Annotated in this window: 52 protein-coding genes and 2 tRNA genes (2 of these 54 only partly in view); 30 read left to right on the forward strand and 24 right to left on the reverse strand. The window is 62.0% G+C overall.

The window, feature by feature from the left end:
• On the reverse strand, positions 1-1,548 hold the 5' portion of the coding sequence (locus tag SJY08_RS12150) for a bifunctional diguanylate cyclase/phosphodiesterase (RefSeq protein ID WP_153761732.1). Its footprint begins 252 nt before the window's first position; the window shows 1,548 of its 1,800 coding nt (coding positions 1-1,548); its start codon is at positions 1,546-1,548; its stop codon lies off the left edge, out of view.
• 347 nt (positions 1,549-1,895) lie between these two features.
• Between SJY08_RS12150 and betI the strand changes: the two genes are divergently transcribed.
• The 4 genes from betI to SJY08_RS12170 all read left to right on the forward strand — a co-directional run bounded on the left by betI (position 1,896) and on the right by SJY08_RS12170 (position 5,955).
• Positions 1,896-2,546: a transcriptional regulator BetI gene (gene betI, locus SJY08_RS12155; RefSeq protein ID WP_069041892.1), complete on the forward strand. Its 651-nt coding sequence runs from the start codon at positions 1,896-1,898 to the stop codon at positions 2,544-2,546.
• Between the two features lie 51 nt (positions 2,547-2,597).
• Positions 2,598-4,061, forward strand: a complete 1,464-nt coding sequence (gene betB, locus SJY08_RS12160; protein WP_377275897.1) for a betaine-aldehyde dehydrogenase — start codon at positions 2,598-2,600, stop codon at positions 4,059-4,061.
• Between the two features lie 75 nt (positions 4,062-4,136).
• A complete protein-coding gene (gene betA / locus SJY08_RS12165; protein ID WP_377275899.1) occupies positions 4,137-5,789 on the forward strand; it encodes a choline dehydrogenase in 1,653 nt (550 codons plus the stop codon).
• A 10-nt stretch (positions 5,790-5,799) separates the two neighbouring features.
• Positions 5,800-5,955: a hypothetical protein gene (locus tag SJY08_RS12170; RefSeq protein ID WP_156322977.1), complete on the forward strand. Its 156-nt coding sequence runs from the start codon at positions 5,800-5,802 to the stop codon at positions 5,953-5,955.
• Positions 5,956-6,014: 59 nt separating this feature from the next.
• On the opposite strand, the gene SJY08_RS12175 is transcribed toward SJY08_RS12170, so the two are convergent.
• The 3 genes from SJY08_RS12175 to SJY08_RS12185 form a co-directional block, all read right to left on the reverse strand.
• Entirely contained in the window at positions 6,015-7,439 is a 1,425-nt protein-coding gene (locus SJY08_RS12175; protein WP_377275901.1) for a virulence factor family protein, read from the reverse strand.
• Positions 7,436-8,755 carry a phosphatidylglycerol lysyltransferase domain-containing protein gene (locus tag SJY08_RS12180; protein WP_377275903.1) on the reverse strand — a complete coding sequence of 440 codons (1,320 nt, stop codon included), beginning with the start codon at positions 8,753-8,755 and terminating at the stop codon, positions 7,436-7,438. Before SJY08_RS12180 ends, SJY08_RS12175 begins: the two co-directional genes overlap by 4 nt.
• Positions 8,756-8,963: 208 nt before the next feature.
• The gene (locus SJY08_RS12185; RefSeq protein WP_082347810.1) at positions 8,964-10,109 is read right to left on the reverse strand and encodes an alpha/beta hydrolase; all 1,146 of its coding nucleotides are present in this window, start codon (positions 10,107-10,109) and stop codon (positions 8,964-8,966) included.
• A gap of 372 nt (positions 10,110-10,481) precedes the next feature.
• Here SJY08_RS12185 and SJY08_RS12190 point away from each other — a divergent pair, with 372 nt between their 5' ends.
• From SJY08_RS12190 to SJY08_RS12200, 3 genes are all read left to right on the forward strand, one after another.
• Positions 10,482-11,516 carry a TRAP transporter substrate-binding protein gene (locus SJY08_RS12190; protein ID WP_069041897.1) on the forward strand — a complete coding sequence of 345 codons (1,035 nt, stop codon included), beginning with the start codon at positions 10,482-10,484 and terminating at the stop codon, positions 11,514-11,516.
• A 72-nt stretch (positions 11,517-11,588) separates the two neighbouring features.
• A complete protein-coding gene (locus SJY08_RS12195) occupies positions 11,589-12,128 on the forward strand; it encodes a TRAP transporter small permease (RefSeq protein ID WP_069041898.1) in 540 nt (179 codons plus the stop codon).
• Positions 12,128-13,438: a TRAP transporter large permease gene (locus tag SJY08_RS12200; RefSeq protein WP_069041899.1), complete on the forward strand. Its 1,311-nt coding sequence runs from the start codon at positions 12,128-12,130 to the stop codon at positions 13,436-13,438. The genes SJY08_RS12195 and SJY08_RS12200 overlap by 1 nt, the downstream gene beginning before the upstream one ends.
• On the opposite strand, the gene SJY08_RS12205 is transcribed toward SJY08_RS12200, so the two are convergent.
• Positions 13,416-13,697, reverse strand: a complete 282-nt coding sequence (locus SJY08_RS12205; RefSeq protein WP_377275907.1) for an Ada metal-binding domain-containing protein — start codon at positions 13,695-13,697, stop codon at positions 13,416-13,418. The two genes, SJY08_RS12200 and SJY08_RS12205, sit on opposite strands and share 23 nt — an antisense overlap.
• 254 nt (positions 13,698-13,951) lie before the next feature.
• Between SJY08_RS12205 and SJY08_RS12210 the strand changes: the two genes are divergently transcribed.
• Complete coding sequence (locus SJY08_RS12210; protein ID WP_377275909.1) at positions 13,952-14,602, forward strand: DUF2161 domain-containing phosphodiesterase; 651 nt, start codon at positions 13,952-13,954, stop codon at positions 14,600-14,602.
• Positions 14,603-14,615: 13 nt separating this feature from the next.
• On the opposite strand, the gene SJY08_RS12215 is transcribed toward SJY08_RS12210, so the two are convergent.
• The 3 genes from SJY08_RS12215 to SJY08_RS12225 form a co-directional block, all read right to left on the reverse strand.
• On the reverse strand, positions 14,616-15,086 hold the full coding sequence (locus tag SJY08_RS12215; RefSeq protein WP_377275911.1) for a DUF6644 family protein: 471 nt from the start codon (positions 15,084-15,086) through the stop codon (positions 14,616-14,618).
• A gap of 4 nt (positions 15,087-15,090) precedes the next feature.
• Positions 15,091-15,465 carry a DUF6152 family protein gene (locus SJY08_RS12220; RefSeq protein ID WP_377275913.1) on the reverse strand — a complete coding sequence of 125 codons (375 nt, stop codon included), beginning with the start codon at positions 15,463-15,465 and terminating at the stop codon, positions 15,091-15,093.
• 159 nt (positions 15,466-15,624) lie between these two features.
• Entirely contained in the window at positions 15,625-16,644 is a 1,020-nt protein-coding gene (locus SJY08_RS12225; protein WP_377275915.1) for a sulfate ABC transporter substrate-binding protein, read from the reverse strand.
• A gap of 621 nt (positions 16,645-17,265) precedes the next feature.
• Here SJY08_RS12225 and SJY08_RS12230 point away from each other — a divergent pair.
• The 5 genes from SJY08_RS12230 (at position 17,266) to SJY08_RS12250 (ending at position 18,920) form a co-directional block, all read left to right on the forward strand.
• Positions 17,266-17,505, forward strand: a complete 240-nt coding sequence (locus SJY08_RS12230) for a hypothetical protein (RefSeq protein WP_054151765.1) — start codon at positions 17,266-17,268, stop codon at positions 17,503-17,505.
• Between the two features lie 103 nt (positions 17,506-17,608).
• Positions 17,609-17,857 carry a hypothetical protein gene (locus tag SJY08_RS12235; RefSeq protein ID WP_054151764.1) on the forward strand — a complete coding sequence of 83 codons (249 nt, stop codon included), beginning with the start codon at positions 17,609-17,611 and terminating at the stop codon, positions 17,855-17,857.
• 114 nt (positions 17,858-17,971) lie between these two features.
• Positions 17,972-18,220, forward strand: coding sequence for a hypothetical protein (locus SJY08_RS12240; protein ID WP_377275003.1), 249 nt, complete (start codon positions 17,972-17,974; stop codon positions 18,218-18,220).
• Positions 18,221-18,318: 98 nt separating this feature from the next.
• Complete coding sequence (locus tag SJY08_RS12245; protein ID WP_153761720.1) at positions 18,319-18,567, forward strand: hypothetical protein; 249 nt, start codon at positions 18,319-18,321, stop codon at positions 18,565-18,567.
• Positions 18,568-18,671: 104 nt separating this feature from the next.
• The gene (locus SJY08_RS12250; protein ID WP_377275917.1) at positions 18,672-18,920 is read left to right on the forward strand and encodes a hypothetical protein; all 249 of its coding nucleotides are present in this window, start codon (positions 18,672-18,674) and stop codon (positions 18,918-18,920) included.
• A 93-nt stretch (positions 18,921-19,013) separates the two neighbouring features.
• Here SJY08_RS12250 and SJY08_RS12255 read toward each other — a convergent pair whose 3' ends face one another.
• On the reverse strand, positions 19,014-19,445 hold the full coding sequence (locus tag SJY08_RS12255; protein WP_054150961.1) for an Rrf2 family transcriptional regulator: 432 nt from the start codon (positions 19,443-19,445) through the stop codon (positions 19,014-19,016).
• A gap of 222 nt (positions 19,446-19,667) precedes the next feature.
• Here SJY08_RS12255 and SJY08_RS12260 point away from each other — a divergent pair, with 222 nt between their 5' ends.
• The 5 genes from SJY08_RS12260 (at position 19,668) to SJY08_RS12280 (ending at position 25,607) form a co-directional block, all read left to right on the forward strand.
• Positions 19,668-20,414 carry a phosphoadenylyl-sulfate reductase gene (locus tag SJY08_RS12260; RefSeq protein WP_377278574.1) on the forward strand — a complete coding sequence of 249 codons (747 nt, stop codon included), beginning with the start codon at positions 19,668-19,670 and terminating at the stop codon, positions 20,412-20,414.
• Between the two features lie 197 nt (positions 20,415-20,611).
• Positions 20,612-21,568 (forward strand): sulfate adenylyltransferase subunit CysD, encoded by a 957-nt coding sequence (cysD, locus tag SJY08_RS12265; RefSeq protein WP_377275920.1) that lies wholly within the window; start codon positions 20,612-20,614, stop codon positions 21,566-21,568.
• A gap of 1 nt (position 21,569) precedes the next feature.
• Entirely contained in the window at positions 21,570-23,048 is a 1,479-nt protein-coding gene (cysN, locus tag SJY08_RS12270; RefSeq protein WP_300889041.1) for a sulfate adenylyltransferase subunit CysN, read from the forward strand.
• A gap of 173 nt (positions 23,049-23,221) precedes the next feature.
• The gene (locus SJY08_RS12275) at positions 23,222-24,100 is read left to right on the forward strand and encodes a B12-binding domain-containing protein (protein WP_377275922.1); all 879 of its coding nucleotides are present in this window, start codon (positions 23,222-23,224) and stop codon (positions 24,098-24,100) included.
• A gap of 256 nt (positions 24,101-24,356) precedes the next feature.
• Positions 24,357-25,607, forward strand: a complete 1,251-nt coding sequence (locus tag SJY08_RS12280) for a methyl-accepting chemotaxis protein (protein ID WP_377275924.1) — start codon at positions 24,357-24,359, stop codon at positions 25,605-25,607.
• Positions 25,608-25,646: 39 nt separating this feature from the next.
• On the opposite strand, the gene SJY08_RS12285 is transcribed toward SJY08_RS12280, so the two are convergent.
• Together SJY08_RS12285 and SJY08_RS12290 are read right to left on the reverse strand one after the other, a co-directional pair.
• On the reverse strand, positions 25,647-26,687 hold the full coding sequence (locus SJY08_RS12285; RefSeq protein WP_069043884.1) for a LacI family DNA-binding transcriptional regulator: 1,041 nt from the start codon (positions 26,685-26,687) through the stop codon (positions 25,647-25,649).
• A 284-nt stretch (positions 26,688-26,971) separates the two neighbouring features.
• A tRNA-Pro gene (locus tag SJY08_RS12290) sits at positions 26,972-27,048 on the reverse strand.
• A 337-nt stretch (positions 27,049-27,385) separates the two neighbouring features.
• Between SJY08_RS12290 and SJY08_RS12295 the strand changes: the two genes are divergently transcribed.
• Together SJY08_RS12295 and SJY08_RS12300 are read left to right on the forward strand one after the other, a co-directional pair.
• The gene (locus tag SJY08_RS12295) at positions 27,386-27,805 is read left to right on the forward strand and encodes a hypothetical protein (RefSeq protein WP_054150956.1); all 420 of its coding nucleotides are present in this window, start codon (positions 27,386-27,388) and stop codon (positions 27,803-27,805) included.
• A gap of 449 nt (positions 27,806-28,254) precedes the next feature.
• The gene (locus SJY08_RS12300; RefSeq protein WP_040300825.1) at positions 28,255-28,515 is read left to right on the forward strand and encodes a hypothetical protein; all 261 of its coding nucleotides are present in this window, start codon (positions 28,255-28,257) and stop codon (positions 28,513-28,515) included.
• 42 nt (positions 28,516-28,557) lie between these two features.
• On the opposite strand, the gene SJY08_RS12305 is transcribed toward SJY08_RS12300, so the two are convergent.
• Positions 28,558-29,346 (reverse strand): phosphate/phosphite/phosphonate ABC transporter substrate-binding protein, encoded by a 789-nt coding sequence (locus SJY08_RS12305; protein ID WP_377275927.1) that lies wholly within the window; start codon positions 29,344-29,346, stop codon positions 28,558-28,560.
• A 35-nt stretch (positions 29,347-29,381) separates the two neighbouring features.
• Positions 29,382-30,305 carry a fatty acid desaturase gene (locus tag SJY08_RS12310; RefSeq protein ID WP_377275929.1) on the reverse strand — a complete coding sequence of 308 codons (924 nt, stop codon included), beginning with the start codon at positions 30,303-30,305 and terminating at the stop codon, positions 29,382-29,384.
• Between the two features lie 276 nt (positions 30,306-30,581).
• On the opposite strand from SJY08_RS12310, the gene SJY08_RS12315 reads away from it, so the two are divergent.
• The 7 genes from SJY08_RS12315 (at position 30,582) to SJY08_RS12345 (ending at position 38,381) form a co-directional block, all read left to right on the forward strand.
• Positions 30,582-31,097, forward strand: coding sequence for a sigma-70 family RNA polymerase sigma factor (locus SJY08_RS12315; protein ID WP_153761714.1), 516 nt, complete (start codon positions 30,582-30,584; stop codon positions 31,095-31,097).
• Positions 31,098-31,269: 172 nt separating this feature from the next.
• Complete coding sequence (locus SJY08_RS12320) at positions 31,270-32,277, forward strand: FecR family protein (RefSeq protein ID WP_377275932.1); 1,008 nt, start codon at positions 31,270-31,272, stop codon at positions 32,275-32,277.
• Positions 32,278-32,417: 140 nt separating this feature from the next.
• A complete protein-coding gene (locus SJY08_RS12325; RefSeq protein ID WP_377275934.1) occupies positions 32,418-34,712 on the forward strand; it encodes a TonB-dependent receptor domain-containing protein in 2,295 nt (764 codons plus the stop codon).
• Positions 34,713-34,785: 73 nt separating this feature from the next.
• Positions 34,786-35,697: a siderophore ABC transporter substrate-binding protein gene (locus tag SJY08_RS12330; protein ID WP_377275936.1), complete on the forward strand. Its 912-nt coding sequence runs from the start codon at positions 34,786-34,788 to the stop codon at positions 35,695-35,697.
• Entirely contained in the window at positions 35,697-36,674 is a 978-nt protein-coding gene (locus SJY08_RS12335) for an ABC transporter permease (RefSeq protein WP_377275938.1), read from the forward strand. The genes SJY08_RS12330 and SJY08_RS12335 overlap by 1 nt, the downstream gene beginning before the upstream one ends.
• On the forward strand, positions 36,667-37,611 hold the full coding sequence (locus SJY08_RS12340) for an iron chelate uptake ABC transporter family permease subunit (RefSeq protein WP_377275940.1): 945 nt from the start codon (positions 36,667-36,669) through the stop codon (positions 37,609-37,611). Before SJY08_RS12335 ends, SJY08_RS12340 begins: the two co-directional genes overlap by 8 nt.
• On the forward strand, positions 37,608-38,381 hold the full coding sequence (locus tag SJY08_RS12345) for an ABC transporter ATP-binding protein (RefSeq protein WP_377275942.1): 774 nt from the start codon (positions 37,608-37,610) through the stop codon (positions 38,379-38,381). Before SJY08_RS12340 ends, SJY08_RS12345 begins: the two co-directional genes overlap by 4 nt.
• A 117-nt stretch (positions 38,382-38,498) precedes the next feature.
• Here the strand turns inward: SJY08_RS12345 and SJY08_RS12350 are convergent, their stop codons facing one another.
• Genes SJY08_RS12350 through bcsA form a run of 4 tightly spaced genes read right to left on the reverse strand, consistent with a single transcriptional unit; the run spans position 38,499 to position 46,010 of the window.
• Positions 38,499-40,397 (reverse strand): hypothetical protein, encoded by a 1,899-nt coding sequence (locus tag SJY08_RS12350; RefSeq protein WP_377275944.1) that lies wholly within the window; start codon positions 40,395-40,397, stop codon positions 38,499-38,501.
• A complete protein-coding gene (locus SJY08_RS12355; protein WP_377275946.1) occupies positions 40,376-41,467 on the reverse strand; it encodes a glycosyl hydrolase family 8 in 1,092 nt (363 codons plus the stop codon). The genes SJY08_RS12350 and SJY08_RS12355 overlap by 22 nt, the downstream gene beginning before the upstream one ends.
• Positions 41,464-43,782, reverse strand: a complete 2,319-nt coding sequence (locus SJY08_RS12360; RefSeq protein WP_377275948.1) for a cellulose biosynthesis cyclic di-GMP-binding regulatory protein BcsB — start codon at positions 43,780-43,782, stop codon at positions 41,464-41,466. Before SJY08_RS12360 ends, SJY08_RS12355 begins: the two co-directional genes overlap by 4 nt.
• On the reverse strand, positions 43,779-46,010 hold the full coding sequence (gene bcsA, locus SJY08_RS12365) for a UDP-forming cellulose synthase catalytic subunit (protein ID WP_377275950.1): 2,232 nt from the start codon (positions 46,008-46,010) through the stop codon (positions 43,779-43,781). Before bcsA ends, SJY08_RS12360 begins: the two co-directional genes overlap by 4 nt.
• 564 nt (positions 46,011-46,574) lie before the next feature.
• On the opposite strand from bcsA, the gene SJY08_RS12370 reads away from it, so the two are divergent.
• A complete protein-coding gene (locus SJY08_RS12370; protein WP_377275952.1) occupies positions 46,575-47,549 on the forward strand; it encodes a GlxA family transcriptional regulator in 975 nt (324 codons plus the stop codon).
• Between the two features lie 70 nt (positions 47,550-47,619).
• Here SJY08_RS12370 and SJY08_RS12375 read toward each other — a convergent pair whose 3' ends face one another.
• Positions 47,620-49,320 carry an ABC transporter ATP-binding protein gene (locus SJY08_RS12375; protein ID WP_069041925.1) on the reverse strand — a complete coding sequence of 567 codons (1,701 nt, stop codon included), beginning with the start codon at positions 49,318-49,320 and terminating at the stop codon, positions 47,620-47,622.
• Positions 49,314-49,460 carry a hypothetical protein gene (locus tag SJY08_RS12380; RefSeq protein ID WP_156322953.1) on the reverse strand — a complete coding sequence of 49 codons (147 nt, stop codon included), beginning with the start codon at positions 49,458-49,460 and terminating at the stop codon, positions 49,314-49,316. Before SJY08_RS12380 ends, SJY08_RS12375 begins: the two co-directional genes overlap by 7 nt.
• Positions 49,461-49,763: 303 nt before the next feature.
• Between SJY08_RS12380 and SJY08_RS12385 the strand changes: the two genes are divergently transcribed.
• Positions 49,764-49,988 carry a DUF6538 domain-containing protein gene (locus tag SJY08_RS12385; RefSeq protein WP_377278577.1) on the forward strand — a complete coding sequence of 75 codons (225 nt, stop codon included), beginning with the start codon at positions 49,764-49,766 and terminating at the stop codon, positions 49,986-49,988.
• A 31-nt stretch (positions 49,989-50,019) separates the two neighbouring features.
• On the opposite strand, the gene istB is transcribed toward SJY08_RS12385, so the two are convergent.
• The 3 genes from istB to SJY08_RS12400 all read right to left on the reverse strand — a co-directional run bounded on the left by istB (position 50,020) and on the right by SJY08_RS12400 (position 53,166).
• Positions 50,020-50,832, reverse strand: coding sequence for an IS21-like element helper ATPase IstB (gene istB, locus SJY08_RS12390; RefSeq protein WP_340542100.1), 813 nt, complete (start codon positions 50,830-50,832; stop codon positions 50,020-50,022).
• Complete coding sequence (istA, locus tag SJY08_RS12395) at positions 50,822-52,348, reverse strand: IS21 family transposase (protein WP_340542099.1); 1,527 nt, start codon at positions 52,346-52,348, stop codon at positions 50,822-50,824. Before istA ends, istB begins: the two co-directional genes overlap by 11 nt.
• 89 nt (positions 52,349-52,437) lie before the next feature.
• On the reverse strand, positions 52,438-53,166 hold the full coding sequence (locus SJY08_RS12400) for a hypothetical protein (RefSeq protein ID WP_377275955.1): 729 nt from the start codon (positions 53,164-53,166) through the stop codon (positions 52,438-52,440).
• 542 nt (positions 53,167-53,708) lie between these two features.
• On the opposite strand from SJY08_RS12400, the gene SJY08_RS12405 reads away from it, so the two are divergent.
• On the forward strand, positions 53,709-53,993 hold the full coding sequence (locus tag SJY08_RS12405; protein ID WP_377275957.1) for a helix-turn-helix domain-containing protein: 285 nt from the start codon (positions 53,709-53,711) through the stop codon (positions 53,991-53,993).
• Between the two features lie 467 nt (positions 53,994-54,460).
• On the opposite strand, the gene SJY08_RS12410 is transcribed toward SJY08_RS12405, so the two are convergent.
• Positions 54,461-54,652, reverse strand: a complete 192-nt coding sequence (locus tag SJY08_RS12410; RefSeq protein WP_377275959.1) for a helix-turn-helix transcriptional regulator — start codon at positions 54,650-54,652, stop codon at positions 54,461-54,463.
• Between the two features lie 1,094 nt (positions 54,653-55,746).
• A tRNA-Gln gene (locus SJY08_RS12415) sits at positions 55,747-55,817 on the reverse strand (it continues 4 nt past the right edge of the window).

The following is a 55,817-nucleotide window of genomic DNA, read 5'->3' on the forward strand; positions in this document are numbered from 1 at the left end:
CAGACGGTCGAGGATTTCGGTCAGCTCCTCGCGGGACCAGTCGGTGACGCCGATGAAGAAATCATCGCCGCCGACATGGCCGAGGAAATCGCCTTCGGAGAAGAAATAGCGGCGCAGGAGGGCTGCGAAAAGCGAGATGGCGTGGTCGCCCTGGTGGAAACCGTAATGGTCGTTGAACGGCTTGAAGTGGTCGAAATCGCAGTAGCAGAAGAAGCGGGCGCCATCGCCATCCAGTGCTGCGGAACGCATGAAATCGCGGATGGCGCGGTTGCCGGGCAGGCTCGTCAGCGGGTTCTGATCCTGGGCGGTCTTCAGCTGCTTCTCGCTCATGATGCGGATCAGCGAGGCGGCGGAGACAACGCCGGCATAGCGCATGTTTTCCGTCAGGATGACGCAATCCGACCCTTCCATATTGGCAAACATCGTCATCAACCGCTCGGCATCGGCATCCAGGCCAACGATCGGGGCGCGGTCGACGAAGTGCGAGATCGAGCGCTCATAGAGCTTGTTCTTCAAAAGGTCGCGGCCGAAGGGCTGATAGATGTATTCCTTCAGATGCCGCTCGTTGATGATGCCTCGCGGCTCGCCATTGGCGTTCAACACCGGGAAGAAGGACTGGCCGGGATTGCGGCGGAAGAGATCGAAGACGTGGTCGATGTTCTCGTGCTCGAAGACGGTCGGCAGCGTCTCGATCTGCTTGCGGATCAGGATCTCGTCGAGCGACTGGGTGGCGCGGCGGGCCTTGCCGACATCCTGGAGATGGGGAAAGGCGCTTTTCAGTTCCGAGACGATGGTGCTGGGGCGGGCGATATACCAGCCCTGGACGAGATCGACGCCGAATTCGCGGCAGGCGAGGAACTCGCCCTCGGTCTCGATGCCTTCGGCGATGACACGGACGCCGAGCACGTGGCAGAAGTTGACGATGTTCTTGACCAGATGGCGCTTGCGCGGATTGCTGTCGAGGCCGGCGATGAAGTGACGGTCGATCTTCACATAGTCGACGGGATAGTCGCAAAGCAGCTTCATCTCGCCATGGCCGACGCCGAAATCATCGATGGCGAGCTTGAAGCCGGATCGGCGCAGGCGCTCGACGAGGGCCGCGAATTCCGGAACGCGCGTGTTGTCGAAGCGCTCGGAAAGCTCGAAGCAGACGGAGGACGGCGGCACATGGGCCTTGCGCAACTGGTCGAGCAACGTATCGACGAGCGCATTGCCTTCAGGGATCAGGCGGACGTCGAGATTGAGAAAGAGCGTGGCGCCGGCGCAATCCGGCAGGGTCGCGAACTTGGCAAGCGCCCGACTTGCGACCATCTGTTCGAGGGCTAAAAGCTGGCCGGTCGAGGCCGCCTGATCGAGCAGATCGAGCGGGCTTTCGAAGCCGATCCGGTCCTGGCCGCGCATCAGGCTCTCATGGCCGAAGACAGCACCTGTGCCGACCTCGACGATCGGCTGGAAGGCGTTTTCCACGACGAGCTTGGCCAGTGTGACGAGCTGGTCACTGGCAAAACGCCTGAGCGCCCCCAAATCTTCCGCGACCCCCGCACCCATCCGCGATACTCCCAGTATGCATTTGTTTTTATGGGCGGAAATGTGGCTGAACAATCGTCAATAAAAGCTTTCCGTTGTGTGACAGTGGGATGAAAGTTTCTCGACACGGCCACCGCTGGAACGGGCCCTCGCCTGCCTGGATCATGACGAGAAAGGCCATGAAACGCAGGCCGTCCAGCGTTGGGTTCCGGGTCGGCAAGCAGCCAGATCGCTGGATCACCGACCCGCTTTCCGGTCTCGCTTTACCGTTAACGGCTGATCTCCACGGCCAGGAATTGCGCTGCCGTAGATTTTTTGTTGATTGATCAGTCAATCAAAATTATCATGGGCGGGATAGGAGAAACCGGATGCCCAAGGTCGGAATGGAGCCAGTGCGTCGCAAGGCGCTTGTCGATGCCGCGTTGAAGACGATCGGCCATCACGGCTCGCTGACGGTCACCATGTCGGAGATCGCGCGCGAGGCGGGTGTTTCTCCGGCGCTGGCGCATCACTATTTCGGCTCGAAGGACCGCTTGCTGATCGAGACCATCCGCTCGCTGCTGCGGCAATTGCGGGCGGATGCAGTCGGCGCGCTCGGCCGGGCGCAGATGCCGCGGGAACGGGTCTCGGCGGTGATCCGCATCTCCTTCAATGCCGACCAGTTCGACCCACAGGTGGTCGCCGCCTGGCTTGCCTTCTATTCGGAGGCGCAGCGCTCGGAAGAGGTGCGTCGGCTGCTCGCGCTCTATGCGCGGCGACTGCATTCGAACCTGATGTCGGGCTTGGGGCCGCTTTGTGGCGCTGAAGACGCGGGCAGGATTGCGGATGGCGCAGCCGCCATGATCGACGGGCTCTATATCCGCCAGTCTCTGAAGGCAGCGCCGCTTTCGATTGATGCCTCTGTCGCATTGGTCGAGGATTATGTGACGGGGCAGCTGCAAGCCTTGACCGCCGAAACAATTGCCCCTCACCCTACCCTCTCCCCGCAAGCGGGGAGAGGGTGCCCAAAGGGCGGATGAGGGGCATCGCCCGACAACAAGAACATTCGAACACCCGTCTGGAGACAGGACATGAAAGCCCAACCGCAAGCCTCCCACTTCATCGACGGCGAGTATGTCGAGGATACCGATGGCACCGTCATCGAGAGCATCTATCCCGCCACCGGCGAGGTGATCGCAAGACTGCATGCCGCGACCCCTGCGATCATCGAAAAGGCGATTGCATCCGCCAAGCGGGCGCAGAAGGAATGGGCGTCCTGGAGCCCGACCGCACGGGGCCGCGTGCTCAAGAAGGCGGCCGAGATCATGCGTGAGCGCAATCGCGAGCTGTCCGAGCTCGAAACGCTGGACACCGGCAAGCCGATCCAGGAGACGATCGTGGCCGACCCGACTTCGGGGGCTGACAGCTTCGAATTCTTCGGCGGCATCATCGCGAGTGCGATGAACGGCAGCCAGATCCCGCTCGGCGGTGACTGGGCCTATACCAAGCGCGTGCCGCTTGGCGTTGTCGTCGGCATCGGTGCCTGGAACTATCCGCAGCAGATCGCCTGCTGGAAGGGGGCGCCTGCGCTTGCCGCCGGCAATGCAATCGTGTTCAAGCCGTCGGAAGTCACGCCGCTCGGCGCCTTGAAGATTGCCGAGATCCTGATCGAGGCCGGCGCGCCGAAGGGTGTCTACAATGTCATCCAGGGCGACCGCGAGACCGGGCCGCTGCTCGTGTCGCATCCTGATGTCGCCAAGGTGTCGCTGACGGGCTCCGTGCCGACGGGGCGCAAGGTGGCGGGGGCGGCTGCTAGCCAACTGAAGCACGTCACCATGGAACTCGGCGGCAAGTCGCCGATCGTCGTCTTCGACGATGCCGATATCGACAGCGCGATTTCCGGCGCCATGCTGGGCAATTTCTACTCGACCGGCCAGGTCTGCTCGAACGGCACGCGCGTCTTCGTGCACAAGGCGATCAAGGAGACGTTTCTTGCGCGGCTGAAGGCCCGCACCGAGGCGATCCTGATCGGTGATCCGCAGGACGAGGCAACCCAGATGGGGCCGATGGTTTCGCTCGCTCAGCGCGAGAAGGTCCTGTCCTATATCGACAAGGGCAAGGCAGAAGGGGCGACGCTCGTGACCGGCGGCGGCATTCCGAACAGCGTGACCGGCGAAGGCTTCTACATCCAGCCGACGGTGTTTGCCGATGTCACCGACGACATGACCATCGCCCGCGAGGAGATCTTCGGGCCCGTGATGTGCGTGCTGGATTTCGAGGACGAGGCAGAGGTGATCGCGCGCGCCAACGCCACCGAATTCGGCCTGTCGGCGGGCGTGTTCACGGCAGATTTTTCGCGTGCGCACCGGGTGGTGGATCAGTTGGAGGCGGGCACGCTGTGGATCAACACCTATAATCTCTGCCCGGTCGAGATCCCCTTCGGCGGGTCCAAGCAGTCGGGCTTTGGCCGCGAAAACTCGGCAGCGGCACTGGAGCATTATTCCGAGCTGAAGACGGTTTATGTCGGCATGGGCAAGTGCGAGGCGCCGTATTGAGATGACCAGCAACACCTCCCCTACGGGGGAGGTCGCGGGACATCACCATATTCTAGAGGCTGGGATTTTACAGCAATGAACCAAGCAGACTTCATCATCATCGGTTCCGGCTCTGCCGGTTCGGCGCTGGCCTACCGCCTCTCCGAGGACGGCAAGAACAGCGTCATGGTGCTCGAATATGGGGGATCGGATATCGGGCCGTTCATCCAGATGCCGGCGGCACTTGCCTGGCCGATGAGCATGAAGCGCTACAACTGGGGCTACCTCTCCGAGCCCGAGCCGAACCTCAACAATCGGCGCATCACAGCGCCGCGCGGCAAGGTGATCGGCGGCTCCTCTTCGATCAACGGTATGGTCTATGTGCGCGGATCGGCCGAGGATTTCGACGGCTGGGAGGAGAGTGGCGCCAAGGGCTGGGGCTATGCGGACGTGTTGCCCTACTTCAAACGCATGGAGAACTCGCATGGCGGCCAGGAAGGCTGGCGCGGCACCGACGGGCCGCTGCATGTCCAGCGTGGCCCCGCGAAGAACCCGCTGGTGCGCGCTTTCGTCGAGGCGGGACGCGAGGCAGGCTTCGAGACGACGGAAGACTATAACGGCGAGAAGCAGGAGGGCTTCGGCCTGATGGAACAGACCATCTGGCGCTCGCGCCGCTGGTCTGCCGCCAATGCCTATCTCAAACCGGCGATGAAGCGGGGCAATGTCGAGTTGGTGCGCTGCTTTGCCCGCAAGATCGTCATCGAAAATGGCCGGGCCACTGGCGTCGAAATCGAGCGCAATGGCAAAATCGAGGTGGTGAAGGCCAATCAGGAGGTCATCGTTTCCGCTTCAACCTTCAACTCGCCGAAGCTCCTGATGCTGTCCGGCATCGGCCCGGCTGATCATCTGAAGGAGATGGGCATCGAGGTGAAGCTCGACCGGCCGGGCGTCGGCGCCAACCTCATGGACCACATGGAATTCTACTTCCAGCAGGTCGCGACCAAACCCGTCTCGCTCTATTCGTGGCTGCCCTGGTTCTGGCAGGGGGTTGCAGGGGCGCAATGGCTGTTCTCGGGCACCGGGCTTGGCAGCTCCAACCAGTTCGAATCCTGCGCCTTCGTGCGCTCGGCAGCCGGCGTCAAGCAGCCTGACATCCAGTTCCACTTCCTGCCCGTCGCGATCTCCTATGACGGCAAGGCGGCAGCGAGAAGCCATGGCTTCCAGGTGCATGTCGGCTACAACCACTCGAAGTCGCGCGGCGCCGTCACCCTGCGCTCGTCCGACCCGATGGCCGATCCGGTCATCAAGTTCAACTACATGAGCCACGAGGAAGACTGGATCAAGTTCCGTCACTGCGTTCGGCTTACCCGCGAAATCTTCGGGCAGAAGGCTTTCGACACCTTCCGCGGACCGGAAATCCAGCCGGGCGAGAACGTGCAGAGCGACGATCAGATCGACGCCTTCCTGCGCGAGCATCTGGAGAGCGCCTATCACCCCTGCGGCACATCGAAGATGGGCGCGAAGGACGATCCGACGGCCGTGGTCGATCCGGAATGCCGCGTCATCGGTGTCGATGGCCTGCGTGTCGTGGACTCGTCTATCTTTCCACGACTGACCTATGGCAACCTCAATGGCCCCTCGATCATGACGGGCGAGAAGGCGGCCGATCACATCCTTGGCAAGCAGCCCCTGCCCCGAAGCAATCAGGAGCCATGGATCAACCCGCGCTGGGAGACCAGCGACCGGTAGCTCGGACGGCTTGAGAATTATCGATGATCTCAGCGGCACGCCGCAGCTGATTGTCACGGCTCCGGCAGGCGTCGGGGAAAAGCTGATCATGGATGACAACACGCTGATCGGCAATCCGGATGTCGAGATCTATCCGAACGAGGCCACTGCGGTGCTGGTCGACTAAAGGTCCGGCCTCTCTTCAGACGACATGGGAACGGAGCAGTCACAACTGCTCCCGCCAACTCAATGTGCCATGACCCGCCCTAGAATGCGGTCCGCTACCAGCTCGTAATTCTCGTCGAAGTGATGGCCGCCGGGGCGGGCGATGAGTTCGAGGCCATCCGTCACGCGCCCCTCAAGTGCCGGGCAGGCGGTGTCCTGCTCTTCCAGCCCGTAGACGCATTGGATCTTGGCGGTCTCGACTGTCTCGAGGTGATCGACGGGATCGCCGTGCCTGCCTTGACCGGCGGCGCCGAGCCAGCCGGAAACGGCGATTTCGAAATCGGCCTGATGCGAGAGCGCCAGCAGCGAGAGCAGCGTTACGGAGTTTCGGTCGGGCTGGGGCAACAGGCCGTAGACACGCGGCAGGATGTTGGCGCCGAAGGAATAGCCGATCAGCACGACCCTGGAGACACCCAGCCGGTTGCGGTAGTGGGCGATGATCCGGGCCAGGTCAGCCGCGGTCTCCTCGGGCGTTTTTTCGCTCCAGAAATAGCGAAGTGCATCGACGCCGATGACGGGCACGCCGTTTGCGTTGAGGCGTGCAGAGATGCGCTGGTCGATCTCGCGCCAGCCGCCATCACCCGAATAGAAGATCGCGACGGTGTCGTGATCTGGCGCAACGATGTCCTCCACCAGCGGCAGGTCGAGTGCGGCGTCAGCGGGTGCAAGGCGGGCGACGAGGGTCGAGGCTTCCGTCGAGAGCATGCGGGCGGGACCGCCCTCCCCCTCACCGATCACCACATCCGGATGGCTCGCCTTGAGCGATGCCGCATGCTGCCGCGCGCTTGCCTGCGCCGCTGGCGAAAAGGCGATACGGACGGGATTGGGCAGTTTCCCGGCTGTCAGACCATAGGCGGTGCCATGCTGTGTGTCGCGGCGCGGGGCGGGCGTGCAGAGTGGTTTTGGAAGGGACACGGCCTCGGTCGGATCGACTGCCACCGTCTCGCCAATGGTTTCGGCGAAACTGCCATTGGGTGTCTGGGCCGCCATGGCGAGCACCAGTGCGCCCCCTTCGCCAAAGCCCAGCAATCGTGGTGGGCGATAGAACACAGCAGTATGGCTGCGGTGCAATTGGCGGGTCAGGCGCTCGATGTCGGCTGGGAGGAAAAGACAGTCGCGCTCGGTCTCGCGCGACAGTGCAGCGCGCCAGACATTGAGGTCGATGCCAACGCCGATCGCGCCGCCCAAAACAGCCGTTTCCAGCGCCGCCTGTTCAACGCCATCCCAACCATTCGCATCGGAGACGATGATCACGACACCGGTCATGCTGCCATCATCTGGCACCGAGATGCGGTCCTGTGGCAGACTGACGGTGCCGTCAGCGCTGGCGGCGGCAGGAGCGGCGGAAACCTGCACCGACACGGCGAGGCAGGCCATGAGGAGCATCGCCCGCAGCCTGTGCGGCAGTTGCCTGTGCCGCATACCGCTGATGTCGACAGCGGTCACCTGCGCGTCAGGCCCTTGAGGCCGCCACCGATCAGCAGGGTGACGTCGAGCAGTGACAGGACGGGCAGGCCCTGGCCGGTCACGACGAGATAACGGGGCTGCCAGTCCGGATCGAACTTCTCCTTGAAGGCGCGCACGCCTCGGAAATTGTAGAAGCGCTCGCCGTGTTCGAAGATCTGGCGGGCGACGTGGTTCCAGACGGGGGCGCGACGATTGCCTGACAGACCGGCCAGCGGCGCCATGCCGAGGTTCAGCGTGGCGAAGCCCTCTGCCTTCAGGGTTTCCATGATCTTGACGAAGAGGAGGTCCATCATGCCGCGATGGACACCCGGAACATGGCGCATCAGGTCGATGAAGGCGTCGCCGCTTGACGATGCGGTCATCAGGCTGGCGAAGGCAACGATGCGCCCGTCGAGGCGGATGAGTGCAACGGGGCCGGAGGCGATATAGGCGCGATCGAAGGTGCCGAGCGAGAAGCCCTTCTCGGCAGCCTGGTGGGCAGAGAGCCAGCTGTCGGAGACGGTCTGCAGCTCATCGAGAACTGGCGACACGGCGTCAGCAGCCAGCATCTCAAAGCACAAACCGTCGCGTTCGGCGCGGTTGATCGACCGGCGCAGCTTCAGCCAGTCGCCGCCGGCGAGCGTGAAGCGGGAGAGATCGACGACCGCCTGCTCGCCGAGTTTCAACGCCTGCAGCCGCATTTCGACGACGATCGGCAGGAAGTCGGGGGAGACCTGGTAGAAGACCGGGCGGCTTCGACTGCGGCGTGCTTCGGCGATGAACTTTTCGACCAGCGGCGCCCAGAGATGCTTCGGCGCGACGGGATCGAAGAGGGCGACGAGTGAGCGCCCCCGGCGTGCATACATGATGAAGCCCTGGCCGCAATCAGAGAACAGGACACGCTTGTCGCCGAGACGCACGAGACCGGCGCTGGCATTCGCCTGGGCCGGCAGCAGGGAGACGGCGCGGGCGAGATCGTCTTCGACATCCTTCGGTTCACGCCGGCGGCGCGGATTGCGGACGAGGCCGCGCGAGGCGATGACGCCGAGCACCATGGAGAGCCCGAGCGTACCCTCGGTCGCGTCGATGCCGTGGCGGGCGAGCACGAGGCCCCAGCCGAATTTCAGCAGGTTCTCTTCAGCCAGGATCGGACCGAGCAGCGCCAGCATGACAAGCGCGCCAAACACGGCGCCGCTGCGGGGCGCCCGCAAGACAAGCTTCGGGATCAGGGAAAGAACGACGAAAGATAGGGGCTTGGCATGACGTGCGGCTTGAGCAGGCGCAGGCGCTTCGGCATCGGACAATGAAGAGGCCATGATTGGAACCAAGTAACGAAGGGGGGATCGAACGCTTATTAGCGCGCATGCATGGACCGAAGCTTGTGACACCCAAGGGTAAACGAGTCGGTAAACCAACGCATAAATTGCGCAAGACACCGAATTTCGTCCATCGTCAACCTGACGAAACGCAAGGCTGACTTGCAAGTCGTGTCTTATGTCTCAGATAGCTGCGCTCAGTGCACCGTCATTGCTGACGCAGAACCCTGGCGGCCAGCGAGAAGGGACTGGAGACGGTCTGGGCGGCGGCATCCAGCACGAAGGCACCGGCATCTCCGAGCGTTGCACTCGAGGTCGGTTTGCCCAAGGTCGCAGCCAGTTGCTTCACGTCGAAGAAGCGGTTGTGATTGGTGGCGTCGATCGACTCGAGTGACGAGATATCGATGATTGTCACGCCATAACGCTTGGCCGCCTCTGCCACTTCCGGATTGCGCGCATCCAGTGCTCCGACACGCTGGGTACCGGCGCCGAGAATGCTCGAGACTTGTAGCGCCCGGTCGTCCGGCGAGACGAGGATGGTGATCGGGATGCGCATGCGACCGATGACATCGAGCTGGGCCGTGAAGACGTCTCCATCAATGTCGGGTGCAGCCATGATGACCCTGAGCCGATCGAGGACGTCACCCTTGCCCTGCAGTCTCAACTGGCGCAGCGCCTCGACCGTCAGCCAGCCGCCCATCGAATGGGCAAAGACATCGACCACCGCACCCTTGCGCGCCCGCACCATGTCGGTCAGCAGGTCGGCAAGCGCATCGCGGGAATAGGTGGCGGCTTCCTTGTCGGCGACATAGGCCGGCAGAGCGGCAAGCGAAGGCCAGGAGAACAGGACCGGTGTGCCGTCGAAATTGCTGTCCGTCTTCAGCTGCGCCAGCCGGAACAATGCTTCCTGGAAATTGTAGTTGTAGCCATGCACAAAGACGACCGGCGTGGCGGCCTCGCGGGCGCGGATCGCCTGCAGGAGGCCTGGGCGATCCAGCACGGACTGCGAAACGACCGCGAAGTCGGTCCTTGGATCGACCTTTCGGCCGGGCTTCGGCCATTCGATATTGGCCGGCTTGTGATTTGGCGGGATGGAAACGGCGAAGCTCGCATAATTGGGCTCCCGGGTCTTGGTCGTCGTGAAGACGTTCTCGCCGGGTTCCGCGCGATCGCGTGTCGTCACCGTATAGAGCGTTTCGACCCGCGTCGGCTTGTAGTCACCGAGCGCTACCGTCCCCAGCGTCTCAGGGCCCGGGCGACCGGCACAGGAGGCCAAGCCCGTTGCCGAAAGCAGGCAGAGCGCCACGAAGGCCGCGCGCGACCGACGATAGGGGCCGAAGGAAAGAAGACGCATCCGGGATCATCCTTGCAGATCGACAATCGCCCGCCTCGTGTCGTCATGACCGGGCCGTAGCGGCGAGCTATAACCGGAGACGAGGATGGAGCCAAGGCCCGGCAGCCGGCCCGTCGTCACCATCGCGGCACGGGGCCGCGACGCGCGGCTTTGCACCGCGCCATGCATACTAATCTGGTTATGATTTCCGGCCACATAATTATTTGCGTGCCCGCATCCCATCTGTAATCATAACTTACAAGGAAGAGTTTGCCGGATGGGAGTGAGGAACCGGGCGACGCGATCTTTACATGACTTTCGTCGTGTTTTCTGATTGCTCTGTTGCCTCGAGCCGGTCGATTTTTCCAGATCAACAAGACATGGGAGGAAATCATGTTGCGCCAGTTTCTTATCGCCGGATTGTCCGGTGCCGCATTGTCGATGATGGCGTCCGCCAGCTTCGCCGCAGACGTTACCCTCAAGCTTCACCAGATGTTGCCGCCACAGGCGACGATCCCTGCCAAGGTACTGCAGCCCTGGGCGGAAAAGATTCAGGCTGATTCCGGCGGCCGCATCGCCGTCGAGCTCTACCCGGCCATGCAGCTGGGCGGCAAGCCGGCTGACCTGGTGGATCAGGTCAAGGACGGCGTGGTCGATCTGACCTGGACGCTGTTCGGCTACACGCCCGGCCGTTTCCCGAAGTCGGAAGCGTTTGAGCTTCCCTTCATGGTGACAACAGCGGAGGCCACCTCGGTCGCCTTCCAGGAGTATTATGAGAAGCACCTCAAGGATGAGTTGACCGACTACCACGTGCTGGCGGTCCATACCCATGGTCCGGGCCTCATCCACACCATCGCCTCCAAGCCGGTCGAAAAGCTCGAGGACATGCAGGGGCTGAAGCTGCGCGGCACCTCGAAGGTGATCAACCAGATGCTCGAAGCCATGGGCGCGTCTGCCATCGGCATGCCAGTTACGGCTGTTCCGGAAAGCCTGTCGAAGAGCGTCATCGACGGTTCGGTCGTTCCGTGGGAAGTGACCCCCGCAATCAAGATCGCCGAGCTCGCGCCGAACCATACCGGCTTCTCCGGTCCGAACGGACTTTACACCGGTACCTTCGTGTTCGCGATGAACAAGGACAGCTATGACGCGATGCCGGACGACCTGAAGAAGGTGATCGACGACAATTCCGGCAAGGAACTCGCCCGCCTCTTCGGCCAGGCCATGGACGCAGGCGACATCCGCGGCAAGGAAATTGCCGAGAAGAGCGGCAACAAGATCATCAACCTGGACGAGACCGAGACTGCACGCTGGAAAGCTGCGGGCGAGGCAGTGACCAAGGCGTGGATCGCCGAAATGGACGGCAAGGGTCTCGATGGCACGATGCTCTACAACGACGCCCTTTCGCTTATCCAGGCGAATACCCAATAACCTCCCCGCCTTGTCCGGGCGCTTGTCGGAAGGCGCCCGGACCCTTTGCACGGACTTTCAAAGGACTTTCTGATGGCGACTGCCGTTTCCACCAGCTTCGAACGACTGGAGCGGGCTTGCCATAGCCTGGCCTCCGCCCTCGTTCTGTTCGGCGGCCTCTGTCTCGTGGTTGCCTGTGCGCTGACCGTCGCGTCGATCTTCGGCTCTGTCGCCATCCGCCCCCTGCCCGGTGAAATCGAACTGGTCGAAGCGCTCTGCGGTCTCGCAGTCTTTGCCTTCCTGCCCTTTTGCCAGTTGAAGCGTGGCCATGTGGGCGTCGACATCCTGATTTCCGCCTTCGGACCGAAGGCGATGAACTGGACCCAGCTCATCGGCGACATCATCATCGCCGCGCTGATCGGGCTCGTTACCTGGCGCCATGCCATCGGCACCATGGACAAGTTCGGCAATGGCGAAACCACGCCGCTGCTTCTTCTGCCTGTCTGGTGGGGCTTTGCCATCGCGCTCGCCCTTCTTATCGCCAATCTCCTCGTCTGCCTGTATGTGATCGCTGCCGATATCCGCGACATCCGCCGCGGCAAGACGATCGTCGCTGCGATGGGAGCGCACTGATGAGCAGCATTGAAATCGGCCTCTGGTCTTTCCCCGTCCTCATTCTGCTGATTTTCCTGCGCGTGCCGATCGGCGCCGCCATGCTGGCGACCGGCGTCGTCGGCACCTATCTGGTGCTCGACCGCTGGACGCCGATCATGGCGCAGATGAAGGTTCTGGCCTGGAACACGAACGCGAATTATTCGCTGTCGATCATCCCGCTCTTCCTGCTGATGGGTCAGTTCGCGGCCCGCGGTGGCATGAGCCAGGCCCTGTTCAACGCGGCGGCGGCCTTTGTCGGCCATCGCAAGGGCGGGGTTGCCATGGCGGCGATCGGTGCGTCTGCCGGCTTCGGCTCGATCTGCGGCTCGTCGCTCGCGACAGCCGCGACCATGGCGCAGGTGGCGCTTCCGGAACTGAAGCGCAACGGTTATGCAGGCGGGCTTGCAACCGCGACGCTGGCCGCCGGCGGCACGCTCGGCATTCTCATCCCGCCGTCCGTGGTGCTGGTCATCTATGCGATCCTCGCCGAGCAGAACATCGCCAAGCTCTTCCTCGCCGCCTTCGTGCCGGGCATCATCGCCGCGATCTCCTATCTGGTCGTCATCGCCATCTATGTCCGACTGAAGCCGGAAAGTGCGGGCCAGGCGCCGCGCATTCCGTGGAAGGACCGCGTCCCGGCACTGATTGCCGTCTGGCCGGTCGTTGCAATCTTCTTTGCCGTCGTCGGCGGCATCTATCTCGGCTGGTTCACGCCGACACAGGCCGCCGCCGTGGGTGCCGTTGGTGCCGGCCTCGTCGCCTTTGCCAATGGCGGGCTCGACCGCACGTCGCTGATCGCCTGCTTCAAGGAGACGGCGGTTTCCACCGGCATGATCTTCTTCATCATTCTCGGCGCCTCGGTGTTCAACTCCTTCCTCGCCTTCTCCCGCCTGCCGCAGGTCGGCGCGGAATGGGTGACGGCGCAGGGCTTTGCGCCGATGACGGTACTGATCATCATTCTCCTGCTCTACATCATCTTCGGCTGCATCATGGATTCGCTCTCCATGATCGTGCTCACCATCCCGATCTTCTTCCCGATCGTGACGGCGATGGATTTCGGCATGAGCCCGGAGCACTTCGCCATCTGGTTCGGCATCCTGGTGCTGATGGTGGCCGAGATCGGCATGATCACGCCACCGGTGGGGCTCAATCTTTTCATCATCTCGGCGATGTCGCGCGACGTGCCGATCCGCGAGACCTACAAGGGGATCGTGCCATTCGTCGGGGCTGATATCTTCCGCATCGTGCTTCTGACGGCCTTTCCGATCATCTCGATCTTCCTGGTGTGAGACGGCGGTCAACCGGCTCGGCCCAGGTTTCAGGCTTATCCGGACGGCAGCGCAAACAGGCACGGAAGCCGCCTTCACGGGCGGCTTCCCTCGTTTCGTAGAAGATGACATTTTCCGGTCGCGCCGGACGCAAGGGGCAAGACGGTCGGCAGAAAATCCCGGTCGAAAGCACGCCATAGACGAAATGGCCGTCCATTGCGGCATCACGGGTGCGGACCGCCTGCCAGCGGGTATCGTCTTCGGTCAAATCGGAGTTCATGCGGGGGCGTCCTCTAAGCTACGGGATCCAAGGATCGCGGGAGAAGACCGGAAGGGCCACCCGTTTCCTGTGCCTCGCCGGAGATTTCCTGGTGACGCTCACCGACAAAGCAGGCTAGAGCATCTCCGGTGATACGAGATCACCCGAGATGCTCTATCTATTTGTTTTTACGCAGTCCGGACGCAAAACCGCTAACGCACTTTTGCTGGACGTGCTCTATCTGTCAGCTCTTGCGCAACCTGATCCCGGGCCCCATGGAAACCTCGCTTTATCTGCCGGTCAAAAGCTTTCTCGAACAGGCCGGATATACCGTGAAGGGCGAGATCGGCGGCTGCGATCTGGTGGGCCTCAGCGACGAGGATCCACCCGTGTTGGTCGTCTGCGAGCTCAAGCTTAGCTTCAATCTCGAGCTCATCCTGCAGGCGGTCGATCGGGCATCCGTCGCAGACGAGGTGTGGATCGCGGGGCGCGTCTCAGCCAAGGGCAAGGGCCGCGAGAGCGACAAACGCTACCGCGATCTCTGCCGCCGGCTCGGGATCGGCATGCTCGGCGTTGCCGACAATGGCACGGTCAATGTCATCGTCGCTTCGGTCACGCCGATGCCGCGGACCAATCCGAAGCGGCGTTCGCGGCTGATGCGCGAACACCAGAAGCGAAAGGGCGATCCGGTCCTCGGCGGCAGCACACGCACACCGCAAATGACCGCCTATCGCCAGCAGGCGCTCGCCTGCGCGGCGGCACTTGCCGCAGGTCCGCTGAAGGTGCGTGACATCAGGGCGAGCGTTCCCGAAGCGGGCAAGATCCTGCAGGCGAATGTCTATGGCTGGTTCGAACGGGTCGAGCGCGGCGTCTATGGCTTGACGCCTGCGGGACAAGAGGCGCTGGAGCGGTGGCAGAAGCCGTGACCACACGCCTGCCCTAGAGAAAGCCGATCCAGCGACCGGCGAGGACGGCCGACAGCCAGATTGCCAAAGAGAAGACAGCGCCGAGTTTCAGCAGAAGCGACGCCTCCTCTGCCACGATCATCTCGGCCCAGTCCCGGGAGAGATGAACGGAGACGGCATTCGCGGTTCCGAGCCCGACGAGCAGGAGCTTGATCAGAAAGGCGGTATTGCCGGCATATTCGACCGGACGCACGGAAAAGAGAAGGGACCCCGTCAGCACCGCGCAGCCGAGCGCCACGGCTGCGATGCGGGAGAACAGTTCGGCGCTCTCGGCGAGCGGCAGGCTCTTGAACCGGCCGAGCAGACGCAGATCGAGGATCACGCTCGCCCCGATCAGCATGGCCAGCGACAGGATGTGTGCAGCATTGGCAAAGATGTAGAGCACCGGCGACCGGATGAGCGCTTGCGCGACCACCAACTCGCCGAGGATTGCCAGCCACTCCATGCCGTCAGTTTGTCACGATGCGACTGGGATAGATGTCGTAGTTCTTGCCCTCGACGATGACGCGCACGGCCTTCAGGCGCTTTTCATCCGGATCGAGCGAGCGGTTGCCGCGCACGGTGATCGCATCGCCGACCGTAGCGACACCCTCGACAAAGCCGGAACGCTGGGTCAGGTTCGGATTGCCGAGTTCGATGCGCCAGGGGCCTTCTGCCGTCTCCAGTTCGAGCGTCGGATGCGGCGGGGCGAAAGAGATCGCGGTGATCGTGCCGGTCAGGTCGATCTGGTCGGCCTCGGCCCATGACCAACCGTGATGGGCGATGGCGGAGCCGGCAAAGAGTGCGGCGCCGGCGAGAGCCGAGAGGGAGAGTGCGCGGTTCATAATCGTTCTCCGGGTTGGGACACAACACTTAAAGGAGAGTAGTGCGCCCGACCGGCATTTCGACGTCACCTTTGCTTGATCGACGGGTGAGGTGTAGGCAGAGGACAAAAAGGCGGCCCTTTAGGAACCGCCTTCCCGACCCTTGGGAGGAGCCGCCCGTCAGGGGCGGTAAATCTGATCGAAGACACCGCCTTCGCCGAAATGCTGTGCTTGCGCCTTGGTCCAGCCGCCGAAGAGCGGATCGTCGATGGTGACGAGATCAAGCTTGGGCAGGTCGGGGCCGGAGCCTGCGGCGACAAGGTCCGGACGCGAGGGGCGGTAGAAGTGTTTGGCGGCAAGCGTCTGTCCTTCTGCCGAATAGAGGTAGTTCAGATAGGCTTCCGCCTCTCTGCGGGTACCCTTCTTGTCGACGACGACATCGACAACTGCGACCGGCGGTTCTGCGAGGATCGACAGCGACGGGGTGACGATGTCGAAACTGTCAGCGCCGAATTCCTTGCCCGCGAGATAGGCCTCGTTTTCCCAGGAGATCAGCACGTCGCCGATCTCGCGCTGGGCAAAACTCGTGAGTGAGCCTCGGGCGCCAGTGTCGAGCACGGGAGCGCGGCGGTAGATCTCGGCGATATAGTCGCGGATCTTCTCTTGGTCGCCGCCGAACTCCTTGTTGGCCCAGGCCCAGGCGGCGAGATAGTTCCATCGGGCGCCGCCGGAGGTCTTCGGATTGGGCGTGACGATCTGCACGTCCCCCTTCACCAGATCGCCCCAATCCTGGATGCCATTCGGATTGCCCTTGCGCACCAGGAAGACGATGGTCGAGGTATAGGGCGACGCGTTGTTCGGCAGGCGCGTGCGCCAGTCGGGCGCGATCAGCTTTGCCCGCTCGGCGATGATGTCGATGTCGCTCTGCAGCGCGAGTGTGACGACATCGGCCTGAAGGCCTTCCATCACGGCGCGGGTCTGGCGGCCGGAACCGCCATGCGACTGGCTGATCGTCACGGTCTCGCCTGTCTCCTGTTTCCAGTGTGCGGCGAAGGCGGTGTTGAACTCGGAATAGAGCTCGCGCGTCGGATCATAGGACACGTTCAGCAGCTCAGTTGCTCCAGCCGGCAGCACAAGTCCGGTGGACAGGCTCAGTCCGACGAGAAACGCCGCAAGATTTTTCCCAATGCACTTTTTCATCTGTGCCTCCTCTCTGGCGTTAACGATTTAAGACTACCCGACAAGTCGTCTTAGTCAACACGGTCGGAAGAATAGCAAATCGATGCTCGCAAGAGGTGGCGGGAGCGAAATGGACGCACTGCCGGAAGCGCCGATCATGGGGAAATTCTATCGCGATATCGTCGGCAACCGAAACACGGGGCGCCGGTCGCGGGCGTAGGAAGCGGAATCAAGGCCGTGCCCGTCGCCTGGGGCAGGCTTCCGGTGACATCCGCACCGGCCTTGCATGGGCCGCCGCCGCATAGCCGTTCGCTCGGTGATCCAGACGGGATCACGACGGCTCTGCCTGCCTCGCAAGCATCCTGTTTCTCCTCCTGCCACCCCACCAAGCTGTCACAAAAGGGTGATGATGACAAAAAATAATCGTTGTATGTCATAGTTAAATGACAGTGCATTTGCAGCCTAACCCGCTGTTTTTCCTCACCTCACCCTTCAAGTATCCTCCGTGATACCGGGTACTCTCACCGAACCAATCAGTTCGATTGTGCGCAAAGGGGTATTGATTTCTCCAGCGCCATACGCCAAATACATCTCATCGAACCGAGCAGTTCGATAAAGCAATGTTCTAAAGGCTTACACACTATGAAGACCATCGCAGCAGCACTCCTGACCACCATCGCAGCCGCTTCGGCCGCTTTCGCGATCGAGCCAGTCCCAGGCTCAATCACCTATGGCGGTGCGCAGCCAAGGCTCGAACAGGCACCCGCCGGTTCGAACTTCTTCCACACCTTCCATCTCAACGGCACGGAAGTCCATGAGATCTACAAGGTGAATGCAGACCGGACCGTCTCCATCGTCTCCCGTTCCATGGCGAACGACTGACGGCACGCAAGACGATCCCCATCACGGGTAGATGCTACCCATCAATACAATCTAGAGCTGAAAGCCTGAGGCTGAGCTCAATTCAAGATAAGGAAACACGATCATGAAGACCATCATCTCTGCAGCCCTCATCACCCTCGCAGCCGGTTCGGCAGCCTTCGCCTCCGTCCAGCCGATCCCGGGCTCGATCACCTATGACAACGCAAATGTTCAGCTCGAGAAGGCACCTGTTGGTTCGACCTTCTTCCACACCTTCTCCAACGGTGACGGCCGCGACGTTCGCGAAGTCTACAAGGTCAACGCCGACCAGACGGTAACCCTGGTCGATCGTCAGATCTCCAACGCTTCGTAATCGAAGCGTTCAACCCAACACGCCTCCCAAGACGTGAAGACCTCCAGCGGCAGGCTCGACCCTCTCCACCGCCCCGAGCCGCCGCCCACAAAACGCTACACAAGGAATACGACCATGAAGACCATCATCTCTGCAGCCCTCATCGCCCTCGCTGCCGGCACCTCCGCTTTCGCCTCCGTCCAGCCTATCCCGGGCTCGATCACCTATGACAACGCCAATGTTCAGCTGGAAAAGGCTCCTGTCGGGTCGACCTTCTTCCACACCTTCACTGACGGCAGCGGCCATGACGTCAGCGAAGTCTACAAGGTCAATGCCGACAAGTCGGTGACCCTCGTTAACCGCCAGATCTCCAACGCTTCGTAATCAGCGTCTCCCAGGACGCAAAACCATTCGGCGGCAGGCTCGGCCCCTCCCCTCTGGCACTGAGCCGCCGCCAACCCAACGCACAAAGGAATATAACCATGAAGACCATCATCTCTGCAGCCCTGATCACCCTCGCAGCCGGCTCGGCCGCCTTCGCTTCCGTCCAGCCGATCCCGGGCTCGATCACCTATGACAACGCAAACGTTCAGCTGGAAAAGGCACCTGTTGGTTCGACCTTCTTCCACACCTTCTCAGACGGCAGTGGCCGTGACGTCAACGAAGTCTACAAGGTCAACGCAGACCAGTCGGTGACCCTCGTCACCCGCACGATCTCCAACGCTTCGTAATCAGCGCGCCTCCCAAGACGCGACACCCTTCGGCGGCAGGCTCGGCCCCTCCCCCTCTGACACTGAGCCGCCGCCAACCCAACGCTACACAAGGAACCAAGACAATGAAGACCATCATCTCTGCAGCCCTCATTACCCTCGCAGCCGGCTCGGCAGCCTTCGCTTCCGTCCAGCCGATCCCGGGCTCGATCACCTATGACAACGCAAACGTTCAGCTGGAAAAGGCACCTGTTGGTTCGACCTTCTTCCACACCTTCTCAGACGGCAGTGGTCGTGACGTCAACGAAGTCTACAAGGTCAACGCCGACCAGTCGGTGACCCTCGTCACCCGCACAGTTTCCAACGCTTCCTGATCCAAGGGTGCGTGGTGGGCCTCGGGGCATCAGTCCCGGGGCCTTTTTTTTGCGTCTGTAGGATTGGTGCGCGGCGCCCGAGGCTCGTCCCGGTCAGTGGGGAGGTTCGCTGACCTCGCCTGCGGCATCTGCAAGGCTCGTCGAGAGCAGCACGGCCCGGGTTTCATCGGCGACACGCGCGAAGACGCGGCGGATCTCGCAATCGTTTTCGCCGTCGCAATCCTCGCAGCGGCGATAGGCTGTCAGTGACAGGCAGGGCAGAGGTGCCACCGGACCATCGATCAGGCGCAGCACTTCGCCATAGGTGATGTCGTTGGCCGGGCGCAGCAGGAGATAGCCGCCCTGCTTGCCACGCCGGCTTTCGACCATGCCGCCGCGCTTCAGGTCGAGCATGATCTGCTCGAGGAATTTCTTCGGGATCTTTTGTTTGTCGGCAATATCAGGGATCTGGATCGGCTCGCCCGGCTCGGCACGGGCGAGAAGCGTCAGCGCCCTCAGCGCATATTTGGCTTTCTGCGTGATCATCGAGCGTCAAAGTCTGCCAGAACCGGTGCCACAAACATGGGTCCGGCCATAGCGTAATTTGCCATGGCATTCCATGGATCATTTGAGCCCTGCGGCACGAATTGCCGCGATATCGGCGCGCAAGAGAGATATTTGCTCTTTGTCTCCGCCTCGGCGCATGTCGATTTCTGTCCGTCCCCCCGCTCATGCCGGATAATGGCACCACTGAGCAGGGACCATATGATGACCATCAACACCTCCGCAGATCTGGCCAGGGCACTGGACCAGCAACTCGCATCGGCAGACCTCACCGAACGCCTGCGTATCGTTTCAGCTCTCGATGGCCGCGCCGTCTTCACCACGTCGCTCGGCATCGAGGACCAGGTGATCACGGCGGCGATCGGGCTTGGCCAGCGGCCGATCGATGTCTCGACGCTGGAGACGGGGCGACTTTTCAAGGAGACGGTCGAGTTGATCGCCGAGACTGAAGAGCGCTTCGGGATTTCGATCAAGCGCTTTTATCCGCGCCAGGACGATATCGACGCCTATGCGGCAAAGTATGGGCTGAACGGCTTCTATGAAAGCGTCGAAGCCCGCCACGCCTGCTGTCATGTGCGCAAGCTGGTGCCTTTGGCGGAGGCGCTCACCGGCGCCCGCTTCTGGATCACCGGCTTGCGCCGCTCCCAGTCCGGCAACCGTGCGGCCACGCCCTTTGCCGAATATGACGCCGAGCGCGACCTGATCAAGGTGAACCCGCTGGCCGACTGGTCGCTCGACGACATCAACGCTTACGTCGAGACCGAGAGCGTGCCGGTCAACCCGCTGCATGCCCGAGGTTACCCCTCGATCGGCTGTGAACCCTGCACCCGGGCGATCAAGCCCGGCGAGCCGGAACGCGCCGGCCGCTGGTGGTGGGAAAATGACGAGAAGCGGGAATGCGGCCTGCATGTGCCGGAGGCGGCGACGTCTCTGGTGCCGACGCCGGCCTAAGTCGAGACTGTCCTTCGGGCTTGCCCCTCATCCCCCTGCCGGGACCTTCTCCCCGCAGGCGGGGAGAAGGGGGATAGCCGCGGACGGCGCCGCTGGTCTCTTCTCCCCGCTCGCGGGGAGAAGGTGGCGGTAGCCGGATGAGGGGCAGAGAGCCAGTAAAGATTTCGGGCGAAAGCCCAACGAAAGAAAAGAAGACCATGCACACGCACACATCCGAATTTGATCCGCATTCCAAGGATCCCGTCACCAAACCGCCGCTTGATCCGCATCTGAAGGCGCTGGAGAATGAGGCCATCTATATCTTCCGCGAAGTGGCGGCCGAGTTCGAAAAGCCGGTCATGCTCTATTCGATCGGCAAGGATAGTTCGGTTCTCTTGCATCTGGCACGCAAGGCCTTCTTCCCCGGCCGCGTGCCCTTCCCGCTGCTGCATATCGACACCGGCTGGAAGTTCCCGGAGATGATCGCGTTTCGCGATGCCACCGCCGAGAAGTTCGATCTCGACCTGATCGTGCACACCAATCCGCGCGGCAAGGAAGAGGGTATCGGCCCGTTCAGCCATGGCTCGTCCTATCATACCGACGTGATGAAGACGGAAGCGCTGCGCCAGGCGCTCGATGCCGGCAAGTATGACGCGGCCTTTGGCGGCGCGCGCCGCGACGAGGAAGCAAGCCGTGCCAAGGAGCGTATCTATTCCTTCCGCACGCCCGACCACAAATGGGACCCGCGCAACCAGCGCCCGGAACTCTGGAACATCTATAACGGCATGGTTCGCCGCGGCGAGAGCGTGCGCGCCTTCCCGCTGTCGAACTGGACCGAAGTCGACATCTGGCGCTACATCCAGGCCGAAAACATCGAGCTGCCGCCGCTCTACTATGCGAAGAGCCAAAAGTATGTGGAGCGCGACGGCATGCTGATGTGGGCGGAAGATCCCCGCTTCGAGCCGCTGCCAGGCGAACAGATCCAGGAAGGGAACCTACGCTTCCGCACGCTCGGTTGCTGGCCGCTGACCGGCGGCATCCGCTCCAATGCGACCACCCTCGACGAGGTAATCGCCGAACTCGAAATCGCCACCGTCTCCGAACGCCAGGGCCGCGCCATCGACCGCGACCAGTCCGGCTCGATGGAAAAGAAGAAGCGCGAAGGATATTTCTGAGATGACCGCAGCTGCCAATACCGCCCTCGCCTCCGAGGCAACCCAAACCGAAGCCGCACCCGTCATCCGCGACTCGCGTCCCCTTCGCCTGATCACCTGCGGCTCCGTCGATGACGGCAAGTCGACGCTGATCGGTCGCCTGCTCTGGGACACCAAGGCCGTCAAGGAAGACCAGGCCGCCACGCTGCGCCGCGATTCCGGTCAACAGAACGATCTTGGTCTGCCGGATTTCGCCCTGCTGCTCGACGGTCTGCAGGCCGAACGCGAACAGGGCATCACCATTGATGTCGCCTATCGCTATTTCGCCACCGACCGCCGCTCCTTCATCGTGGCCGACACCCCCGGCCACGAGCAGTATACCCGCAACATGGCAACCGGCGCCTCGACGGCGGATCTTGCGATCCTTCTGGTTGACGCCCGCGCCGGCCTGCTCGAACAGACCCGCCGCCATGCCACCATCGCCTCGCTGATGGGCATCAAGCAGTTCGTGCTGGCGGTCAACAAGTTCGACCTCGTCTCATACGACAAGGCCGTGTTCGACCAGATCAGCACCGAGTTCAAGGCTCTGGCGCTGACGCTCGGCGTGCGCCAGGTGACCGCGATCCCGATGTCGGCGCTTAAGGGCGAGAACGTCGTCTATTCCGGCCGCTCGGTGATCCCGTGGTATGAAGGCCCGACGCTGGTCGAGACGCTTGAACTCGCCACGTTGCGCTCCGGCCAGTCGACCGGCTTCCGCCTGCCCGTCCAGCGCGTCTCGCGTCCGGGCGAGAGCTTCCGTGGCTATCAGGGCACGGTTGCCGGCGGTGCGGTGAAGCCCGGCGACAGTGTCGCCATCCTTCCATCCGGGCAGATCGCCAACGTCAAGCAGATCGTCACCTTCGACCTCGTGCGCAATGCCGCCGTTTCAGGCGATGCGATCACGCTGGTGCTCGACCGGCAGGTGGACGTGGCGCGTGGCGACATGATCGTTTCGCTCGACGCCCAGCCGCAGACGGGGCTTGCCTTCGACGCACAGATCGTCGCCCTGCAGCCCGATGGCATCGTGCCGGGTAAGCGCTACTGGCTGAAAGCCGGCTCGCGGCGCCAGCGCGTGCAGGTCCAGCCTGTGCAGCAGCTCGACCTCAAGTCCGGCAAGTGGCAGGCGGCCGAGATGCTGCAGATGAACGCGATCGGCAAGGTGCAGCTTGCCTTCGACGAAACCGCGATCTTCGATCCTTACGAGCTCAACCGCGGCACCGGCGCCTTCATCCTGATCGATCCTGATACCAACAACACGGTGGCCGGCGGCATGATTAGCGCCAAGCGCACCGAGCTTAGCGGGCTCAACGCCCATGAGGGGCGCGTGATCCTGTCGCTGCCGGCAGATCTTGCAGAACAGCTGCTGGCGACGGAACTGCTGGCCAGCCGCCGCGACGAGGTGGAGACACGCCGTGTCACGACGAGCGCTGCACGCCAGTTGCTCGATGATATCGACGGTTGATCGGCAGACCAGACCACACGGTCGGACCGATATCGAACGGCTCGCCTTGCGCGGGCCGTTTGCGTTTCAAGCCGCTGCTGCCAGGCCGCTTTCCTTCCTGAGATGCCACGCTAATATACCCTGCAAATCAGCTAGGGGCCGGCATGCATCGCAACAGGCAACAGGAGAGGGAAGTGTTGGTCGGCCTGGCCGAAACGCTTGCCACGAGTGGGATTTCGAAACTGCTGCTGCATGCCTGGGAACGGCGCTACGGGCTTGAGCCGACGGAACGCAGTCCCACGGGGCGGCGCTTCTACACGCGTGAACAGGTGGAACGGCTGCGGCTTTTGAAGTCCTGCAGCGATGGCGGCCATCGGATCAGTTCGCTCGTGCCATTGTCCAACGAGGCCTTGTCGCGGCTCGAATGCGAACTGGAGGGCCGGCAAACCATTTCGGAGATCATCGAAGCGATAAAGGACATGGACAGTGATCGTCTGCAGGCGCTCTTGCAGGCACGCGCTGAAACCGAAGCGCCCGAAGATTTCATTCGCGTTACCGCGCTGCCGCTGATGCGCGAAGTCGGCTCGAAATGGGCCGCCGGCGAGGTCTCGATCGCGGCGGAGCATATGACGACAGCGTATATCAAGCGCATCCTCGGCGGGCTCTTCGACCGATGTCCGATGCCGTCACCTGACGCGCCGCGCCTGATCGCCACGACCCCGGAAAAGGAAGATCACGACGTCGGAGCGCTGGTCGTGACCCTGCTCGCGCGGCTCAGGGGCTGGAACGCGCTGTTTCTCGGCGCGAGCCTGCCGGCCAGAGACATCGCCGATGCGGCCCGTCGGCGTGAGGTCGTCTGCGTCTGCCTGAGTGCGCTTGTCGGACGCAGGGCGACTTTGCAGCTCCATCTCGAGACGCTGCGATCGTCGCTTTCGCCCTATATCGACATCTGGATCGGCGGCGCGGCCTACGGGAACCTCCCTCCGATCACCGGCGTCTCCTTCATGTCGAACATGGATGTCTTCCTGGAGGCGCTGGCAACGGCGGCCCCGGCCCTTCAAAAGGCTGAGTGAGCGCACTCGTCAATCTCGCCTCGGGCTCCCCTCGTTGTGGCTCCTGTCCCCGACAGTACGCGTTGGTAGTTTTTCGCTGGTCCTCCGACCTGTCATCCCCTGCCCTGTCCGTGCCGCTTCAAGGCTTGCTCGGCCCAGGGCACTACAAAAAATCGCATGAAAGGTAGACAGGGCGCTCGTATTTTAGCTCTTCATTTATTTCTTGCATGCATTTTTTCCGCCTCTAATTTTCGCGGATGCGCTGCAGGCCAATGTCATGGTCGCGGACGCCAATCCCAACGTCACCTATATGAACCCTGCGGTCATGGACCTGCTGAAGGAAGCCGAAGCCGACCTGAAGAAGGAGTTGCCGAAGTTCAGTGTTGCGACCCTGATCGGCAGCAATATCGACGTCTTCCACAAGAACCCCTCGCATCAGCGCAACATGCTGGCCGCGCTGAAGATTCGCCACAGCGCAACGATCACCGTCGGCACCCGGGTGTTCGACCTGCTCGTCACGCCGTTGAAGCATGGCACGAAAAAGGTCGGGTTCATGGTCGAATGGGCCGACGCCAAGGCGCGCCTGCTGAATGTCGACTATGCGGCCCAGATCGCGGCGATCTCCCGCTCCCAGGCGATCATCGAATTTTCCGTCGATGGCAAGATCATGAGCGCCAATCAGAACTTCTTCAACCTGATGGGCTATTCGCCGGCGGAAATCATCGGACAGCATCACAGCATGTTTGTCGACAAGGCCTATGCCAATTCAGAGGACTACAAGACGTTCTGGCAGACGCTGCGTGACGGCCAATACCTGGCCGCCGAATTCCCGCGAACGACCAAGTCCGGCAAGGAGGTGATCATCGCAGCCTCCTACAATCCGATCCTCGACATCCATGGCAAGGTGGTGAAGATGGTCAAGTTCGCGACCGACGCGACCGCCCGCGTGCGTACGGTGGGTTCGCTCGGCGATGCGCTGAAGCGGCTCTGTTCCGGTGACTTCGGCTTCCAGCTGACCGAGCCGTTTGCCGACGAGATCGCCTTCCAGACCAACCTGCTTGCGCTGAATGCCGGCGTCGAGGCAGCGCGTGCCGGTGAAGCCGGCCGTGGATTTGCCGTCGTTGCCCAGGAAGTTCGCGAGCTCGCACAACGTTCGGCAAAGGCAGCGAAGGAGATCAAGGATCTCATCCAGAACTCCGCAAGCGAGGTAGCCTCAGGGGTCAAGCTGGTCAGCGATACCGGTGGGGCACTGAAATCGATCAGTCAGCTCATCGTCGAGATCAACGACCATGTCGTTGCCATTTCGACGGCGGCGCGCGAACAGTCGTCCGGTCTGGTCGAGGTCAACAGCGCCGTGAACGGCATGGACCAGATGACCCGGGAGAACGCGGCGATGGTCGAGGAAAGCAGTGCTGCCGCCTCGACGCTGTCGACGGAAACAGACAAGCTGCGCGGCATGATCGGGCAGTTCAATCTCGGCAACCAGCAGTCCGGTGCGTCTTCCCACCGGATGCACCGGGCCGCCTGACCCGTCGAGAAGCATATCCCCGCGACCGATGACCTTGTGTCATCCGTCGCGGGCCGTCGATCCGCGCGACACGAGCTGGTAGCCGAGATCGACGACCTTTGCCGGATAGGCGCCCGATCCGGAGGCGCGGATGATCATGTCCACAGCACGATAGCCGATCTCGTAACGGGGAACGCGCACCGACGTGATCGCCGGGAAGGCAAAGCCGGCATATTCGAGATCGTTGAAGCCGCAGATGCCGAAATCATCGGGGACGCCGAGACCGCGCCTCTGGCATTCGAACAACGCGCCGAGCGCAATGTCGTCATTGTGGCAGAAGGCGGCATCGGCATCCGGAAACTCGCTCCTCAGCCGATCCAGCAAATGACAGCCGAGACCAACGCTCGTGCTGCTGTCGATCGAGAGTACGAGGGCCGGATCATAAAGCCCGGCTTCCTCCAGCACGGCCTGAAAGCCCTCCTGTCGGCGCCGGGCACGAAAATCCCAGGCACCACCCAGCATGGCAATGCGTCTGTAGCCCTTCGCCAGCAGATGCCGCGTCGCCGTCTCTGCGGCCAGACGGTGGTCGATCCCAACCGCCATATCCGTCGGCTGACGGCTGATATCCATGATCTCGACAACGGGGCACGGCGCGCGACGCAGGAGATCGTCGATCGCGGGGTCGCCGATCTGGCCGACATGGATGAGGCCGGCGGGGTTCTGTGACATGAAGAAGCGCAGCTGGTGCAGCTGATCTTCGCTGTCGCTGTCTGCGCTGGCATATTGAATGCGCAGATCGGAGGGACGAACGCGATCTTCGATACCGCGGATCAGGGCGAGGAAGGCGTGGCTGGTCAGGCCGGGCGAGAGCACGCCAACGAGACCGCTGTTCTTGCTGGCAAGGGCACGGGCCGCGAGATCGGGCACGTAGCCCATCTCTTCGACAACCTTGAGGATCGTGTCCCGCAGTTGCGGCGAGACCTTTTCGGGATCGCGCAAGGCGCGGGAGACGGTGATCGCGCTGACACCGGCCCTTTGGGCCACATCCGATAGGGTCACCTTGTCCTGGCGCTGACGACGTTTTCTCGTCCCTGGGATCATGCTCACCCGACCATCCCGATTGCAATCAATGGTGGCATTTTCAGCCGGGTCGATCCCTGCCTGCGTCGCCGAATACAATTCAAGATAGACTAATCTGCGTTCCTCAGCAATGACTTACTGAGGCAATCCCCATCTGGGAGCGAAATGGGAGATGCGTATCCACTACCACTGTTTGCAGGATATACAACTTGACCGGGCTAGAGATACGGCAAGCCGACGCCGCACATCGTCGACCGGGCAGCCTATTATGCGGGACAAGCGGGGGAGATTTCGGGAAATCAAACTGGTCGGAGTGGAGTGATTCGAACACTCGACCCCCACGTCCCGAACGTGGTGCGCTACCAGACTGCGCTACACTCCGTGACCAGCGGCGCTTCTATAGACCAGCGATTTTCGTTGCACAAGCAGGGAAACGCAAAAAGCGGCGAGAAAGTTGAAGTTTTCGTGACGTGGACTGCATGCTGCTGAATTCATTGGCTTAATTGTCGATGATCGACGGCTGTCCGCAAGGCTGCGGGGATCGTCTGGCGCTGGAGCGGCGCGCCGTTGCGGGCAAGTCACCGTCGTAAAAATTGCGTCGCACAAGGAGCCACGACCATTTCGTCTGTGCCGGTTTCGCAGTAAAGCAGGTGTGGGCCGAATGCGCCCGGCGGCATGGCGCCGACGACGGCCCTCATGGGGTTCAAGGGACAGTGACAATGAATTTGCTGAAAAGCACGACGACGGGATTGATCGCAGCGCTTTGCCTGGCTGCTGCAGGCTGCACGACGGTGGGTGGAGCACCGACGAACGAGATCGAAACGCGCTGGAACGGGCAGCAGGCCGGCGCCTTCTTCGCCAAGTTCGGACCGCCCGTCTCGGATGCGGCCTCCGGTTCGGCGACGCTCTATACCTGGCGCGGTGGCTTCAAGACCCGGGTCGTACCGGCGACATACGAGGATCTCGGCGACGGCAAGAGGGGCAAGCTTCTCACCCGCGCGCGCACCGAATATCTGCGCTGCGAGGTCCAGCTCACGGTCTCTTCCGACTATATCATCCGCAGCGTTCGCACGGTCGTCGACCGGCCGGGCACAAATGGCGGCAAGAGCTATTGCGCGGAATTCCTGACGGCAAGCTGATACCCCCCGCGCGCTTCAGAAAATGGAAAAGCCTCCCGCCAGCATGGCGTGGAGGCTTTTTCTTTCCAGGTCCGGTCCAACCGGACGGGCTTCGTGGCATGCGCCGTGCACCAATCGCCGCCGGGGCCTCATGCCCTCTGAACACCCGGTCTATGGCGTGCGCGGGAGGACGCCGTGGATGACGCCCTCCCCGATACGCAATACAGAAACCGAGCGCTTCGCGACGCACTACCTTGGTGGAAGCGCATTCTTTATAGGGAGATCAAGGTTAACAGTTACCTTACAACCGGCAGAATTTATGGTTAATTTTCAGTGACCTAGCCGCCAAGAGAAATGCCGCGCCCGCGGGGCTCCGCTCCCTTGCAAAAAGCCTTGAAAACCAGGGGCAGCAGCGTTTCGTGATCATGTGCGCACTTGACGATGTTCTTGTTTTGTTCAAGATCGCAGTCATGACCCAGACGATCGATACCCTTGGAAAAGCGCTTCGCCACAACATGCTGGTGGTTGCCACCTGTCGTGAATGTCAGAACCAGGGGCGGTTTCTCGCCAAGGATCTCGCCAGCTTCTACGGCCACGGCCGCGACCCGTTCTCGCTCAAGTTCCGCTGCAAGCAGTGCGACACGCGAAACTGCAAGATCACCCTGATGGACAACCCCTATGACCGCACGCCGGAGACCATCGTCTGGCGCCCGGTCAAGGTGAAGCTGTAAGTTAAGGGGTCTTTCCGACCTGCCACAGTTTTGGAAGGAAGCCTAACGCAGATCCGGATAGCCCGCTGCGATCGCTGCCTGTTCATGCGCGAGCAGGATGTCGTAGGCGCTCTCGTCCAGCACGGTCACGTCCTTCAGCCCGAGGGTCTGACGGACATCTTCGAGTTCGGGTGCGGCAATGGCGGCCTTCAGTGCGGCGCGGAGCAAGGCGATCTCATGATCCGAGGCAGACAGCCTGGTGATGAAAGGCAGATTGGGTCCGCGTGGGGTTTCAGTGAGGATGACAAGGCCTTCGATCTCTTCCGGGGCATGGCGGCGCAGGAAATCATAGGTGATGCAATCGATCGCCGCGAGATCGGCCTGACCATTTCGCACGGCCTCGATGCTCGCGAGATGGCCGCCGGTCTCGAGGATGTCGGTGAAGAAGGCGCGACCGCCGGCATGCGGGGCAATTGCCGCGCGCAGCAGATTGTAGCCGGAATTGCTGCCGGTTTCGTTGATCGCAGTCCTCAGTCCCCGGCAGGCCGCAAGGTCTGTTGGTGCGCCCCTCTCGCGGGCGACGATGAAACTGCACATGTCAGCGCCGGAGCAGCCCGGGGCCTCGTAGACCGGGGTCGCGACGAGGCGGACCCTGCCCTTCAGATGTTTGACGAAGGGGAAGCCGCAGGTCTGGGCAAGCACGAGGCGCGGATCGAGCCAGGCCTCGTGGTGGGGCAAGGCCTCGTCCAGGATCTCGGGCAGGCCGGCCATGCCTGCACTGCGCAGATGGTCGCGCAGGAAGGCCCAGAGCACCCGCTGCGCCTCCGCCACCACGGATGGCGCGACATACATCCGAAGGCTTACGAGCCTGGTGTCAGAGGCCACTGTCAGGAGTGCCTCGGATGGGTCGGGCGGTCGTGTTGCCGGAAGAGGAAACGGCGCGCGACATCGAAATAGCCGCGATAGACCAGACCACCGTTCAGCCGCACGAGGAAATCGCGGTGGCGCTCATAGATGCCGGGGAGCATGTACCAGGGCAGTGCCGGCACGCGGTGATGCAGCACATGCAGGTTGTTGTAGAGAAAGAGCAGGCCGAAGAGCGGGCTTTTCTCGACGATCGCCGTGCGCTCCTCGTGATTGTCAGCAAAGCGGTGTTCGGCATAGGAGCGCAGACGAGACAGCGCCGTGCCGCAATAGACGAAGCCGAAGAAGAAGAGCAGGAAAGGCATGTCGCAGACGACGAGCACCCACCAGAGCACGATGGCCACACCGACACCATGCCAGGCCCAGAGGCGCCGGCTGTCGCCCTCGCCGCGGATCACCTTGATCGCCTCATGCCAGAGGAAGGAGGCGAGGATGATGGCCGGACCAACCGTCAGGCGGCCGATCAGGGTCAGATTGAACTCCCACAGCGTGCGACCAGCCCAGCCGAAGCGGTCCCAGTCCTTGGCGGTGAAGTAATAGGATTCCGGATCCTCGATCGGATCGGTCAGATGCTCGTCGCGGTGATGGGCGAGATGGCTTGCCTTGTAGACATGATAGGGCAGCCACAGCGAAATCGGCGGGACGCCGATCGCATCATTGATCAGGTCGTGGCGGGTCGGATGATGGTGGATCACCTCATGCTGCAGCGACCCGTGCCAGGCAATCAACCAGGCTCCCAATGGCACGAGGATCAGAAGCGGAATGTCGCGCCAGAAATAAGTGAGGGCGATAAATCCCCCGTAGATCAAAAAGGCCAATGCGACGGTCGGCCATTCGATGCGCGCAATGCGCGGTATTACGATCTCACCCTCGGCAAGATGTGCCATGCAGTCCCCATAGACGAATCCCCTATGGACGTTCAGAGTAACTGTGTCCTTGCAGGCCTGATAGAATAAAAGCGGCAGAAAATGACGCGATATGATCACAAAGCGGCGGAAATCGGCAAAAAGCGCAGATCCAGCCTCGGCGGGCGACTCCTTTGATGGGTTGCGAGCAAGTCAACCGCATCCCGACATCTCCCACGATTGAAACCATCTGGTGAATGGGATAAGCGAAAGCTTCATTCCACACTCAGATTTTAATCCGGTGACATCGAACGCCCCATGGCTGCAGAAACCAAGAGCCATCTTGAGGTTTTCCTCGAGAACAGAACGGCCCTGGTGAGCTATGCCGCCCGGCTTCTGGGTTCGCGTGACCAGGCGGAAGACATCGTGCAGGATGCCTTTCTGCGGCTGAAGCCGGAGGATGGCGTCGGCTATGCGCCGCGCCAGATCCTCGCCTATCTCTACAGCATCGTGCGCAATCTCGCCTTCGATCAGCTGAAGCGACGCAATGTCGAGACGCGCGGGCGCGATATCGATCCGCCCTTCTGGATCCTGCCGCAGGATCCGGGCACGCCCGAAGAGACGGTTCTTTTTGCCGACCAGGCCCGCGTCGCCCGTGAGGCGCTGGAGGGGCTGCCTGCGGATATGCGCCGGGCGATCGAACTTTACCGCATCGAAGGCTGGACGCTGGAGGCGATTGCGGGCGAACTCGGGATCTCGGTTGCGACCGCCCATCGGCTGATCCGCAGCGGCATGGTCAAGATCGCGCTCTCCATGGATCGGGCGAGCCATTGATGGGGGCGACACGGAAAAATGCCGGGGGCAAGATGAAAAAAAGCAGGGCGTCGATCGTATCTTCAATAGGCACGGAGAAGTGTGCGATAGGCGCTGCCATGTCGCGCGGAGGCGGCGGAACACTTGCAGTCGTCGCACAACACGAACGCAGCAGTCAGGGAACGGTCGGCCGGTGAGCGTCACGGATCATCCACAGCAGCAGCAGGAGCGGCTTCTCGACGAGGCGATGGACTGGCTGATGCGCCTCAACGAGGCACCGACCGACGCGGCGCTGATCGCTGCCTGGGACGACTGGCTGCAGGCCTCGGAGGCCCATGCCGGCGCCTGGGCCCGGATCTGTCGCACCTGGGCGGCCCTTGGCGACATGCCGACTGCCGCGCCTGAAGCCGTTCCGCCGGTCATCGATGCCGTTCCAAACCGGTCCACTCACCCTCAAGGCTGGCGCGTCTCGCGCCGCAGCCTCGGTATCGTCTCCGCCAGCTTGATGTCTGCGGCACTGGTCGCCGTTCTCGTTGCTCCTACCCTCCAGATGCGCTTCGAGGCAGATTTCCGCACAGGGGTCGGCGAGACGCAGATCGTGACACTGGCGGATGGCTCCAAGGTGACGCTCGCTCCGGAAACGGCGTTGGCCGAGGACTTCGATGGCGGCGCGCGGCATGTCCGGCTGCTCTCCGGCGAGGCCTTTTTCGAGGTGGAGCGCGATAGCGCCCGCCCCTTTGTCGTTGCGGCACCGGATGTATCGGTCCGGGTGCTCGGCACAGCCTTCAGCGTGCGCGACACCGGTCATGGCACGCGCGTGGAGCTGGCGCATGGGGCGATCGCGCTGACGCCGGATAAGGCAGAAGCCGGCGCCGAACTGACACTGCAACCCGGTGACGTGGTCAACGTCGAGCGTGCCGACGGCAAGACGGAGCGGAGCCAGGTCGACCCCGCCGACATCGCACTCTGGCGGACGGGTCAGCTTGCTGTCACCGACCAGACGCTGGGCGACGTCGTGGCGCTCATCCAGCGCCAGCACTCCGGCTGGATCGTCATGCCCGAGAGCGACATTGCCGCTCTCAGAGTGACCGGCCTCTATGATCTCAGCGACCCCGACAAGGCACTGATGGCGCTTGTCGCACCCTTCGGGCTGCAGGTCCGCAAGGCCTCGCCCTATCTGCGGATCATCTCCAGCCGATAAATTTTTCGTTCAATATCAATCCACTAAATGGACTTAGGCATACCAGACGCAAAAAATTCGGACGACACTGAAAAACTGGTCTGAATTACTCGTATTTTCATCTAAGCAGAGCCGAGATCGGTTTCTGCATGGGAATGAGTATGCGTTCGACGAGACTGCCCGCGAAGCAGGACGCCTTGATCAGCGCGGCGTGGCGCCGCCGACTGACGGCGACCGCTTGCGCGCTTACGCTTCTGGCGGGGGCCTCCAGCCTGCCTGTGGCGGCGCAGACGGCGGCCGGTAGCGAGACCGTGCAGGCTTATGACATTCCGGCACAGCCACTTGCGAACGCATTGCGCGCCTTTGGGCAGCAGTCCGGGCTGCAGGTGTCGCTCGCCGCGGAGCTTGCCCGCCACACGCGCTCGGTCGCCGTCTCCGGCGCCCTGACGATGGACACGGCGCTCGCGCAAATGCTCACCGGAACCGGCCTTGCCTATCGCATCGACAATGGCGTCGTCGTTATCGGCGACACGTCGCCCGCCCTGCCCGGCGATATCTCCGCGACGGATGGTTCGACCGTGATCGACGAGATCAAGGTCACGGATCGGCGGATCCAAGGCGGCGTCAGCACAGTCACTGTTGACGCCGAAGCGCTTGCGGAGCGCAACCCGTCCGACATCGCCGATGTCTTCCGCGACACGGCAGGCGTCAGCGTCGGCAGCTCGATCGCGACCTCGCAGAAGGTCTTCGTCAACGGCCTCGAAGAGACGACGCTTGCCGTCACCATCGACGGCAGCCGGCAGAACAACCGCGTCTTCCACCACAATGCCACCAACCTGATCGACCCCGCGCTGTTGCGCAGCGTCACCATCGACGCCGGCATCGCGCCGGCCGATGCCGGTCCCGGCGCACTCACCGGCTCGATCGCCTATGAGACCCGGACCGTGAAGGACCTTCTGTCCGAGGATGGTTTCGGCGGACTGGTGTCGGAGACCTATGACAGCAACGCCGAGACCTTCACCACCGGGCTCGGCGGCTGGGCGATGCAGGACGGTTTCGAGTTCCTTGGTTTCCTGAACTACGGCAGGGGCGAGAACTATCATGCCGGCAATGGCGAGGAGGTCCGCGGCACCGCGACCAACCTTTTGAGCGGGCTTGGCAAATTCGCCTACGAAGCAGAGAGCGGCGAGCGTTTCGAAATCAGCCACGAGCGGATCCGCGACGATGCGGAGCGGCCATTCCGTGCCAATGCCAGCGTGGTCACAACCGGCCGAGCCTGGGAACCCCGCACCCGAAACTACAGGCTCGACCGGGACAACACCGTCTTCACCTTTAGCGACACGACGCCCGAAGCCTGGTGGGACCCGTTGTTGCGGCTCGCCTATAGTCACAGCGCGGTCGAAACGCCTGTTTATTTCGATGACGGCAGCGGAAACCCGGCTTCCTATGCGGGCCGGGGCGCAAGCGGAAGCCTGAACGGACGCGTGCAGAACAGGTTCGCGCTGGAGGATGGCGATCTGGTTGCCGGTCTCGATTTCTACAGCGACCGGATCGAGCTCGATACGGCACGCGACGCGGAAGACGCGGCGGAGACGGCCCGGAATATCGGGCTCTACGCCCAGGCCCGTATCGAACCCTTCGAGGCCACGCGGCTATCCTTCGGCGGGCGGGCCGACCGGCAATGGTTCGAGGGCACCACGGGCCAGACATGGGATCATGCGGGGCTGAGCGGCAATGCCGCGATCGAATATGACCTGACGCGCTTCCTCACGGCAAAAGCCGGCGCCTCGCATGTCTGGGCCGGCATTCCGCTGGCGGAAGCCTTCATCATGAACCCCGGCTGGACCTATGGCGCGGCAGGGCCGGAGGTGACGACCGCCGACAACCTGATGGCCGGCCTCGAATTCCATCACGACGGCTTCACGGCGGAAGCGAGCCTTTTCCGCAGTCGCATCCACAATGCCCGCGTTGCGAAATTCGCGGTCGCGCTGGGCAATCAGAATCACGAGGTGGAGACTGATGGCTTCGAGCTTGCGGCGGGCTACGACTGGATCGACGGTTTCATCAAGGTGAAATATGCGCATGTCGACGCCGAGATCGACCGCCGTCCGGCGGATTCCGATACCGGCAATTACCTGACCACGCCGGTTGGCGACATCATCGTGCTTTCGGCGGGCAACAGCTTTGCCGACTTGGGTCTGACCATCGGCGGCGATGTCGAAATCGCGCCGGAATACACTTCCGGGGACGCGACCTACCGATCCTATGAGGTTGTGAACCTCTTTGGCGAATGGAGCCCTGAGAGCCTGCCGCACATGACCCTTCGCGCGGAGGTGCAGAACCTCCTGAACGAGACCTATGCCAGCCGCGCAACCTACGGCCAGGAGTTCGGCAATGTGACGCCGCTGCATGAGAAGGGGCGAAGCTTCCTTCTCTCCGTCAAGGCGACCTTCTGACAACAAGACCGCATCGCGCCTGAAGGCGCGGGGCTAAACGACGACCACCCGCTTACGTTTCGGAGAGACAAGAATGACCACCCGCTCCTTTACCCGCCGCGCACTGATCGCCGCCGGCCTCACCCTTGCCGCCCTGCCGGCGTTGGCGCTCGATGTCGAGACCTATGCCGGCAAGGTCACCGTCGAGGGCACGCCGTCGAAGGTTGCCGTCTTCGATATCGCCGCCCTTGATACGCTGTTGGCCATCGGCGTGATGCCGGCAGGCATTCCGGAAAACCTGTATCTGCCGGAACTGTCTGATCTGAAGGGCAAGGCCGAGGTCGTCGGCGACATCTTCGAGCCCGATCTCGAAGCCTTGAGCGCGCTTCAGCCAGACCTCATCATCCTCGGCGGCCGCTCCTCCGGCAAGGAAAAGGAAACGGGCAAGGTCGCCCACTCGCTCGACATGACCATGGACGGCGTCGACGTGGTCGATCAGGCACGCGAGCGGGCCTTCACCTATGGCGCGATCCTCGGAAAGCAGGCAGAGGCCGAAAAGGCCGTTGCCGATTTCGACGCCGCACTTGCCCGCGCCAAGGCCGCCGTTCAGGGCAAGGGCAAGGGGCTGATCCTGATGACCAACGGGCCGAAGATCACCGCTTACGGGATCGATTCCCGGTTCGGCTGGGTGCACAAGGCGCTCGACCTGCCGCCGGCAGTGGAAGATGTCGAGGCTGCCACCCATGGCGAGCCGGTCTCCTTCGAATTCATCGCCAAGGCCAATCCCGACTGGCTGCTGGTGCTCGACCGGGCCGCCGCCATCGGCGCCAATGACCAGAATGCCAAGGCAACGCTCGACAACGCGCTTGTTGCCGAGACCACGGCCTGGAAGAGCGGCCAGGTGATCTATCTGCCGTCGGCCGACTTCTACATCGCAGCCGGCGGATTGAAGGCCACCGAACGGGTGCTGGCAACGATCGAGGCCGGTTTCTCCGCCAGCCAGTGATGTCTGCCATCGCTGATACACACCATCGTCGCGTGATGATTGGCGCCGGGCTCTGCCTGGCGCTTCTCGTGATGTTAAGCCTCGCCATCGGCGTGCAGGACCTGTCGCTCTCCGGCAGTGACGGGGCGATGCCCTTTGCCGATCTGATCGCCATCAGCCGGCTGCCGCGCACGCTTGCCGCCGTGCTCTGCGGTGCGGGGCTCGCCGTTGCCGGCCAGATCATGCAGACGCTGACGCGCAACCGCTTCGTCGAGCCCTCGACGGCTGGCACCGCCCAGAGTGCAGCGCTCGGCATCCTGATCGTGACGCTCTTTCTGCCGGCCGCCGGCCTCGGCGTGAAGGCCCTCGTCGCCAGCGGCTGTGCGCTCGCCGGCACCGCGCTGTTCCTCGCCACCGCGCACCGCCTGCCGCCGGAGCAGCCGCATCTCGTGCCGCTTTTCGGCCTCGTCTATGGTGGCGTGGTGGGGGCGGCCGTCACCTATGTCGCCTGGCAGACCGATCTCCTGCAATATCTCGACATCTGGACCAATGGCGAATTCTCCGGCGTGCTGAAGGGCCGCTATGAGCTGCTCTTCGTCGCCGTGGTCATCGTCGCGGCGGCGATGCTGATTGCCGACCGGCTGACGATCATGGCGCTCGGCGAGGACCAGGCGACCAGCCTCGGCATCGACTATCGCCGCATGACCCAGATCGGGCTGGTGCTGGTCTCGGTGATGTCGGCGCTCTCGGTCGTCGTCGTCGGGCTCATCCCCTTTGTCGGCCTCGTCGTGCCCAATCTCGTCTCGCGCCTCTCGGGCGACAATCTGCGCGGCACGCTGCCGCTTGTGGCGCTTGGCGGGGCGATCCTGGTTCTCGCCTCCGATATCGCCGGTCGCCTCATGCGCTTTCCTTACGAGATCCCCGTCGGCACGGTGATGGGCGTGATCGGGCCGGCGGTCTTCCTCTGGTTCATCCTCAGGGAGCGCCGCGATGCGTGACCGGATCGTCATTGCTCTCCTCCTCTGTCTTGCGCTCTTAGCCGTCATCGCCTTCATGACGGTCAACCTGCGCGGCAATATCGCTTTTGCGCTGGAGCTGCGCGGCGTCAGGCTTGCGGCGCTGGTGACCGTCGCGGTTGCCATCGCGCTCTCGACCGTCACCTTCCAGACGATTACCGGCAACCGCATCCTCACCCCTTCGATCATGGGGCTCGATGCGCTCTACCAGTTCGGTCAGGCGGCGCTCGTCTTTACGCTTGGCGGGCTGGGTTATGTCTCGCTCTCGCCACATCTGAAGTTCGGCATGGAGGCATCCGCCCTGATGCTGCTGGCCATCGTCATCCTCTGGCCGGCCCTGAAAAGCCGGATGGACCTGACGCTGATGCTGCTCGCCGGCGTCGTCATCGGCGGGCTGTTCCGCAGCCTGACCAGTCTTCTGGCACGCCTGATCGATCCGCAGGAATTCGCCGTGGCGCAGCGGGCGATGTATGCCAACTTCTCCGCGCCGAATACGGACCTGCTCGCGATCGCAGCACTCGTCACGATCCTCGCCGGCGGCTTCCTCTTCTCGCGGCGCCATCTGCTCGACATCGCCGCACTCGGACGCGACACGGCCATCGGCCTCGGTCTCGACTGGAACCGGGTGGTGCTGGTGCAGCTCATCACCGTCTCGGCTCTGGTCGCCGTCTCCACAGCACTTGTCGGCCCCGTCACCTTTTTCGGCCTGTTGATCGCAGCGCTTGCCGAGCGGCTCACATCCTCGCGCCGGCATGCTTCCGTCTTCGTGGTTGCCATGCTTCTCGGCGTCATCGTGCTGGTCGGCGGGCAGACGCTGTTGCAGCACGGGCTTGGTCAGGCCGGCACGCTCTCTTTTGTCGTCGATTTCCTCGGCGGCCTTGTCTTCATCCTGCTTCTGTTTGCGAGGCGCACCCGATGATCGAATTCCAATCCGTCAGCCTCACTCGCGAAGGACAGCGCGTGCTTGAGGGCATCGACCTTGTTCTGCCGAGGGGTGGCCTCACCGCCCTGGTTGGCCCGAACGGGGCTGGCAAATCGACGCTTCTCTCGCTTGCCGCCCGGCTGTTGCCGCTGCAGCAGGGATCCGTCACCATCGACGGGCTGCCGGTCGGCTCGACACCCGGCAAGGTGCTGGCCAAGAAGCTCGCGATCCTTCGGCAGGAGTCCGGCCCGCCGCCACGCGTCAGCGTGCGCGAAATGGTCGGCTTCGGCCGCTTTCCGCATAGCGGCGGGCGGATGACGACGGAGGATCGCGCCATGGTCGAGGAGGCGCTTGCCCGTTTCGAGCTCGAAGGCCTTGCCAACCGCTCGCTCGACCGCCTCTCCGGCGGCCAAAGGCAGCGGGTGATGGTGGCGATGACCTATGCGCAAGGGACCGACTATATCCTGCTCGACGAGCCCCTGAACAATCTCGACATGTATCACGCCCGCCAGCTGATGCTGGAACTGCGCCGGCTTGCCGATGAGACCGGCCGCACCATCGTCATCGTGCTGCACGACATCAACCATGCCTCTGCGAGCGCCGACCGGATCATCGCCATGAAGGACGGCCGGATCGCCGCCGACGGGCTGCCCGGTGCGATTATGCGAACCGAGGTGCTGGAGGCGATCTACGGGTTTGAAGTGCCGGTGGTCGAAACGGGCGGCATGCGGCTGGCGCTGCAATATGCCCGGATGGGCCAGGCGTAAGCAGTTCTTGGTGCGAAGCGCGCTTTGGTGGACGGCAGCAGATCGGCCGCCGGAAGAGACTTTCCCCGACGGATCGTCGGGGGGGATCATCCGGCGACCTTGGTCAGGCTTACCCCGTCACTGCGTTTCGACCCTGCCCTTCTTCTCGTCCTTCTTGTTCTTCTGCAGCAGCCAGGTCAGCAGGTCGGGTGTTTCCTTCGGCTTGGCCGGCGGCCGCTTTGCCACAACCCTCGGGCGATAGACCTTGACGTTGTCGAGGGCTGCGAACTTCTCGCCATACTGCTTCTTGATCGATGCGACCCGTCCCCAGTTCTTTGCGCGCGAGGCCAGAACCGCAAGGCCCACGACGCCGCCTTCGGTCGGCTCCCATTCCACCGATTGCTGGAAGAGGCGCGTTGCGTCCTTGGTGGCCTTGTTGTCGAGGCGGTGCCAGGCAAGCGCCTGGGCGCCCAGTGCCGATTTCTGCTCGAAGACATAGGCTTCGAAGGTCTTCAGCTCCTCCTCTGTGGGTACCAGAGGCGTGTCCTGATCGGTGAGGCCGGCCGCTAGCAGCTCGATATAGATCTTCTTCAGCTCCGGGGTCTGGGTTGCATATTGGCGGGCCAGCTGAAGCGCTTCGTCGCGATGCTCCATGTTGCGCAGCGTGAGGATGACGCCTTCGATGCTCTTCAGGCTGGTTGTCATGCGCGTGGCGCTGACGAACCAGTGATAGGAGGCCTCCCAGCTTTGCTGGCCATAGTAGAACCAGCCAAACAGCTCCGCATCGGCGGCCGAGAACGAGCGCTGGGCATAGTCGCTGAAGCGCTGCAACTCGTCGAGCGTCAGACCGGTCGCGGCATTGCCCTGAGCAATCTGGCCCATCTTGCGGCGCACGAGATCGAAGGAGACATTGTCGAACTCACCCGTGCCGTCAGGCAGGACAGAGCCGAGGGCAACCAGCGAACGGGTTCCGGCTTCGGGTAGCAGAAGGCTTGCCTTCTGCACCGTCGACAGCCGCTCGCTCGGATCCTCGCAGGTCGTGACGATGTATTTGTAGAGATCGAAGGCACGGGCAAAGTCCCGGGACTGGGCAAGTGCTTCGGCCGTGATCCACATGGTATTCATCTCGGCACAGACCATCAGCTGCGGCGAGCCCTCGGCCAGGCTGACCACCTGGGCCCAGTTGCGCTGGGCGTGCGAGCGCTCCATCAGCCTGCGGGTTTCGGCCTGGGCCAGCTTGTCGAGGAGTTCCTGGCTAGGCTTCCAGTTGGGGTTCTCGCTCTGCAGCCTCGCCATCTCCGTGCGGACGCGCACATAGTCGCCGCTCCCGAAGATATCCCAGAGCGGCTGTTCGGAGATGTTGTTCGGAGCGTCAAACAGATCCTCCGGCGCATCCCAGTTGGGATAGAGAGCCTTCAGGCGGCGCAGCTCCGCGCCAAGACGTTTCAGGTCGCGTGTCTGGGCATAGTAACGCAGCGCCGTGTCATCGACCTCGGGCCGGGTCGCAACCACGGGCTCCTCGGTCTGCTGGCTGAGGCGGGCGATCTGGAGCTCGACACTGTCGCGACGCGATACCGCTGCGGGCGCCTGGGCGCTGACGGCGACGGGCGCCGGCTGAACAGCCGGTCTTTTCGCCGCTGTCGCCTGGCTCGGCCCAAACGGGTTTTCACCCGGCGCGACATCGCGGATCACAGGTGAGGCAGCCTGCGGCGCCATGGCCATGGGGGTTGTCGGCTCCGGCATAGGGGTGGGCAGAACGATCTGGGCGGCAGCCGGTGCGACGGGCATCACCGGCTGCGGCGCTGCGATGGTCGGCGGCACGACGGGCGGAAGGGTCGGCGCCGCGACCGGCGCGAAGCTCGGCATCGCCGGCTGGACGCCAGCTGGCACGGAGACGTTGGAGAGCACCACGCCGCCCGGAACGACAACGCCCATGGCCGGGAAGTTGTTGAACCCATCTCCCGTGGCCTGGCTGATCGGGATGGTGATGCAGGCGCCGAGAAGAAGGGCAGTCTTCAGGGGAAATCGGTCAAACATGTGGGATACCTTTCAGCGATCGCCATGAGGCTGAGCACATGGAGCGTGGCGGGGTAGTAGTCTTGGGAGCTGAAGTCAGAGAGAAGGGCGACATCGGGACGTCGGCCCAGGCTGCATTCGACGAGGCCGGCGACGGCCTGGTAGCCGGGGCCGGGCATTGGGGCGAGACGCGTGGCGGTTGAAAGCTCGACGACGGACATGGAGGCTTGACCGAACTGCTTCCAGTGGGCGGCAAAGACCTCGAGAATGTCCGGGTAGTCGCGCGAATACCAGGCCAGATAAAGCGGAACGCGGATTGCATCATAGCCGAACTGCGAGGGGTAGCCGCTTGCCGGACGTGGCGTCTCGCCCGAGAGAGACACCCAGTCCGCCGGCAATCTTGCCGGACCGAAGCGGGCCTCGCGCAGCAGACGCACACCGCTGTCCATGAGGGCTGCGGAGGGGAAACGGTTTGACAAACGTCCGAGATCGACGATCGCCGGAAAGATCCAGTAGGCCATGTTGACCACCGGACCATCCGCCTGGTCGTTTTCTCCGAAACCCTGAACACCGGGTAGCATGACGAGGCCATGCGCCGTGTCGATCGCGGTCCGGGCGATGATGGCGTCTGAAATCCGCCGGGCCTCGCGCTGGAGGTCGGCATCGCCCCAGCGCTGGCCGGCCCGCATCAGCGCCCAAGCGATGAGCAGGTCGCCATCGGTCGCGTTGTTGCGATCCGTGATCGGCGGCATCTGCGTCGGATCCCAGCGCCAGGCGGCGAGACCGTCCTCGCGGACGAAGAGGTTGGCCTTCGTCCATAGCCATATCCGATCGAAGCTGTCGCGATCGTCCGCCGCCTCGGCCATCAGCATGCCATAGCCCTGGCTCTCGCTGTGGCTGATGCCGCCGGCCCGGTTGTCGACCACCCGGCCCTCTTCGGTGAGGAAGTTGTGGCGGTAGACCAGCCAGGCGCCGGCGGCGAGATCGGCTGCAACATTTTCCTCCGGCTGCGACCGCACCATCGTTGCGGCACCCGTAAACAGGGAGCAACCCAACAGCAGAAGCGACAGGAGACGCGTGCGTGTCTTCACGATTTCCGTCCCTGCCGCAGTACGACGAAGGTCGACGCGCCGAGAAGGATTGCGGCGAGGATCTGGGCGATGGTGAACTCCCGGGCATTGTTGGAGAACCAGCCGGCCACTATCAGACGGCCGTTCTGCAGGCTGAGCGGTTTCGTCTCATAGAGACGCTCATGGGCCGCCATCTTGCGCTCGACGAAGGTCCCGTCACCCTTGAGGGCGTAGACCGAGCCGCCGAGACGACCCCAGACATCGGCCTCAACGAGGCTTCTCAAGCCGTCTGAAAGCAGAGCCGGATCCCGAACGGCGACCACAGTCCAGGCATCCCTGTCGTTGACGAGACGCTGGGCGACCAGCATGTCTGCTTCGCCGCTGACCTGGTAGACGGCGTCGGCTGAGAGGACATTGCTGTCTTCGACAAGTCCGAGCTGAGCGGCCTGGATGCGGATGCGGGTGCTGATCCCATCGTAAAGATTGTTGGTTCCCTCCCGCAGGCGGGCAACGAGAGACGTCGGCCCCGGTTCGTCCACCGTCACCGGCGTGCCGTCGACGGAGAGTGCGGGGGCGGCCACTTCGACCGGCGCGCCGCTCGGATCCGCAGAAGTCTGATCGATCGAAAGGCTCAGATCGCTCGCGATCGGATTGAGGTTGATCCCGAGATCCGACTGCAATTGGCCGGAAAAACCGGAGAAGGTTCCGAAGGCCAGCAGCGACCCCTGGCGGTCCAGCGGCCAGCCGGAGGTGACCGAAACGGGGCTGACCTCGCGCGACACATAGGCCATCTTGGCGAGGAAGGTGCCGGCTGCACCAAGGACAGCGTTGTCCATGTTTTCGACGTAGAGCGGCATGGCCGCATCGTCGTCAAAGTCCGCCTTGCCGGCGGAGACCACCGCGAGATCCGGGGCGTGGCCGATCTGGGCGAAAGCCGGGATATTGAGGGTGCTGTCACCCTTAATGAAGAAGCGCGCGGTGGTGTTGCCGAGGGTCGAGGGGTCGCAGACCATGTCGGACGCCGCATGCAGCTCCGCCTCGAACTCGATGACATTGTAACCGGGTCTCAGCTTGTCGAGCGGGATCGGCAGGACCTGGCCGTCGATGCGGCCTGAGCGCGCCTCGCCGAGGCGGATATTGGCGACGGTGTCACCGTTTGCGCGGATGACCATCTGGGCCGTCGGCGAAAGACCGGCGGCGTATTCGGCATTCAGTTTCAGGTTCGCGGCACCATAGTCACCCGGGTAGAAGTCCGCCGGAAGGCTGAAGGCGATCGCCTGCTGGAAATGGCGGCCGGCAAAGGGACGAGACACGAAGCCGAGTTCGGCCAGGGTGTTTGCGCTGCCGGATTCGAGCAGGCGTCCCCGACGATTGCCAAGCGCGCGACGCCCCTGGGGCGAGCCGTCGGTCACTTCCGTCTGGGCGCGCAAGGTAAAGTCGCTGATGGTGCTGGCGAGTTCATCGGCGGTACGGGCCGCCACCACCATGCGGCTCCGGCCCGTGGCCGGATCGATGTCGAACTCGACGCCGGACTGCTGCGGTACAACACCGATCAGGTCGCGCACCGTACCGAAGGTGCCGACCACCAGGTCGATGCCGGGACCGGAGCCGGCACTGTTGCCGACGGTGACCACCGGACGATCGAAATGGCCAAGGATCGAGAGCGCCTGCACAACGGCAAAGGTACGGTCAATGTCTTCGCCGGCAGCACCGCGGGGGATCAGGCCGTTGATGGCGGCATGACCGTTGACGTCGCGGCTATAGGCGAGAAGCGTCGAGACATCGCTCGGATCGTCCTTGGCGTTGCGGGTGAAGACGAAGCCGCTGCGGGCAGGATCGATCTGGGTCCACAATTCATAGGTCGCCTCGACCGAGCAATCGACGCGATGCGACTGGTCCATGAGGACCGTCACGGCATTGTAGCCGGGCTGAAGAAGCCCCTTCGGCAGCTCGAGCTCGACCTGATGGGCGTCACCGGACTTCAGGTTGACCGACCCGATGTCCCGGTCGTTGACGAAGATGCGCATCGCCGAGCGTTCCGGCGCAACCGAGATCGCCGTCTGCAAAGTCAGGATCAGCTTGGCCGATCCCGTCATTTCCGAGGGCAGCACGACGAAAGGATATTCGCGATTGGCGGTCTCGCCGGTGAAGAACAGGTCCTGCTTGTCTGCAATCAGACGGCGGATCTGGCCCTCGTCCTGGAAATATTCCTTGGCTTCGGTCTCAACCTTGACCTGCGGTGCCAGAACGAAGCCGGCGGAGGTGGATGCAGCGGACGGCGAGGCTGCGAAGAGCAGACCGACGGTCGCCAGCGAAGAGAGGTGTTGCCTGATCATTCTCCGGCCTCCTGGTGACGGACCGGGGCAGCGGCCAGGGCCGCACCGGCAAGAGGTTTCAGTCTCTGCGGCTCGGCCTTGTCGGTCGGCTTGCCACCGAGCGCGACGCCGATCGCGGCGAGCGGGCACATGATCGCCCAGCGCAGGATGCGAATGCTGCCGGCGATCATGCTCTTTGGGCGCTGGCGCAGGGCACGCTGTTCACGGACCACCGACATGTCGTGCATCAAGAGTTCCGCGATGATCGGAAAGTGATACGGCTCGGCATCGAAGCGCAGGGCGATCGCGCCGTCTTCGTCGGGTGCTCCGCCGGCAATGCTGACGGGCAGCGAGGTGACGAGCATGGTCGATGAGACGTTGAGCAGCTGGAGGCGGCCGTATTCACCCTTCCGCAGCATGCGGGAGGCGCCCTGGGCCGGGATGAGCTTGGCACCCTTGGCGGAGGCCTCGGTGATTGCCCCGCGCAGGACGGTCTCGCCGAACTGCAGCTCGACATTGGTGCGCAGCGGCAGCTCGACGCCGGCGAGGTCCTGGCTGCGTTCGGTGACGACGCCCAGCGCACAGCCGGCGATCATCAGGTTCATCCAGTTCCAGGCACCGACGATCAGGAGCAGGCTCGAGATCTCAGGCTCGGTGTTGTAGCGATAGGCCGCGACAAACAGCGTGAAGCACAGGATGCCGAAGATGATGAAGTAGGGCAGCGAGAGCTCCGAAAGGCGGTCCTGCTTCAGGGAGACGCCCTTGGCGGTCACCTTGAAGGTCGGGCTCTTCGGCTTCAGGAGCACGCTGATGATCGCCTGGAACAGATAGACCGACTGCACATATTCGTAGAGTTCGGAAATCCAGGGCCAGCGAACGCTGCCATAGAGGTAGCTGCGAACCATTTCCCCGACGATCAGATACATGACCGTATAGGCGAAGAAGTCTTCGAAGGACGCGACGAAGATCTTCATGTCGAAGAGGATGAACAGCAGCGGGGCGACGAAGAAGACGGCGCGCACGAAGGGGAAGAACCAGAAGAGCGAGCTCGAGATATAGCTCAGGCGCTGCGGCAGGGAGAGGCCACGCTTGAAGAGCGGGTTCTTGAGCATCAGGATCTGCACCATGCCCTGGCACCAGCGGGAACGCTGGCCGACGAAGCTGGCGAAGGTTTCCGGCTGCAGGCCCGAAATCAGCGGCTTGTCGATATAGAGGCTGTTCCAGCCGCGGGCGTGGAGTTCGAGGGCGGTCTCACAATCCTCGGTGATGGTGATGCCCGAAAAGCCACCGACCTCTTCCAGAGCCTCACGGCGCAGGACAGCGGCCGATCCGCAGAAGAAGGAGGCATTCCAGCGGTCGAGGCCCTTCTGGATCTTGCCGTAGAACATCTCGTTCTCGGAGGGCATGCGGCCGAAGGTACCGAGATTGCGTTCGATCGGATCCGGGTTGGAGAAGAAGTGCGGCGTCTGGACGAGGAACAGGCGCTCGTCCTCCAGGAAGTAGCCGACGGTCTCGCGCAGGAAGTTGCGTTCCGGAGCATGATCGGCGTCGAAGACGACGACAAGATCGGCATGGGTGCGCCAGAGCGCGGCATTCAGATTGCCGGCCTTGGCATGCACGTTCTCCTGACGGGTCATGTAGACGGCGCCGAGGTCGCTGCAGAGATCCTTGAGGATCGCCGCGCGCTCCTTCGCCTTGGCGGCGGCGACCGGATCGTCGGCATTGCGCTTCTGATCGGTGCCGCCGTCGTCGAGGAGATAGACGGTGAACTTGTCCGAGGGATAGTCCATCGCCCTGGCTGCCGCCACGGTGAGCGCCAGGATCTCGCGATCTTCATTGTAGGTGGGGATGAAGACGTCGACGGTCGGGCTCTCGTCGTCGGCCAGCTGCGGCGCCCGCGGGCGATCAATCGGATCGGCGACGACGAAGAGGCTGATGCCGAGCATCAGGATGCAGTACATCTCGGCGGCGTAGAGAATGACACCGGGAATGAAGGAATAGAGATCCTCCAGCGGCGGCAGGGTGCTCGTCGTGCGCCAATAGGCATATTGCAGGATCACGACGCTCGCCAGCGCCAGGAAGATGTGGCGCCAGAAGCCGTCGAGCTTCAGCAGCATGATGGCGCCGAGAAGGGCGATCACGATGATGGAAAGGTTGAAGCGCGCGGCATGGCCGACAGGCTGGGCGATCAATACGAACATCGCCACGACGATGGCCAACCAGGTTGCATAGCGAAGCAAATCTCGCACGGGCTCGGACTCCTCATGAGTTCAATCGTCGATTGACCCGGGATGGCCCTGCCCGCTTCGCCGCGCTCTCGAATGCGTCCTCGAATTGAGACACGTCAAGCAAGATGGGGAAGCGGCAAGACCCGAAAGGTTAATCTTGACTTAACGTTAGGAGCCGTTCGCGGAGAATGGGAAGTGCAGTGTGTCACTGACTTGCGCAGTTGTCGGAATCTTGTCGCAAAATGTCCGAATAGTTGCGGTGCAACATAGAATTCACACGCCGACACCATGCAATTAATAACCAAAAAAGGTCTGCAGCGCCATTCAAATTGTCATATATTATTTGTTATAACCGGACTCGAAGTCATCAACGAAATCCAATGCAACAACACATCAATACAATTTGGTTTATACTGATACCATAATCCGCAAATAATCATACTGACTAGTTTTTAGACATTCCTAGGTCAAAATTTGTTCATAAATTCGCATTTTTCATCAAGATGAGCACATTACGACCATTGGCGCCCTAAGGACCGGACAGCGATGCGGACAGTGATGATTGTGCTGCGCAGCAATTGCGGAATGTTAGATCTGGCGTCCTTCGTCGAGGCACTTCGGTCAGCACGCGACCCGAATGGCGAAGCATCCTATCTGCTCACGACCTGCGCCTATGGGCAGGACAGCCTTCAGGCCGAGGAGCCCTGGATCAGGGTCCAGGCCGCCCATGACATCACCAGCGCGCCCCTGGACATTGATACGCTGATCCTGCCGAACTCCTCGGTGAGCGACCTGCAGGATCAGGATCTCGAATGCAGCGTATTTCTCGCCCGGCGCGGCAAGTCGATCCGCCGGATTGTGGCACTCGGAAACGGCGTCCTTTTGGCTGCTGCCGCCGGGATGACGCGCGGACAGACCGTGGCGGCGGACAGCGCGGTCGAGGAACGTCTCGCGACGCTCTGCGACCAGACGATCGTCGACGCCAATTACGATCTGCACAAGAGCGGCAAGATCTGGAGTGCACGCGGGCCGGCCGTCGGGCTGTCGCTCGCTTTGGCCCTCATCGAGGAAGACCTTGGCCATGAGGCGGCGATGGATGTCAGCCAGCGTTTTACCGACCGGTTTCCGGACATGCGTCCTCGCTTCGCCAATGGCGGCACACATCTGGTGCATGGCGATCGACGCAGCCCGGTCGAGCGTATCCAGGAATGGGTAATCGCAAACCCCTCGGCCGACCTCACCGTCAGCCGACTTGCCAGCATGGTCGCGATGAGTGAGCGCACCCTGTCACGCGCCTTCAAGCAAAGGACCGGCCAGACGGTGGGTGATTTCGTGCTGTCGGTCCGCTTGGCCTATGCCCGTGAAATGCTCCGGTCAGGGGAGCGCAAGATCAAGGATGTCGCGCGCCTCGCCGGCCTTGGCAGCCAGACGAACATGCGCCAGCTTTTCGTCAGCCGCTATGGACGTCCGCCTTCGGAATTTCGCAAGATCGAGGCGGAACCGGCGATCGACGACGAGCGAGCGGCGCCCCTGGGCGTAGCATTATCAGCCCGCATTTGAACGCCTGATCGACGGCCACGCGCGCCGCAGCCTATCGGAACTGATGTGCCGGGCGCCTGCCCTTTGTCCATCAGGCCGCAAGCTTTGCGTAGGCGCCTTGCCGCTTCATCAGTTCGGCATGGTTGCCGACTTCGACGATGCGGCCCTGCTGCATGACGACGATGCGATCGGCATTGCGGATGGTGCCAAGCCGATGGGCGACGACAAGCGTCGTGCGGCCCTTGGACAGCTCCTCCAGCGCAGACTGGATCTCGCGCTCCGTCGTGCTGTCCAGCGCTGACGTCGCTTCGTCGAGCAGCAGGATCGGCGGATCCTTGAGGAAGGCGCGGGCAATCGCCACACGCTGTTTCTGGCCGCCGGACAGCATGATGCCGCGCTCGCCGACGATGGTGTCGAGGCCCTCGGGAAGGTTTTCCAGCATGGTCGAGAGCTGGGCCCGGCGGCAGGCCTCCAGCACCTCGTCGTCGCTTGCGCCGATGCGACCATAGACGATGTTTTCCCGCAGCGTTCCACCGAACAGGAAGACATCCTGCGAGACGAGGCCGATCTGGCGACGCAGGCTCTCGACGGTCATGTCCGGCAGAGCCAGACCGTCGATGGTGATGGTGCCCGAGGTCGGCTCGTAGAAGCGCGGCAAAAGCGACAGAAGCGTCGATTTGCCGGCACCGGACTCGCCGACGAAGGCGATCGTTTCCCCCGGCCTCACATGCAGCGAAATGTCATGCAACACGGGGCGGCCGGGCGTGAAGGCAAAGGTGAGGTTGGAGAAGGCGATTTCGCCTGATAGCGTCGAGACCGGGCGGGCGTTCGGGCTGTCGGTGATCTCCGGTTCGGTCGCGAGCAGATCAAGGTAACGGCGGAAGCCGGCGATGCCGCGCGGATAGGTTTCGATGACGGCGCTGATCTTGTCGAGCGGGCGGAAGAAGACGCCGACCAGAAGCAGGAAACCGACAAAGCTGCCGGTCGTCATGGCGCCCGAGAGCACATAGGCCGAGCCGATCACCATGATCACCACCTGGACGAAGCGCATGCCCATGTAGTGCAGGGAGGACGAGGCGGCCATGACCTTGTAGGCGTCGAGCTTGGTCTTGCGGTAGCTGGCATTATCTTTGGCAAAGAGTTTCCGCTCATGATCCTCGTTGGCATAGGCCTGGACGACGCGAATGCCGCCGATCGTTTCTTCCAGGCGCACATTGAAGGCGCCAATGCGGCCATAGATCTCCTGCCAGGTGCGGGTCATGCGGCTGCCATAGATCGAGACGATGGCAACCGTGCCCGGCACGATGAGGGCCGTGACCAGCGCGAGTTCGACATGCATGTTGAGCATCAGGATGAAGGCGCCGACAAAGGTCATGATGGCGATGAAGAGATCTTCTGGCCCGTGATGGGCGACCTCTCCCACTTCTTCTAGGTCACGCGTGACGCGGGCGACCAGCTTGCCGGTGCGGGCCGTATCATACCAGCGCCAGGAGAGCGTCGTCAGATGCTCGAAGGCCCTGGCGCGCATCGCCGTCTCGATATTGATGCCGAGCTTGTGACCCCAATAGATGACGATTGCCATCAGGGCTGCATTGACGACATAGATCGCGAGCAGGCCGGCGGCGGCAATCAGCGTCAGCGTCCAGTTGCCGGTCGGCAGCAGCCTGTCGATGAAAGCGGTGACGGCGAGCGGGAAGGCAAGCTCCAGCAGGCCAGAAACAACGGCACAGGAAAAATCCAGCCAGAACAGACCTTTCCACGGGCGGTAATAGGCGAAAAACTGTTTCAGCATGCGATGATCCTGCAATGGTCCATGGCACCCGCAAAGGGCACTGGCAAGCGGCCGGGACGTGTCACCTCATCCATGGCAAGACCCGGGACGCGCGACAAGGCTTCCAGCGGCTTCAGCGCGCCGGATGTGCCGTTGAGCACAACCTTTCCGTTTCAGTCAAGTTTAGACGGCTTGTGCATAATCCCGCGCAGGATGAAGGGTCACGACAAGTATGGACAGGCTGCGTGGCATGACGGACGCGCGAGCCGCAACCGAAGTACGCATATCACTTTTGAAAGACCGCCTTTGGAGATGGCTGGGGCGCCAGGACCCTCATTTGGGACACACCCAACTGTTTGATCTTGCAAACTATCCAGCGTTTTCATAGACATGCGGTACATTGAAGAGGCCATTTTGAGGTACATTCTTTGCCCCGCAATCGCGCTCCGACCTACCTTGAAAAGATGAACAACGGCGGCTGGCGAGTGACCGTGCCAGTCCCTAGAGAGTTGGTGAAGACCATCGGTAAGACGCGCCTGAAGCGTTCGCTCGACACCCATAGCCAGGCCGAAGCCGAACGACGGAAACATGCGGTGGTCGCCGAGTTCCTATCCATGATCGAAGCCGCGAGACAGGGACGGCTTCCGAAGGCGGCAGTGACCGGCATGTTGATTTCCACTGAGAGCTGACCCGGCGTTTCCACCGAGAATTGACCCGCCTTTAGGTATCGTTCGTGTTGTTGGTCTGGGTCAAGTTCCTGCGTTTCTCCTTTGATGTTTTGGGCTGATGCGCCGAGCTGTTCTTGAAGCGGAAGCTGTCGTTTCCGGTTTCGAGGATGTGGCAGTGGTGGGTGAGCCTGTCGAGCAGCGCGGTGGTCATCTTTGCGTCGCCAAAGACGCTTGCCCATTCACTGAAGCTGAGGTTGGTGGTGATGATGACGCTGGTGCGCTCATAAAGTCTGCTGAGCAGGTGGAAGAGCAGCGCCCCGCCTGAAGTACTGAATGGCAGGTATCCCAGCTCGTCGAGAATGACGAGATCAGAGTGGACGAGCCGATTGGCGATCTGTCCTGACTTGCCTTGTGCCTTCTCTTGCTCGAGCGCGTTGACCAGTTCGACCGTCGAGAAGAACCTTACCCGCTTGTGGTGGTGTTCAATTGCCTGAACGCCGAGCGCGGTGGCAATGTGCGTCTTTCCCGTGCCAGGTCCGCCGACCAGAACGATATTGTTGGAGTCATCGAGGAAGTCACAGCGATGAAGCTGTTGCACGAGCGCCTCGTTAATCTCGCTGCTGGTAAAGTCGAAGCCATTCAGGTCACGGTAGGCTGGAAAGCGTGCTGTCTTGAGCTGATAGGCCGTTGATCGAACCTCGCGCTCCGCCATCTCTGCCTTGAGAAGCTGCGACAGGATCGGAAGGGCAGCCTCGAACGCGGGTGATCCCTGCTCAGTAAGTTCCCCGACGGCCTGGGCCATGCCATGCATCTTCAACTGCCGCAGCATGATGACGATCGCGCCGCTTGCTGGATTATGACGCATGGCGAGCCTCCGTCTTTCTCAAGGTGTCGTATCGTTCAACATTAGCCTTGGGTTCATTGGTGAGCGTCAGTGCCTGAGGGGTATCGAGGGTTGGCGGCGTGAAGGATTTGCCGTCAACGAGCCGATGCAGCAGGTTCAGCACATGCGTCTTGGTCGGAACGCCAGACTTCAGCGCCATGTCGACGGCAGACAGGACTGCCTGCTCGTCGTGCTGAAGGACCAGCGCCAGGATATCGACCATCTCCCGATCGCCCCCCGGCTTCTTGAGCAGGTATTGCTGCAAGGTCCGGAATGCATCGGGAAGCTCAATGAACGGTGCGCCGTTACGAAGAGCACCAGGCTTACGCTGCACCACCGCCAGATAGTGACGCCAGTCGTAGATGGTCTGACCCGGCCGATCATGGGACCGATCTATGACGCGGCGGTGCTCGCAGACGATCTGGCCTTCTGCGGCGACCACGACACGATCCGGATAGACCCGGAGGCTCACCGGTCGATTGGCGAAGGATGACGGAACGCTGTAGCGATTGCGCTCCAGATGCACGAGGCAGGTTGGCGTGACCCGCTTCGTATATTCGACGAACCCGTCGAACGGCCTGGAGAGCGCCATGAGAGCTGGGACTTCCTCGGCCCAGATGTCGGCAATGGTGCCACGCATCTGACCGTGGGGTGTGTTGGCCCAGAACTCCTTGCAACGCTCCTCGAGCCAATCGTTCAGGGCCCCCAGTGATGGAAAGCGCGGGATCGGTTGAAAGAAGCGATGACGCGCATCCTGCACGTTCTTCTCGACCTGTCCCTTCTCCCAGCCGGAAGCCGGATTGCAGAACTCGGGCTCGAACACATAATGGCTGGCCATCGCCATGAAGCGGACGTTGACGTCGCGCTCCTTGCCACGACCGACCTTGTCGATCGCCGTGCGCATGTTGTCGTAGATGCCGCGACCAGGAATGCCACCGAAGACACGGAAGGCATGGTTATGGGCATCGAACAGCATCTCATGCGTCTGCAGGAGGTATGCCCGGACGATGAAGGCCCTGGAGTAGCTCAGCTTCGTGTGGGCGATCTGCAGCTTGGTGCGCTCATTGCCGATGATCGCCCAATCTTCTGACCAGTCGAACTGGAAGGCCTCGCCTGGTTCGAACGTCAGGGGCACAAATGTACCGCGGCCCGTCGTCTGCAATTCCCTCTGACGATCATTGCGCCATTCCCGCGCAAATGCCGCCACACGATTGTAGGACCCCTTGTAGCCGAGGCTGACAAGATCAACGTGTAGCTGCTTCATCGTCCGCTTCTGCTTGCGGCCTTTCTTCGACTCCGTCTTCAGCCAGGCCGATAACCGATCTGCAAACGGATCAAGCTTGCTCGGCCTCTCCGGCACGTTGAACTTTGGCTCCACGCCGTCGGCGCGCAGATATTTGCGGATGGTATTCCGGGACAAGCCGGTCCTGCGGCAAATCTCCCGGATCGATAGATGCTCTCGAAAATGCCAGCGCCGGATCACGCTCAGTAACGCCATGTCGATCACTCCAGAGCCCCCGCTGAAAACATGCGAGGGACGGTTGAAACATGGGTCAATTCTCAATGGAAATATCTGGCTGCGCCGGGTCAGCTCTCAATGGAAATCAACATCCATGGAATGACGTCTGCCCTGTAGCTTGCTAAATCTTTCGCTAAACTATGGCCCCAAGCGACAGCAGGATCGAACCCATGCATGTCGTCAAGCGTGAGCTTAGGTGGCATCGAATTTTGTGGAACTGGCTGCAGAAGTCGTTTTGCTTTAGTCGCGTGACGAACCAAACTTAGGGCTCGCAGAGGATGGCGACGACTTTGAAATGCGCTGTTCAGCGTATCCCAGGATTTAGAGATCAATAGTTCTATGGTTGTTGGGTCGACCGGAAGTCCAGCATGCCGGAGTGCCGCTATTGCATGACGCGGAGTGCGTGGCGGCAGCTGAATGACCGCATCGGAGAACAGCCGGTCGTCATCGGTCAGCGAATAGCGTGGAGGCGAAAAAAAGACTCCCATCTGATTCTTCTCTGCTCGGATTTGATCCGGCAACGATTTCGGCGACCACTCGAAGACATGTTTCTCCCAGTCCTTCGTATCCCAGATTCCGCTGACAAAGGCCTCGGCCGCGGCAATGTGGACTTCCCGGCAATAGTCTCCCGTGACATCGAGCGTCAGTATCGCCTTCTCCGAAGTTCTGGCCCACGGACGCAGCGCAGCGGCGATACCGCAGTACGCCATGAAGACAGGGACCGTTAAAAGGCCGCCGTCGGGCAGAGTTCGTCTCCAGAGCGTTCGCGGCCATCTGCCCCAGGCGTCATTCGGCATCTATGTGTCCCCTAGTAAAAGCTCGAGCTGGAAACGGAACCGGGCCTACCGTGTGCGTTTATCCGCAAACCTTCCGCCATTCTTGTCGCACTGATGCCGTCTACGAGCTGACCACAGTGCACATGCAATTCGCACAGCGCTGCGCGAGATATGCGAATCAGTCGAGATGCACTCACACTCAAATTATCTAGGATATTTTTTCATCCCATGAGTCGCTTTATAACCTACCTGGAGGATATTTAAAGACCCTAAATAGCTATGTTGACTTATTCTCGCGCGACCGGCTTGTCGGGCAGATGAGGTTACCAGCTCCACCGGAGGCCCTTCGGGTCGCACGCGCATTGATGGCTCTCTCGCAGCAGGAGGCCGCGAACCAGGCTGGAGTAACGCGTAGATACATATCAACAGCCGAAACGTCAGAAGCGATGCTCGGTATCAATCTGAAGCTAGTCGACTTCTACACGGAGCGTGGAATCGAGTTTCTTGGTCAGGCGTCCATCGGCTCCTCGGTCTCAGGCGGGGGAGCAAGATGGCGCGCGCCTATGACACCAGAACTGCTAGCAGGCGATCGTGGCAAGTACTGGTCAGAACCCCTTGGCATATCGTTCCGCGCCGCGCGTGCGCTTCTGAACAGAACGCAGGCGGAGGTCGCCAATGACGTGGGGCTGTCTCTGGCAACGGTGAAAGACCTGGAGCGGGGCAGTCATTGGGCAGCCTCTTCCGCGACCATGCAGGAATACTACGAGCAGCAGCGGATCGAGTTCCTTGGCTGGAGTGATGCCAGCACGAAAAGGTTTTACGGAGTTGGAGTTCGATGGCTCGCATAAGAAGCTACGCCCGCTGTGTCGATCAAATAGGAGGCAGCTGGCCGTGCTGACAGTGACGCCCCCAATCGCCCGCGCTGTAAGGGCTTATCTCATGTTTACGCACAAGGAGCTCGCAATAGCCGCAGGAGTGTCCACGAGAACAGTGTTTAAGCTTGAAAAAGACGGACTTGTTACGACTGCTTCGTTGGACCGTGTTATGGCGGTGTTTGAGAGATACGGGATAGAACTTGTCTATGATCGTCAAGGAACCGCAATCGGGTTCACCTGCAAGAATGCGGCCGGGCCATGAAGGCAACCGACAGCTCTAGGCTCACCGTGTCTTTGACTTCACATACCTGCATGGCTCCGCGCTTTCAGTTGGCACTGCACGTGCGGTGCTTCTGCGTGTCGGCTATGCCAACAGAACATGTCAAAGCGCCGGCATTTCGAAGCCGACGCTTTGACATGTTCTATATCTTTCAGAGAGCTCAGCGGAGGCTCCCGAACCAGTCTCGGAACTCCCGCCGTCGATAAGCCAACCTTCCAGGCGATGGGCGGACTGCCGGTGGGAAGAGACCCTGCTTTCGCAAACGCCATATTGTCATACGAGAAAGGGTCGTTAACCTCTCGATCTCGCGGGGGCCAATCAGCCCGTCATCACCGTCGTCATTGTTTGCCATGTTTTCCTCCTATGGCGGTCACCTGAAGTAACGGAGCAAGTTCGCATGACCTTCAACCGTCGGCAAAAACGTTGCATGGAAATTGGCCGACGCCAACATTAGACGTCTGTGCTATACGAGTCTTCACACCGAGGTGTTACGGAGCCGTGACATGAGCAATGCGGTCGTCTATCGCGGTAGTGCTTCAAGATCGGGGGCACAGGTAGTGCTGGTAGGACCGAAAGAGGTCCAGAAAACGCATGGCCGCCTCAATGAAGGGGAGCACATCTGGACGCGAAATGAATGCATCGATTACACGCTGCACTCCGGAACAGCGGAGGCCCGCGCGGCGGTGGTCACATTTCTCAGCGCACACACATCGGAACAACTCGGGGCAGTGACGAGCCTCTACGGTCACCTTTCCTTTGCCGAGAACCGAAGCTTAAACGGAGGCACTTTTGCCCCGGTGGCCGAAATCCGCACATGGAGCGACAGGTTGCGCGAGCTGAACGAGGCGCTCCAAAAGCCCGGTGGGTTTTCTTTGGTCAATCCGCCCCCGAGCGGACTTGTGTGGCATCCGTTCTTCATGAAGCTTGGCTTTTGGTTGCTCCCGGCAGAAGATGAGCCAAGGGGCTTTCGGCCGGTTCTTGAAGCACCTGACCTTTACACGTTCCTGGTCCACGAAATCGTCACCTTGGCCTTCAATGGAAGGCCACTTATCTTTTGCACGTACTGCAAGGAGCTACAGAGGGAACAGAGGCGTGCCGACTGCCTGTACTGCAGCGACGCTTGTCGGCAGGCAGCCCACAGAGACCGGAAGCGCCAAGCAGCCCCGGCGTCCGCAGACCTTGTGGGGTCTCGCGCTGGCCCCAGCTAGGATGCATCACGAGTGCATCGGGTCAAGCGGGTGCAGAGACAACCTCTTGCTTCGTATCGCCTTGGGTGGGACAATCTCTTAGACGGCCCGCATACAGGAGCTGGCACAAAAGACTGTGGAAATCGCATGAAAACGACCGGCGACCTTAATCCGCGAAATTCTGCTGTCCGATTCTGTCGCCCATTTTGAGGGCCACAAGCAGATGAAGCCGACTTACGGGTGCTGACCGCTTAAAAGATGGCTGGGGCGGGAGGATTCGAACCTCCGAATGCCGGTACCAAAAACCGGTGCCTTACCGCTTGGCGACGC

The sequence above is a fragment of the Rhizobium sp. R86522 genome, from assembly GCF_042466255.1.
Taxonomy (GTDB): Bacteria; Pseudomonadota; Alphaproteobacteria; order Rhizobiales; family Rhizobiaceae; genus Allorhizobium.

Bases quoted from the DNA above. Each gene is read 5' to 3' on its own strand.
- betI (WP_069041892.1), top strand. From the start codon at position 1,896: ATGCCCAAGGTCGGAATGGAGCCAGTGCGTCGCAAGGCGCTTGTCGAT.
- betB (WP_377275897.1), top strand. From the start codon at position 2,598: ATGAAAGCCCAACCGCAAGCCTCCCACTTCATCGACGGCGAGTATGTC.
- betA (WP_377275899.1), top strand. From the start codon at position 4,137: ATGAACCAAGCAGACTTCATCATCATCGGTTCCGGCTCTGCCGGTTCG.
- SJY08_RS12180 (WP_377275903.1), bottom strand. From the start codon at position 8,755: ATGGCCTCTTCATTGTCCGATGCCGAAGCGCCTGCGCCTGCTCAAGCC.
- SJY08_RS12185 (WP_082347810.1), bottom strand. From the start codon at position 10,109: ATGCGTCTTCTTTCCTTCGGCCCCTATCGTCGGTCGCGCGCGGCCTTC.
- SJY08_RS12190 (WP_069041897.1), top strand. From the start codon at position 10,482: ATGTTGCGCCAGTTTCTTATCGCCGGATTGTCCGGTGCCGCATTGTCG.
- SJY08_RS12195 (WP_069041898.1), top strand. From the start codon at position 11,589: ATGGCGACTGCCGTTTCCACCAGCTTCGAACGACTGGAGCGGGCTTGC.
- SJY08_RS12200 (WP_069041899.1), top strand. From the start codon at position 12,128: ATGAGCAGCATTGAAATCGGCCTCTGGTCTTTCCCCGTCCTCATTCTG.
- SJY08_RS12205 (WP_377275907.1), bottom strand. From the start codon at position 13,697: ATGAACTCCGATTTGACCGAAGACGATACCCGCTGGCAGGCGGTCCGC.
- SJY08_RS12210 (WP_377275909.1), top strand. From the start codon at position 13,952: ATGGAAACCTCGCTTTATCTGCCGGTCAAAAGCTTTCTCGAACAGGCC.
- SJY08_RS12215 (WP_377275911.1), bottom strand. From the start codon at position 15,086: ATGGAGTGGCTGGCAATCCTCGGCGAGTTGGTGGTCGCGCAAGCGCTC.
- SJY08_RS12220 (WP_377275913.1), bottom strand. From the start codon at position 15,465: ATGAACCGCGCACTCTCCCTCTCGGCTCTCGCCGGCGCCGCACTCTTT.
- SJY08_RS12225 (WP_377275915.1), bottom strand. From the start codon at position 16,644: ATGAAAAAGTGCATTGGGAAAAATCTTGCGGCGTTTCTCGTCGGACTG.
- SJY08_RS12230 (WP_054151765.1), top strand. From the start codon at position 17,266: ATGAAGACCATCGCAGCAGCACTCCTGACCACCATCGCAGCCGCTTCG.
- SJY08_RS12235 (WP_054151764.1), top strand. From the start codon at position 17,609: ATGAAGACCATCATCTCTGCAGCCCTCATCACCCTCGCAGCCGGTTCG.
- SJY08_RS12240 (WP_377275003.1), top strand. From the start codon at position 17,972: ATGAAGACCATCATCTCTGCAGCCCTCATCGCCCTCGCTGCCGGCACC.
- SJY08_RS12245 (WP_153761720.1), top strand. From the start codon at position 18,319: ATGAAGACCATCATCTCTGCAGCCCTGATCACCCTCGCAGCCGGCTCG.
- SJY08_RS12250 (WP_377275917.1), top strand. From the start codon at position 18,672: ATGAAGACCATCATCTCTGCAGCCCTCATTACCCTCGCAGCCGGCTCG.
- SJY08_RS12255 (WP_054150961.1), bottom strand. From the start codon at position 19,445: ATGATCACGCAGAAAGCCAAATATGCGCTGAGGGCGCTGACGCTTCTC.
- SJY08_RS12260 (WP_377278574.1), top strand. From the start codon at position 19,668: ATGACCATCAACACCTCCGCAGATCTGGCCAGGGCACTGGACCAGCAA.
- cysD (WP_377275920.1), top strand. From the start codon at position 20,612: ATGCACACGCACACATCCGAATTTGATCCGCATTCCAAGGATCCCGTC.
- cysN (WP_300889041.1), top strand. From the start codon at position 21,570: ATGACCGCAGCTGCCAATACCGCCCTCGCCTCCGAGGCAACCCAAACC.
- SJY08_RS12280 (WP_377275924.1), top strand. From the start codon at position 24,357: ATGGTCGCGGACGCCAATCCCAACGTCACCTATATGAACCCTGCGGTC.
- SJY08_RS12285 (WP_069043884.1), bottom strand. From the start codon at position 26,687: ATGATCCCAGGGACGAGAAAACGTCGTCAGCGCCAGGACAAGGTGACC.
- SJY08_RS12295 (WP_054150956.1), top strand. From the start codon at position 27,386: ATGAATTTGCTGAAAAGCACGACGACGGGATTGATCGCAGCGCTTTGC.
- SJY08_RS12300 (WP_040300825.1), top strand. From the start codon at position 28,255: ATGACCCAGACGATCGATACCCTTGGAAAAGCGCTTCGCCACAACATG.
- SJY08_RS12305 (WP_377275927.1), bottom strand. From the start codon at position 29,346: ATGTATGTCGCGCCATCCGTGGTGGCGGAGGCGCAGCGGGTGCTCTGG.
- SJY08_RS12310 (WP_377275929.1), bottom strand. From the start codon at position 30,305: ATGGCACATCTTGCCGAGGGTGAGATCGTAATACCGCGCATTGCGCGC.
- SJY08_RS12315 (WP_153761714.1), top strand. From the start codon at position 30,582: ATGGCTGCAGAAACCAAGAGCCATCTTGAGGTTTTCCTCGAGAACAGA.
- SJY08_RS12325 (WP_377275934.1), top strand. From the start codon at position 32,418: ATGCGTTCGACGAGACTGCCCGCGAAGCAGGACGCCTTGATCAGCGCG.
- SJY08_RS12330 (WP_377275936.1), top strand. From the start codon at position 34,786: ATGACCACCCGCTCCTTTACCCGCCGCGCACTGATCGCCGCCGGCCTC.
- SJY08_RS12335 (WP_377275938.1), top strand. From the start codon at position 35,697: ATGTCTGCCATCGCTGATACACACCATCGTCGCGTGATGATTGGCGCC.
- SJY08_RS12340 (WP_377275940.1), top strand. From the start codon at position 36,667: ATGCGTGACCGGATCGTCATTGCTCTCCTCCTCTGTCTTGCGCTCTTA.
- SJY08_RS12345 (WP_377275942.1), top strand. From the start codon at position 37,608: ATGATCGAATTCCAATCCGTCAGCCTCACTCGCGAAGGACAGCGCGTG.
- SJY08_RS12350 (WP_377275944.1), bottom strand. From the start codon at position 40,397: ATGTTTGACCGATTTCCCCTGAAGACTGCCCTTCTTCTCGGCGCCTGC.
- SJY08_RS12360 (WP_377275948.1), bottom strand. From the start codon at position 43,782: ATGATCAGGCAACACCTCTCTTCGCTGGCGACCGTCGGTCTGCTCTTC.
- SJY08_RS12370 (WP_377275952.1), top strand. From the start codon at position 46,575: ATGTTAGATCTGGCGTCCTTCGTCGAGGCACTTCGGTCAGCACGCGAC.
- SJY08_RS12375 (WP_069041925.1), bottom strand. From the start codon at position 49,320: ATGCTGAAACAGTTTTTCGCCTATTACCGCCCGTGGAAAGGTCTGTTC.
- SJY08_RS12385 (WP_377278577.1), top strand. From the start codon at position 49,764: ATGAACAACGGCGGCTGGCGAGTGACCGTGCCAGTCCCTAGAGAGTTG.
- istB (WP_340542100.1), bottom strand. From the start codon at position 50,832: ATGCGTCATAATCCAGCAAGCGGCGCGATCGTCATCATGCTGCGGCAG.
- istA (WP_340542099.1), bottom strand. From the start codon at position 52,348: ATGGCGTTACTGAGCGTGATCCGGCGCTGGCATTTTCGAGAGCATCTA.
- SJY08_RS12400 (WP_377275955.1), bottom strand. From the start codon at position 53,166: ATGCCGAATGACGCCTGGGGCAGATGGCCGCGAACGCTCTGGAGACGA.
- SJY08_RS12405 (WP_377275957.1), top strand. From the start codon at position 53,709: ATGACACCAGAACTGCTAGCAGGCGATCGTGGCAAGTACTGGTCAGAA.
- SJY08_RS12410 (WP_377275959.1), bottom strand. From the start codon at position 54,652: ATGGCAAACAATGACGACGGTGATGACGGGCTGATTGGCCCCCGCGAG.